General features: G+C 61.7%; 42 protein-coding genes. 21 read left to right on the top strand and 21 right to left on the bottom strand.

The features are described 5' to 3' along the window. The coding region (gene mutL / locus IV091_RS07555) for a DNA mismatch repair endonuclease MutL (RefSeq protein ID WP_293467161.1) at positions 1 to 1,804 on the bottom strand (1,804 nt) is incomplete at its 3' end. Positions 1,805 to 1,896: 92 nt separating this feature from the next. Here mutL and IV091_RS07550 point away from each other — a divergent pair. Continuing rightward, a complete protein-coding gene (locus IV091_RS07550) occupies positions 1,897 to 2,559 on the top strand; it encodes a DedA family protein (protein ID WP_293467159.1) in 663 nt (220 codons plus the stop codon). A gap of 124 nt (positions 2,560 to 2,683) precedes the next feature. Here IV091_RS07550 and IV091_RS07545 read toward each other — a convergent pair whose 3' ends face one another. The 3 genes from IV091_RS07545 to tsaE form a co-directional block, all read right to left on the bottom strand. Then, complete coding sequence (locus IV091_RS07545; protein WP_293467157.1) at positions 2,684 to 2,896, bottom strand: glycine zipper 2TM domain-containing protein; 213 nt, start codon at positions 2,894 to 2,896, stop codon at positions 2,684 to 2,686. A gap of 176 nt (positions 2,897 to 3,072) precedes the next feature. Then, entirely contained in the window at positions 3,073 to 4,446 is a 1,374-nt protein-coding gene (locus IV091_RS07540) for an N-acetylmuramoyl-L-alanine amidase (protein WP_293467154.1), read from the bottom strand. Continuing rightward, positions 4,443 to 4,937, bottom strand: coding sequence for a tRNA (adenosine(37)-N6)-threonylcarbamoyltransferase complex ATPase subunit type 1 TsaE (gene tsaE / locus IV091_RS07535; protein WP_293467151.1), 495 nt, complete (start codon positions 4,935 to 4,937; stop codon positions 4,443 to 4,445). Before tsaE ends, IV091_RS07540 begins: the two co-directional genes overlap by 4 nt. A 27-nt stretch (positions 4,938 to 4,964) precedes the next feature. Here tsaE and queG point away from each other — a divergent pair, with 27 nt between their 5' ends. Next, a complete protein-coding gene (queG, locus tag IV091_RS07530; RefSeq protein ID WP_293467165.1) occupies positions 4,965 to 6,020 on the top strand; it encodes a tRNA epoxyqueuosine(34) reductase QueG in 1,056 nt (351 codons plus the stop codon). 68 nt (positions 6,021 to 6,088) lie between these two features. Here queG and IV091_RS07525 read toward each other — a convergent pair whose 3' ends face one another. Continuing rightward, positions 6,089 to 6,994, bottom strand: a complete 906-nt coding sequence (locus IV091_RS07525; protein ID WP_293467163.1) for an AEC family transporter — start codon at positions 6,992 to 6,994, stop codon at positions 6,089 to 6,091. 115 nt (positions 6,995 to 7,109) lie between these two features. On the opposite strand from IV091_RS07525, the gene IV091_RS07520 reads away from it, so the two are divergent. Together IV091_RS07520 and xerD are read left to right on the top strand one after the other, a co-directional pair. Then, positions 7,110 to 8,090, top strand: a complete 981-nt coding sequence (locus IV091_RS07520; protein WP_293467149.1) for a tripartite tricarboxylate transporter substrate binding protein BugE — start codon at positions 7,110 to 7,112, stop codon at positions 8,088 to 8,090. Between the two features lie 28 nt (positions 8,091 to 8,118). Further along, positions 8,119 to 9,021 (top strand): site-specific tyrosine recombinase XerD, encoded by a 903-nt coding sequence (xerD, locus tag IV091_RS07515; protein ID WP_293467147.1) that lies wholly within the window; start codon positions 8,119 to 8,121, stop codon positions 9,019 to 9,021. Between the two features lie 33 nt (positions 9,022 to 9,054). On the opposite strand, the gene IV091_RS07510 is transcribed toward xerD, so the two are convergent. Continuing rightward, positions 9,055 to 10,329, bottom strand: a complete 1,275-nt coding sequence (locus IV091_RS07510) for a class I SAM-dependent methyltransferase (RefSeq protein ID WP_293467144.1) — start codon at positions 10,327 to 10,329, stop codon at positions 9,055 to 9,057. Between the two features lie 85 nt (positions 10,330 to 10,414). Beyond that, positions 10,415 to 11,236 carry a ferritin-like domain-containing protein gene (locus IV091_RS07505; protein ID WP_293467141.1) on the bottom strand — a complete coding sequence of 274 codons (822 nt, stop codon included), beginning with the start codon at positions 11,234 to 11,236 and terminating at the stop codon, positions 10,415 to 10,417. 90 nt (positions 11,237 to 11,326) lie between these two features. Here IV091_RS07505 and IV091_RS07500 point away from each other — a divergent pair, with 90 nt between their 5' ends. Both IV091_RS07500 and IV091_RS07495 read left to right on the top strand, forming a co-directional pair. Further along, positions 11,327 to 11,851: a gamma carbonic anhydrase family protein gene (locus IV091_RS07500; RefSeq protein ID WP_293467138.1), complete on the top strand. Its 525-nt coding sequence runs from the start codon at positions 11,327 to 11,329 to the stop codon at positions 11,849 to 11,851. Positions 11,852 to 11,904: 53 nt separating this feature from the next. Further along, the gene (locus tag IV091_RS07495; RefSeq protein WP_293467135.1) at positions 11,905 to 12,867 is read left to right on the top strand and encodes an Hsp33 family molecular chaperone HslO; all 963 of its coding nucleotides are present in this window, start codon (positions 11,905 to 11,907) and stop codon (positions 12,865 to 12,867) included. A gap of 17 nt (positions 12,868 to 12,884) precedes the next feature. On the opposite strand, the gene IV091_RS07490 is transcribed toward IV091_RS07495, so the two are convergent. The 6 genes from IV091_RS07490 to IV091_RS07465 form a co-directional block, all read right to left on the bottom strand. Beyond that, positions 12,885 to 13,364 (bottom strand): hypothetical protein, encoded by a 480-nt coding sequence (locus IV091_RS07490; protein WP_293467132.1) that lies wholly within the window; start codon positions 13,362 to 13,364, stop codon positions 12,885 to 12,887. A 76-nt stretch (positions 13,365 to 13,440) separates the two neighbouring features. Next, entirely contained in the window at positions 13,441 to 13,716 is a 276-nt protein-coding gene (locus tag IV091_RS07485; RefSeq protein WP_293467129.1) for a septum formation initiator family protein, read from the bottom strand. A 35-nt stretch (positions 13,717 to 13,751) separates the two neighbouring features. Next, positions 13,752 to 15,035 carry a phosphopyruvate hydratase gene (gene eno / locus IV091_RS07480; RefSeq protein ID WP_293467126.1) on the bottom strand — a complete coding sequence of 428 codons (1,284 nt, stop codon included), beginning with the start codon at positions 15,033 to 15,035 and terminating at the stop codon, positions 13,752 to 13,754. Positions 15,036 to 15,063: 28 nt separating this feature from the next. After that, positions 15,064 to 15,369, bottom strand: coding sequence for a DUF1330 domain-containing protein (locus IV091_RS07475; protein ID WP_293467123.1), 306 nt, complete (start codon positions 15,367 to 15,369; stop codon positions 15,064 to 15,066). A 17-nt stretch (positions 15,370 to 15,386) separates the two neighbouring features. Next, entirely contained in the window at positions 15,387 to 16,241 is an 855-nt protein-coding gene (kdsA, locus tag IV091_RS07470) for a 3-deoxy-8-phosphooctulonate synthase (RefSeq protein WP_293467120.1), read from the bottom strand. A gap of 2 nt (positions 16,242 to 16,243) precedes the next feature. Next, the gene (locus IV091_RS07465; RefSeq protein ID WP_293467117.1) at positions 16,244 to 17,944 is read right to left on the bottom strand and encodes a CTP synthase; all 1,701 of its coding nucleotides are present in this window, start codon (positions 17,942 to 17,944) and stop codon (positions 16,244 to 16,246) included. Between the two features lie 156 nt (positions 17,945 to 18,100). Between IV091_RS07465 and coaBC the strand changes: the two genes are divergently transcribed. The 3 genes from coaBC to IV091_RS07450 all read left to right on the top strand — a co-directional run bounded on the left by coaBC (position 18,101) and on the right by IV091_RS07450 (position 20,601). Continuing rightward, the gene (gene coaBC, locus IV091_RS07460; RefSeq protein ID WP_293467114.1) at positions 18,101 to 19,354 is read left to right on the top strand and encodes a bifunctional phosphopantothenoylcysteine decarboxylase/phosphopantothenate--cysteine ligase CoaBC; all 1,254 of its coding nucleotides are present in this window, start codon (positions 18,101 to 18,103) and stop codon (positions 19,352 to 19,354) included. 46 nt (positions 19,355 to 19,400) lie between these two features. Beyond that, positions 19,401 to 19,847, top strand: coding sequence for a dUTP diphosphatase (dut, locus tag IV091_RS07455; RefSeq protein WP_293467111.1), 447 nt, complete (start codon positions 19,401 to 19,403; stop codon positions 19,845 to 19,847). Between the two features lie 202 nt (positions 19,848 to 20,049). After that, positions 20,050 to 20,601 (top strand): hypothetical protein, encoded by a 552-nt coding sequence (locus IV091_RS07450; RefSeq protein WP_293467108.1) that lies wholly within the window; start codon positions 20,050 to 20,052, stop codon positions 20,599 to 20,601. 76 nt (positions 20,602 to 20,677) lie between these two features. Here the strand turns inward: IV091_RS07450 and IV091_RS07445 are convergent, their stop codons facing one another. Then, positions 20,678 to 21,202 carry a peptidylprolyl isomerase gene (locus tag IV091_RS07445; protein ID WP_293467105.1) on the bottom strand — a complete coding sequence of 175 codons (525 nt, stop codon included), beginning with the start codon at positions 21,200 to 21,202 and terminating at the stop codon, positions 20,678 to 20,680. 14 nt (positions 21,203 to 21,216) lie between these two features. Between IV091_RS07445 and IV091_RS07440 the strand changes: the two genes are divergently transcribed. The 3 genes from IV091_RS07440 (at position 21,217) to IV091_RS07430 (ending at position 23,553) form a co-directional block, all read left to right on the top strand. After that, positions 21,217 to 22,452: a cupin domain-containing protein gene (locus IV091_RS07440; protein WP_293467102.1), complete on the top strand. Its 1,236-nt coding sequence runs from the start codon at positions 21,217 to 21,219 to the stop codon at positions 22,450 to 22,452. 55 nt (positions 22,453 to 22,507) lie between these two features. Further along, positions 22,508 to 23,020: a hypothetical protein gene (locus IV091_RS07435; RefSeq protein WP_293467099.1), complete on the top strand. Its 513-nt coding sequence runs from the start codon at positions 22,508 to 22,510 to the stop codon at positions 23,018 to 23,020. Positions 23,021 to 23,307: 287 nt separating this feature from the next. Next, positions 23,308 to 23,553 carry a hypothetical protein gene (locus tag IV091_RS07430; protein ID WP_293467096.1) on the top strand — a complete coding sequence of 82 codons (246 nt, stop codon included), beginning with the start codon at positions 23,308 to 23,310 and terminating at the stop codon, positions 23,551 to 23,553. Between the two features lie 106 nt (positions 23,554 to 23,659). Here IV091_RS07430 and IV091_RS07425 read toward each other — a convergent pair whose 3' ends face one another. The 4 genes from IV091_RS07425 to IV091_RS07410 form a co-directional block, all read right to left on the bottom strand. After that, the gene (locus IV091_RS07425; protein ID WP_293467094.1) at positions 23,660 to 24,430 is read right to left on the bottom strand and encodes an MBL fold metallo-hydrolase; all 771 of its coding nucleotides are present in this window, start codon (positions 24,428 to 24,430) and stop codon (positions 23,660 to 23,662) included. A 40-nt stretch (positions 24,431 to 24,470) separates the two neighbouring features. Continuing rightward, entirely contained in the window at positions 24,471 to 25,637 is a 1,167-nt protein-coding gene (gene bamC / locus IV091_RS07420; protein ID WP_293467091.1) for an outer membrane protein assembly factor BamC, read from the bottom strand. A gap of 17 nt (positions 25,638 to 25,654) precedes the next feature. Then, complete coding sequence (gene dapA, locus IV091_RS07415; protein ID WP_293467089.1) at positions 25,655 to 26,539, bottom strand: 4-hydroxy-tetrahydrodipicolinate synthase; 885 nt, start codon at positions 26,537 to 26,539, stop codon at positions 25,655 to 25,657. 79 nt (positions 26,540 to 26,618) lie between these two features. After that, complete coding sequence (locus IV091_RS07410; RefSeq protein ID WP_293467087.1) at positions 26,619 to 27,296, bottom strand: FCD domain-containing protein; 678 nt, start codon at positions 27,294 to 27,296, stop codon at positions 26,619 to 26,621. A gap of 185 nt (positions 27,297 to 27,481) precedes the next feature. Here IV091_RS07410 and IV091_RS07405 point away from each other — a divergent pair, with 185 nt between their 5' ends. The 4 genes from IV091_RS07405 to IV091_RS07390 are packed head-to-tail and all read left to right on the top strand — an operon-like array spanning position 27,482 to position 31,526. Further along, positions 27,482 to 28,672, top strand: a complete 1,191-nt coding sequence (locus IV091_RS07405) for a CaiB/BaiF CoA-transferase family protein (protein WP_293467085.1) — start codon at positions 27,482 to 27,484, stop codon at positions 28,670 to 28,672. After that, positions 28,672 to 29,481: an enoyl-CoA hydratase gene (locus tag IV091_RS07400; RefSeq protein ID WP_293467083.1), complete on the top strand. Its 810-nt coding sequence runs from the start codon at positions 28,672 to 28,674 to the stop codon at positions 29,479 to 29,481. Before IV091_RS07405 ends, IV091_RS07400 begins: the two co-directional genes overlap by 1 nt. 48 nt (positions 29,482 to 29,529) lie before the next feature. Next, on the top strand, positions 29,530 to 30,516 hold the full coding sequence (locus tag IV091_RS07395) for a zinc-binding dehydrogenase (protein ID WP_293467081.1): 987 nt from the start codon (positions 29,530 to 29,532) through the stop codon (positions 30,514 to 30,516). Positions 30,517 to 30,554: 38 nt separating this feature from the next. Beyond that, entirely contained in the window at positions 30,555 to 31,526 is a 972-nt protein-coding gene (locus tag IV091_RS07390) for a tripartite tricarboxylate transporter substrate binding protein (RefSeq protein WP_293467079.1), read from the top strand. Positions 31,527 to 31,547: 21 nt separating this feature from the next. On the opposite strand, the gene IV091_RS07385 is transcribed toward IV091_RS07390, so the two are convergent. Both IV091_RS07385 and IV091_RS07380 read right to left on the bottom strand, forming a co-directional pair. Further along, on the bottom strand, positions 31,548 to 32,117 hold the full coding sequence (locus IV091_RS07385; protein WP_293467077.1) for a class I SAM-dependent methyltransferase: 570 nt from the start codon (positions 32,115 to 32,117) through the stop codon (positions 31,548 to 31,550). A gap of 243 nt (positions 32,118 to 32,360) precedes the next feature. Then, the gene (locus IV091_RS07380; RefSeq protein WP_293467075.1) at positions 32,361 to 33,602 is read right to left on the bottom strand and encodes an MFS transporter; all 1,242 of its coding nucleotides are present in this window, start codon (positions 33,600 to 33,602) and stop codon (positions 32,361 to 32,363) included. A 163-nt stretch (positions 33,603 to 33,765) separates the two neighbouring features. Between IV091_RS07380 and IV091_RS07375 the strand changes: the two genes are divergently transcribed. The 4 genes from IV091_RS07375 to parC all read left to right on the top strand — a co-directional run bounded on the left by IV091_RS07375 (position 33,766) and on the right by parC (position 40,275). Then, positions 33,766 to 35,736 carry a DNA topoisomerase IV subunit B gene (locus IV091_RS07375; protein WP_293467073.1) on the top strand — a complete coding sequence of 657 codons (1,971 nt, stop codon included), beginning with the start codon at positions 33,766 to 33,768 and terminating at the stop codon, positions 35,734 to 35,736. An 83-nt stretch (positions 35,737 to 35,819) separates the two neighbouring features. Beyond that, entirely contained in the window at positions 35,820 to 36,629 is an 810-nt protein-coding gene (locus tag IV091_RS07370) for a lytic transglycosylase domain-containing protein (RefSeq protein ID WP_293467071.1), read from the top strand. Beyond that, on the top strand, positions 36,629 to 37,831 hold the full coding sequence (locus IV091_RS07365) for a diguanylate cyclase (RefSeq protein ID WP_293467068.1): 1,203 nt from the start codon (positions 36,629 to 36,631) through the stop codon (positions 37,829 to 37,831). Before IV091_RS07370 ends, IV091_RS07365 begins: the two co-directional genes overlap by 1 nt. Positions 37,832 to 37,911: 80 nt before the next feature. After that, positions 37,912 to 40,275, top strand: coding sequence for a DNA topoisomerase IV subunit A (gene parC, locus IV091_RS07360; protein ID WP_293467065.1), 2,364 nt, complete (start codon positions 37,912 to 37,914; stop codon positions 40,273 to 40,275). A 138-nt stretch (positions 40,276 to 40,413) separates the two neighbouring features. Here the strand turns inward: parC and IV091_RS07355 are convergent, their stop codons facing one another. Next, positions 40,414 to 40,896, bottom strand: coding sequence for a MarR family transcriptional regulator (locus tag IV091_RS07355; protein WP_293467062.1), 483 nt, complete (start codon positions 40,894 to 40,896; stop codon positions 40,414 to 40,416). 143 nt (positions 40,897 to 41,039) lie between these two features. On the opposite strand from IV091_RS07355, the gene IV091_RS07350 reads away from it, so the two are divergent. Next, positions 41,040 to 41,714 (top strand): FAD-dependent monooxygenase (locus IV091_RS07350; RefSeq protein ID WP_293467060.1); only part of this gene is annotated, 675 nt, incomplete at its 3' end.

Below are 41,714 nucleotides of genomic sequence, written 5' to 3'. Positions count from 1 at the left end.
ATCGCTCGGTCGCTTCCATCTGGCGCAGCAGGGCGTTCATTTCATCCAGGTTCAAGCGCCGGTTGGCGCGCACGGCACCGTGGCAGGCCATGGTCGACAGCAACTCGTTATGCGCCCGCTGAACCACGCTGCTGGAATCCATTTGAGCCAGTTCGGCCAGCACGCTTCTCGCCAGTTCCACCGCGTCGCCCAGTGCCAGGCTGGTGGGAACGGCGCGCACCGCCAGCGTCCGGGGGGAAAAGGCGGTGATCTCCAGGCCCAGCGTGCCAAGCGTTTCGGCGCTGGCTTCGGCCGTTGCGACCTCCTGCGGGCTGGCGGCAAAGGTGGCCGGAATCAGCAGCGGCTGGCTCGCAATGCGGGCGGTGGCGGTGTCGAGCTGGCTTTTCAGCCGTTCGTAGACGATGCGCTCGTGGGCGGCGTGCATGTCGACAATCACCAGCCCCTGGGCGTTTTCGGCCAGCACGTAAATGCCCTGCAGCTGCGCGATGGCGCGGCCCAGCGGCCAGGCCGGCAGGCTGTCGGCCGCTGCGCTGGGGGCTGTGTCCAGATTTGCAGCGGGAGCTGGACTGCTTGAGGTCGAACGCGCCGGCCAGGTTGCTTCGAAGTCGGCGACGCGTCCGTCCTGGGCTGCTCTTAAATTAATAGCTGGTTGCGCCCATCCTTGTTGGGAAAACGGCAGTTTTTCCTTGATTATTTCGGCGGCGGGCTGTGGCGGCGTGTCGGGCCTGTCGGCCTGTGCCGCCAGGGCGGCGCGGGGCGGGGCCAGCGCGTCTTCGGTGGCGTAGCGCACCGCCTGGTGCACCTCGCGGCTGTCGCGAAAGCGCACTTCGATCTTGGTCGGGTGCACGTTCACGTCGACACGGGCCGGGTCCATCTCGATGTACAGCGCATACACCGGCTGGCGGTGGCCGTGCAGCACATCTTCGTAGGCGCTGCGCGCTGCGTGCGTCAGCACCTTGTCGCGCACGAAGCGGCCATTGACATAGGCAAACTGCTGGTCGGCGCGCGCGCGGGCGGCGTCCGGTATGCCGGCGCGGCCCCAGACCCGCACCGCGGGCTGGCCGTCGGCCCGGCGCGCCGGGCTTTCGTACTGCACGGCCACCGACTGCGCCACGAAGTCGCTGCCCAGCACGTCGGCCAGGCGCTGGTCATGCGCAGAAGCACCGCTGCAGGCCCGCCACTGCTCGACCAGCTTGCCTTCGTGCCAGATGGCAAAGCCCACGTCGGGCCGCACCAGCGCGTGGCGGCGCACGGCCTCAATGCAGTGGGCCAGCTCGGTGGCATCGGTTTTCAGGAATTTGCGGCGGGCGGGGGTGGCGTAAAACAGCTCGCGCACCTCCACGCTGGTGCCGCGGTTACGCGCCGCCGGGGTCAGCTCGCCGGTCCGGCCGTCCAGTTGCCAGGCGTGCTCGGTGTCCAGCGTTCTGGACAGCAGGCTCATGTCGGCAATGGAGTTGATGGCGGCCAGGGCCTCGCCCCGAAAACCCATGGTGCCCACCGCCTCCAGGTCTTGCAGCGAGGCAATCTTGCTGGTGGCATGGCGGCGCAGCGCCACAGGCAACTCTTCGCGCGGAATGCCCAGGCCATCGTCTTCAACCAGAATCAGCCGCACGCCGCCGGCCATCAGCCGCACCGTGACCTGGCGGGCTCCGGCGTCCAGCGCGTTGTCGACCAACTCGCGCACCACCGAGGCGGGGCGTTCAACCACTTCGCCGGCGGCAATCTGGCTGATCAACTCGTCGGGAAGGTCGCGTATGGGGCGGCGCGTGCCGGGCAAGGGGGAAGGTAAAGAGGCGTTGGTCACAGTCCTGATTTTAGGGGAGAGGGCGCCGGCATCGGCAGGGGTGGCGCCCTGGCCCACGTTCTTGGTAAAACCCGCGTGTCAAAATCCCCGCCATGGAACTAATTACTTTTCTGATCGACTTCATCCTGCACGTGGACAGGCACCTGGAGGCCTTTACCCAAAGCTACGGCATGTGGGTATACGCGCTGCTGTTCATGATTATTTTTGTCGAGACCGGCGTGGTGGTGATGCCGTTTTTGCCCGGCGACTCCTTGCTGTTCATTGTGGGTGCGCTGTGCGGCGTCGGCCTGCTGAGCCTGCCGCTGGCCATGGGCTTGCTGGTGGTGGCGGCGGTTCTGGGTGACCAGTGCAATTACTCGATAGGCCGCTACTTTGGCCCGCAGGTGTTCAAGTGGGAGCAGTCGCGGTTTTTCAACAAGCGGGCATTCAACCAGGCGCACGAATTTTATGAACGCTACGGCGGCATCACCATCGTCATTGCGCGCTTCATGCCCTTTATTCGCACGTTTGCGCCTTTTGTGGCCGGTGTCGCGGAAATGAACCGCGGAAAATTCACGGCCTTCAACGTGATTGGCGCCCTGATCTGGGTCGTGGGCTTGTGCAGCGCCGGCTACTTTTTTGGCAACTTCCCCTGGGTCAAGGAAAATCTGAGCAAAATCATCTGGGCCATGATCCTGATTCCCGGGCTCATCGTGCTGTACGGGGCCTGGAAGGCCAGCCGCAACAAGGCGCCAGCGCCAGCCATCAACCCTTGACACCCATCCGCCCCGTTGACGGGGCATAAAAAAACGACGCACTGAAATTCAGGCGTCGTTTTTTTGCGGGCCAAGAGGCTGAAACCTCAACCCGCCGGCGCGGCCTCGCGGCCGCGCGCGGTTCTTAGCGCTTCTTGCCGATTTCGTTGCCGATCAGCGCACCAGCTGCGGCGCCGCCCACCGTACCCAGGGTGCTGCCGAAAACGGCGTTGCCCAACAGGCCACCACCAACGGCGCCGACGCCGGTGCCGATTTGCGCATTGGTGGGGTTGCTGGCGCAGCCGGTCAGGGTAATCAGGGCGGCAGCGGCGACGGAGATCAAAATTTTCGTGTTCATAATATTCATCTTTTCTAAAAGTTTCAGGCTTTTCCTAGGGACATTTTCAGCTGTTTGGGGACTTGTGTCCTGGCGCTACCTGTGATTTGACTATAGGCCCTCGGGCGCGGCCCATCTGTAGGAGAAGGCCGCCGTTCCCCGTCGTCCCGGTTTTTGTGCGGCTGGCCTGCGCAGGCTCACAACGCGCGGTTTCGCGCCAGCGGCGGATTCCTGGAGAAGTAGCGCGCAATGCCGCGCATCAGGGCATCGGCGAGCTGTATCTGGTAGCCGTCACTGCGCAGTTTGGCTTCTTCTTCAGGGTTGCTGATGAAGGCGGTTTCCACCAGTACGCTCGGAATGTCGGGCGCTTTGAGGACGGCAAACCCGGCCTGCTCGACCCGGGGTTTGTGCAGCCTGCCCACGGCGCCGATCTCGCCCAGCATGGCGCCGCCGAGCTTCATGCTGTCGCTGATTTGTGCGGTCGTGCTCATGTCCAGCAGGGCTTTTTGAACCTGGGCATCCTTGGCCTTGACATTGATGCCGCCCACCAGGTCGGCGGAGTTCTCCTTGTCGGCGATCCAGCGCGCGGCACTGCTGGAGGCACCCCGTTCGCTCAGCGCAAATACGCTGGCGCCCTGCGGCCTGTCGGTAAAAAAGGCATCGGCGTGAATGCTGATGAACAGGTCGGCCTGCACGCGGCGCGCCTTTTGAACGCGGATGTGCAGCGGCACAAAAAAGTCTGCATCCCGCGTGAGGTAGGCGCGCATGTTGGGCTGCTGGTTGATGCGGTCGCGCAGGCGCAGGGCAATTTGCAGCACCACATCTTTTTCACGCGTGCCGCCAGGGCCGATGGCGCCGGGGTCCTCGCCGCCGTGGCCCGGGTCCAGTGCCACGATGATAAGCCGGTCGGTTCTGGCCTCGACGGTTCTTGGGACAGGGACGGCGCTGTCGGCCGGAGGTCTGGGTGCCGCGGCAATGGCCGGCGCAGGGGGCTGCGCGCTGGGGGCGGCTTTGCCGGACTGCTGCGCCATCAGGTTGCCTAGCGGGTCATGGTCTGGCGTCGGTTCTGCCGCGGGCGCCACGGCCTCCGGTTTGCTGGCCAGTCGCTCCGCAATCAGGGCCTCCAGCGGGTCCGCAACCTGCGCGGGGTAGAGGTCAAACACCAGGCGGTGCTGGTAGGCGGCGACGGGCTTGAGCGTGAACACCTGCGGCAGCATGGCTTGTTTCATGTCCATCACCAGCCGCACCACCCCCGGCGCATTCTGGCCGACGCGAATGCCGGAAATATTGGGGTCGTCTGATTTCACCTTGGCCACCAGTTCGCGCAAGGCCGGAATCAGGTCAACGCCCTGAATGTCCACCGCCAGGCGCGGGGGATTGGTCAAAAAGAACTGCTGTGCCTTGATTTCCGCATCCGACTCGATGGTCAGCCGGGTGTAGTCTTTGGAAGGCCAGACCCGCACCGCCAGAATCGTGGCGCCATGCGCGAGGTGCCGCACGCCCAGCAAGAGCACCACGCTGCCCAGTTGCAGGGCGCTGCGACGGCTGAGCGGTATTGCGGTTTGTTTCATGTGAGCAGTTCCGAGCCTGTGGCGGTAAGTGCGGTCAGCGTGACAGCGCGCGATTCGTCGGCCTGCAGGTCGATCTGGATGCGCAGATCGGGTTGCGGCAAATGGCTACCCGCTTTTTCGGGCCATTCGACCAGTTTGAGCCCGGGGCTGGCAAAAATATCGCGAAACCCGGCTTCTTCCCACTCGTTCGGGTCATTGAATCGGTAAAAGTCGCAGTGCCAGATATGGAGGCCCGGATGCAGGCTGGAGGGGCCCAGCGTGTAGGGCTCGACCACCGCATAGGTGGGGCTCTTGATGCGGCCTTCCACGCCCAGGCTTTGCAGCAGGTGCCGGGCAAAGGTCGTTTTACCGGCACCCAGGTCACCCTGCAGTTCAATCAGGGCGCGGCCAATCGCAGGCCGACTGGCCAGGGCCTGCGCAAAGTCCTGCGTCCCGGCTTCGTTTTGCCAGGCAATGTTTTTTACAATCAGCGGGTGCTCCTTAACAGTCATCAATTCAATCATCAACTGGTCAGTCAAATTCAAACGTGGGCGCGCGAGCTTGGATTTTCGCAAATTGGCATTGCGGGCGTTGATTTATCGTCCGCAGAACCCGGATTATCAGCCTGGCTGGCCGCAGGTTTCCAGGGTGACATGCATTACATGGCGGCGCACGGGCTTAAACGGGCCCGTCCAGCCGAATTGATTCCGGGCACCGTGAGCGTCATCACGGCGCGCATGGATTATTTGCCGGCGGCCACGCCGACCCGGCCCGGCGAATGGCAGGCGCTGGAACTGAGCCGGCTGACGCGGCCTGCCGAGGGCATTGTGTCGGTCTATGCCAGGGGCCGCGACTACCACAAGGTCATGCGTGCGCGGCTGCAAAAGCTCGCTGAACGGATTGCCGCGCAGGTGCAAACGCTGGGGCACCGCGCCTTTACCGACTCGGCTCCGGTGCTTGAAGCCGAGCTGGCCGCCCGCAGCGGCCAGGGCTGGCGCGGCAAGCACACGCTGCTGCTGAACCGGGAGGCCGGGTCGATGTTCTTTTTGGGTGAAATCTATGTCGACCTGGCGCTGCCGCCCAGTGCACCCGTGACGCCGCACTGCGGCAGTTGCAGCGCCTGCATCGATGTGTGCCCGACACAGGCCATCGTGGCGCCTTACAGGCTGGACGCACGCCGTTGCATTTCTTACCTGACGATTGAACATGCCGGATCGATTCCGCTGGAACTGCGGCCGCTGATGGGCAACCGCATTTACGGCTGCGACGATTGCCAGCTGGTGTGTCCCTGGAACAAGTTTGCGCAACGCAGCGCCTTGCCTGACTTTGACGAGCGCCAGGGCCTGACGGGGCAGCAACTGGTGACGCTGATGGCCTGGACCGAGGAAGCGTTCCTGCGCTTCACCGAAGGCAGCCCGATTCGCCGGATTGGCCACGAACGCTGGCTGCGCAACCTGGCGGTGGCGATGGGAAACGCGCTGCATGCGGGCGCTGGCGAAGCGGTCGGGGACGCCGAAATAAGAGCCAGCTTGCTGGCGCGCAGGAGTCACCCCAGTGCGCTGGTCAGGGAGCATGTGCTGTGGGCCCTTTCCTGATCAGCCTCACTCACCGCTCAAGCCTTGGCCGAATCCGGAAATTGTCAATTTGAATTCGGCATCTGGCCCTAGCGCAGCACGCCTAGCGCAAACGCCAGGCTCGCCACGCCGAGCACGGTCGACAGTGTCACCAATCCCGCGACGTAGCCGCCGTTGTAGCCCATGCGCGCTGCCAGCACATAGGCGCTGGAGGCGGTAGGCAAGGCTGAAAATGCCAGCAGGATGGTGGTTTGCGTGGGGGACAGGCCGAATACCGTGGACAGGCCCAGCGCCACCAGCGGCAGTAGCAGATGCCGTATCGAGAGCACCGCCACCGCCAGGGTTTTGGCCTGGGACAAATGACCAAACTGCATGCCTGCGCCAGCGGCCATCAAACCCAGTGCCAGCGAGGCTGCCCCGATGCGCGTGACCGTGGGTTCCAGCCAGGGCGGCATCGAAAACCCCAGCAGATTGGCCACCAGGCCGCTGGCGGTGGCCAGAATCAGCGGGTTGCGCGCCAGCTCGCGCAGAAAGCCGCGCTGCGCATGCCTGGCCATGGGCCAGACCGCCGCTACATTAAAAAGCGGCACGCAAACACCTATCAGCACCGCAATCAGCAGCAGGCCTTCATTGCCCGCCAGCCGCTCGGCCAGCGCCAGGCCAATGAAGGAGTTGAACCGAAAGGCCACCTGGGCGCTGGCCGCATGTTCCCGCCTGTCAATGTACCGGCCCAGCCAGGGCAGGTGCGGCAGGCTGTAGGCCATGGCAATGCCGGCCAGTCCCATCAGCAGCCCGGCGCTGATCAGGCTGGAAGCCGCGACCAGGTCGAGCGGGCTTTTGACAATCGACTGAAACAGCAGCACCGGAAACAGGAAGTAGTACACCAGGCTTTCCACCTGTGCCCACACCGTGCGGTTGAGCGCGGTGTAGCGGCAGACCAGGTAGCCACAAATAATCAGGGAAAAGTCGGGAAAAAGGAGCTGGGCGTAATTCACCGGCCCGAGAATAACCGCAAAATGTCCGGGTTTGCCCTTATGCGTAATCCACAATAAGCAAGCCTTCCACTTGCGCTTACCATTCAGGCTGTCTTTTTATCGTAAGGATGTGACTATGCAACGCCGTTTTCTTTTTTCCTTGTCCACACTCTCTGCTCTGGCGCTCCTCGCCGGGACCGGTTCCGTTTGGGCACAGGCCTATCCCAGCAAGGTCATCAAACTGCAGGTGCCGTTTGCGCCGGGCGGAACGACTGACATCGTGGCGCGTGTGATTTCCGAGCCATTGGGCAAGGCGCTGGGCCAAACCGTCATTGTTGAAAACAAGGCCGGTGGCGGTGGTGTGGTCGGTGCCTCTGAAACGGCCCGCGCGGCGCCGGACGGCTATTCGCTGGGCATGGCGACGGTGTCCACCACGGCGGCCAATCCGGCCATCAACCCCAAAATTCCGTACAACCCGCTGACCGACTTCACGCCCGTCATCAATATTGCCGCAACCCCCAATGTGATCGCGGTGCACCCCAGTTTTCCGGCCAGGACCTACAAGGAGTTCGTGGCGGAGCTTAAAAAGAACCCTGGCAAGTACTCCTTCGCCTCCTCGGGCACGGGCGGCATTGGCCACCTGCAAATGGAGCTGTATAAAAACCTCAGCGGCACATTCATCACCCACATTCCCTACCGCGGCGCTGGCCCGGCCCTGAACGACACCGTGGCGGGCCAGGTCCCCGTCATTTTTGACAACCTGCCTTCCGCGCTGCCTTTCATCCAGCAAAAGCGACTGATCGCCATCGTGGTGGCCGCGCCCCAGCGGCTGGCAGTGTTGCCCGATGTGCCGACCTTCAAGGAAGTGGGGCTGGAGCCTGTGAACCGCATGGCGTACTACGGCATGTTGGGCCCCAAGGGCCTGCCAAAAGACATCGTTGACAAGCTCAATGCGGGTGTCAAGAAGTCGCTTGAAGATCCGGCTGTGCGTAAACGCATTGAGGACACGGGCTCGCTGGTCGTTGCCAACACGCCAGAGCAGTTTGCGGCGCAGATCAAGGCTGAGTACGAGGTCTACAAGAAGGTGGTCGAGACTTCCAAGCTCAAGCTTGAGTAAGTGAGTCAGTAAATTGCGGTCGTCGGGTTTGTTGCCCGCCAGCCAGCACAGCATTGACGGGTTTGTCGATGCTGTGTGGCTGGAAGACGGCTTGAGCAAAAACACGCTGGAGGCGTACCGGCGCGATTTGACGCTTTACGCGCGCTGGCTGGGCGCGCCCGAGCAGCGTTGCCGGCTGCTCGACGAGACGCTGGAGAGCGATCTGGCAGCGTACTTTTCCGCGATGCACGAGGCCACCAAGGCAACGTCCGCGAACCGGCGCCTGACGGTGTTCAAGCGCTACTTTCGCTGGGCGCTGCGTGAGCGTCTCATTGCGGCAGATCCCACGCTGAAGCTCCAGGCGGCCAGGCAGGCGCTGCGGGTGCCCAAAACCATGAGCGAAGCCCAGGTCGATGCCTTGCTGGCAGCGCCCGCCGACGATGAAGCGCTGGGGCAGCGCGACCGCGCCATGCTGGAGCTGATGTATGCCAGTGGCCTGCGCGTGAGCGAGCTGGTCGGTCTCAAGACCTTTCACCTCGGGCTCAATGAAGGCGTGCTGCGCGTCATGGGCAAGGGCGGCAAGGAGCGGCTGGTGCCTTTCGGGCAGGTGGCGCGGGAATGGGTGGTGCTGTATCTGGCCGAGGCACGGCCGGCGATTTTGGGCGGCCAGCAAACCGAGGACTTGTTTGTGACAGGCCACGGCCATGGCATGAGCCGGGTCATGTTCTGGAAGCTTGTCAAAAAGTATGCGGGCCTGGCGGGAATCACGTCACCGCTGTCGCCGCATACTTTGCGCCATGCGTTTGCTACCCATTTGTTGAACCACGGCGCTGACCTGCGCGCCGTGCAGTTGCTGCTGGGGCATGCCGATATTTCGACCACCACGATTTACACCCATGTGGCCAGGGAGCGCCTCAAGGCGCTGCATGCGGAGCATCATCCGCGCGGCTGAATTCCAAACCAGCCAGACGCACGGCCAGGACGCTCAGTGGTACATATAGTCCCGGCTGAAAGGGTATACCGACCGGGCGCCTTTTATTGGCAATTGCCGCACGTCGCCCGAGGGCCGGGTCGCCAGGATCTGGTGCAGCGACAGCCAGCCTTGTTCAAAACTCGTGGCGCTGCCGGCCAGATACAGGCGGTAGGCGCGCAGGGTTTTCTCGGCGCGCTCCGGTCCGCCGTCTGCGGCCAGCACCTGCCGGGCTTCATCGAGCCTGGCCTCCAGGGCGTCCGACCAGTCCCACAGCGTGCGGGCGTAGTGCGGCCTCAGGTTTTCGGTGTCGACCATCTCCAGCCCGGCGCGCGACAGGTGCTCCAGCACGGCGCTGACGTGCAGCAACTCACCGCCCGGAAAGATGTATTTTTCAATAAAGTCACCCATGCCGGCGCCCAGCTGCCGGTTTTCAAGCCCGCCGGCCGTGATGCCGTGGTTCAGCACCATGCCGCCGGGGGTGAGCAGGCGCAGGACCTTTTCAAAGTAGGCGGTCATGTTCTCGCGCCCCACATGCTCAAACATGCCAACGGAAGATATTTTGTTGAAGGGCTGGTCTTCGGCCAGGTCGCGGTAGTCGCGCAGTTCCACCCGCACGTGGTGGCCCAGGCCTTTTGCCGCAATCAGTTGCTGCACATGGGCATGCTGGTTTCTTGACAGCGTGATGCCGGTGGCATCGACGCCGTAATGCTCGGCCGCCCACAGCAGCAGCGCGCCCCAGCCCGAGCCAACATCCAGAAAACGCTCGCCGGGTTGCAGCATGAGCTTGCGGCAGATGTGGTCCAGTTTGGCTTCCTGGGCGCGCGCCAACGCGGTGGGCGTGTCGGTCAACGCACTGAAGTCCCGGTAATAGGCGCATGAGTAGACCTGGCGCGGGTCCAGCCACAGCGCATAAAACGCGTCTGAAACGTCGTAATGAAACTGCACCTGGGCGGCATCTTTTGCGGGCGTGTGGGCGCCCAGCGATCTGGCGTGTTGCAGCAGCCCGGACCACCAGCCGCTGTTGCTTTCCACCGGGTTTCCGGGCAGCAGCGTGGTGACGGCGCGCATGACATCGCGCATGGCGCCGTCAATCTGCAGTTTGCCCTCCACATAGTCTTCGGCCAGCGCACCGATCTGGCCGGCCTTGAGGCGGGCGATGCCCGACCATTTTGAAAACGACAGCTTGACCGGCGCATCGGGCTGGCCCAGATGCTGGCCTTGCGGCAACTGCAGCGCGATGTCTGCAGGCAGACGCGATGGAATGCTTGGAGCGAAGTACCGGATCATGAGCTACCTCCCTGTGGTGCCTACTTTTTTTGATCGGTTTCAGTCTAGCGCCCTTCAATTTTTTTCGTTGTTACAAAGCGTAGCCTCAGGTGCTTGCGCTCAACAGGGCCAGTTCGGCTTCGTCAAACCCGGCATCGCGGCGGGCGGCGAGGTTCAGCGGGCCCTTCAGGCGGGGTGCGCCGTACTGCCGGGCCAGCCTGGCGTAGGTGGCCAGCGGTTCCAGGCCGCGCTGGGCGCACAGCACGCGGTACCAGTGATTGCCGATGGCTACGTGGCCGATTTCGTCGCGCAGAATGATGTCCAGAATGGCGACCGCGCGCAGGGCGTCGGGGGTGCCGACCTTGCGCAGCTTGGCCTGCATGGGGGGCGTGGCGTCCAGCCCCCGGGCTTCCAGCGTGCGTGGCACCAGGGCCATGCGCGCCAGCACGTCGCCTTCGGTTTTTTCAGTCATGTCCCACAGGCCAGTATGCCCGGGAAAGTCGCCGTAGCTGTAACCCATGCTTTGCAGCAGGGCTTGCAGCAGGCTGAAGTGTTGCGCCTCTTCAGCCGCCACTTTCACCCAGTCCAGGTAGTACGCGGGCGGCATGCCTGAAAAACGCCAGGCGGCATCGAGTGCCAGGTTGATGGCGTTGAACTCAATGTGCGTCACGGCGTGCAGCAGGGCGGCCAGACCTTCCTGGGTGAAGGCCGAACGCCTGGGCATGTCCAGGTGGACTCGCAACTCCGGCCGCGCCGGGCACCCGGGCAGGCCGGTCGGTGGCTGTAAAACAGTATCATGTGCTATAAAAAAAGCAGCAGAGTTTTCTTGCAAGGCATGGGCTAGAAGCACTTTTTGTTGTGGATCAGCTTCCATCAGGGCTTGCAGGGCAAGCTGTCGCAATTCGGCGGGGAGGCGAGTGTTGGGCATGGCTGGATTGTCGACGACGGGCGCGAAGGCGGCTCCGTACAATCCAGGCTTACCCCAACACACCGCAGACCACCTATTAAAGGACACGCCATGGCGATTTATCAACTCGACGATTTGATTCCCACCCTGCATCCATCCGCTTGGGTCGCTGACAGCGCGCAGGTCATGGGCAACGTGACATTGGCCGAGGACAGCAGCGTCTGGTTTGGCGTGGTGATCCGGGGCGACATGGACGCCATTACGGTGGGCAAGGGCTCCAATATCCAGGACAGCAGCGTGCTTCACACCGACCAGGGCGTGCCCTTGACCATTGGCGAAAACGTGACCGTGGGCCATCAGGTCATGCTGCATGGCTGCACCATTGGCGACGGCTCGCTGATCGGCATTCAGGCCGTGATCCTCAATGGCGCCAAAATTGGCAAAAATTGCCTGGTGGGCGCGGGCTCGCTGGTGACCGAGGGGAAAGAGTTTCCCGACGGATCCATGATCTTCGGCAGTCCGGCCAAAGCGGTGCGCCAGCTCTCTGAAGAGCAGATAGAGGGTTTAAAAATGAGCGCCCAGCGCTATATAAACAATGCCCGTCGCTATAAAGCCGGGCTCAAGAAGCTGGCCTGAGCGGCCAGCTTTCGTTTTCTTCCACTCAGCCTGCACTCTTTTACGCCTAAGCCATGTCCGAACTCCATAAATTTATCTTTGACGGCCTGCCCGTGCGCGGCATGCTCGTGCGCCTGACCGATTCCTGGCAAGAAATCCTCAAGCGCCGCGAGGCGGCCGGCGGTTACCCGGTCGAGGTGATGCACCTGCTCGGTGAAATGACGGCGGCGGGCGCCCTGATGCAGGGCAACATCAAGTTCAATGGCGCGCTGGTGCTGCAGATTTTTGGCGATGGACCAGTCAAGCTGGCCGTGGCCGAGGTACAGCCCGACTTGGGTCTGCGCGCGACCGCGACCGTGACGGGTTCTGTGGATCAGGGTAGCTCGCTAAGCCAGCTGGTCAACGTGAATAACGAAGGGCGCTGCGCCATCACGCTGGACCCAAAAGACAAGTTTCCGGGTCAGCAGCCTTACCAGGGCGTGGTGCCGCTGTTTGGCGACCAGCGCGAAAAACTTGAAAACCTGAGCGAAGTGCTGGAGCACTACATGCTACAAAGCGAGCAGCTCGACACCAAACTGATTCTGGCCGCGGACGGGAACATAGCGGCGGGCCTGCTGATCCAGCGCCTGCCTGTCAAGGGGGAGGGCAACCTTGAAGGGCAGACCGACCGCGATGCCAATGAAGACCAGATCGGCGTGAATGAAGACTACCGGCGCATTGCCTTGCTGGCCGGCACGCTTAAGCGGGAAGAGCTGCTGACGCTGGATGTGGATACGATTTTGCATCGTCTGTTCTGGCAAGAGCCCATCACGCGCTTTGAGCCCTTGACGCCGCATTTTGCATGCAGCTGCTCGCGGGAGCGCGTGCGCAACATGCTGCGCAGTCTGGGCACGGATGAGATTGAAGGCATCATTGCCGAACGCGGCAACGTCGAGGTGGGGTGCGAGTTCTGCGGGGCGCAGTACGTGTTCGATCCCGTGGATGCGGCGCAGGTTTTTACCCATCAGGGCCATCAGCCGCCTTCAACGGTCCAATAACGGTCCAATAAAGCGGCTCAAGCCTTGCTGCGGTGGGCCAGCAGCGCACTCAGCAGCCGATGTTCGCACTGCGGGTCGCTGCATTTATCGCACATCCAGACCCAAGGGCTGGTCTTGGGCTTGCCGGCTTGGCCGCCTGGCAACAGCATCCAAGAGCGGGGCAACAGCAGGCGTTGAGCCGCCTGGAGCGCCTGGGCAAGGCGTTCCTCGCCCTCGCCGTAAATCACCTGGTAAGGCACGCCAGCGTTTGCCAATGCAGTCCGAATCAGTCCGTCCTCGGCTTCCAGTGTTCCTGCGGAGCATGCCGATGCTTGCCGGATTTTCAGCCCCATGAGCAGGGTCAGGTTGTTTGGCGCAAGGCCTGTCAGGCGTTCTGGCGTGTCGGCCACCACCACCTCGAATGCATGTTCCCCGCAGGCTTGCAGCGCCCGGGTCAAGGCCGCCGCCAGTTCCAGCTTCCCCGTGTTGGCTGCGCCAGCCAAGGCAATTTTCAGCATCGTCAGGCCAGAAGATCAAGTAAAACGCAGGGATAAAAGAGCCCGCGCTGCAAGGCGCGGGGAGGGCCGCTTGCGTTTAAGGAGTGATTTGCACAAAAATTTCGTTGGGCTTGACCATGCCCAACTCGCTGCGCGCCTTTTCTTCAACCATTTCCAGGCCCTCCTGGAGATCCTTGACTTCGGCGGCCAACTGGTCGTTGCTGGCCTGGGCCTGCACATTTTCTGCAAGTTGCTTGTCCAGCCGCTGCTGCATCTCGCGTACGCTGGGAAGACTGCCCCGGCCATTCCAGAGTTGCGCATGAAACAACACCAGCAGCGCAATCAGGATGGCAGGGACAATGCGGTTTACCACGGGATGCTCAGCTGGGTACAGTCAGTGCCTGGCGTTCAGCGCAGGTTGTAGAACGCAGCGCGGCCGGGATAAGACGCGACCTCGCCCAAGTCCTCTTCTATGCGCAGCAGCTGGTTGTACTTGGCCATGCGGTCCGAGCGCGACAGCGAGCCGGTCTTGATCTGGCCGGCGTTGGTGCCTACGGCGATATCGGCAATCGTCGAGTCTTCGGTTTCGCCCGAGCGGTGCGAGATCACGGCGGTGTAGCCCGCGCGCTTGGCCATTTCAATGGCGGCAAAGGTCTCGGTCAGGGTGCCGATCTGGTTGATCTTGATCAGGATCGAATTGGCAATACCCTTGTCGATGCCTTCCTTGAGAATCTTGGTGTTGGTGACAAACAAGTCGTCACCGACGATCTGCACGTTCTTGCCGAGGCGATCCGTCAGGATTTTCCAGCCATCCCAGTCGCCTTCGGCCATGCCGTCTTCGATGCTGATGATGGGGTATTTGTCAACCCAGGTCGCCAGCATGTCGGTCCATTCCTGGGCTGACAGGCTCAGGCCTTCGCTGGAGAGTTCGTACCGGCCTTCCTTGTAGAACTCGGACGCGGCGCAATCGAGGCCCAGTGCAATCTGCTCGCCTGCCACAAAGCCGGCCTTGTCAATCGCTTCCAGGATCATCTGGATTGCCGCCTCGTGGTTGGCCACGCTGGGTGCAAAGCCGCCTTCGTCCCCGACTGCGGTGCTCATGCCCTTGTCGTGCAAAATGGTTTTCAGCGCATGAAAGACTTCAGCGCCGTAACGCATGGCTTCACGAAAAGTTGGCGCACCGACCGGAATGATCATCAATTCCTGGAGGTCCAGGTTGTTGTTGGCGTGTGCGCCGCCGTTGACCACGTTCATCATCGGCACAGGCATCTGCATGGCCGCACTGCCGCCAAAGTAGCGGTACAGCGGCAGGCCGGCTTCTTCAGCCGCGGCGCGGGCCACGGCCATGCTGACGGCCAGCATGGCGTTGGCGCCCAGGCGCGATTTGTTGTCAGTGCCGTCCAGGTCGATCAGGGTGCGGTCCAGAAAAGCCTGCTCGCTGGCGTCCAGGCCCAGCACGGCTTCGGAGATCTCGGTGTTGATATGGTCGACGGCCTTGAGCACGCCTTTGCCGAGGTAACGGGACTTGTCGCCGTCACGCAGTTCAATGGCTTCACGTGAACCGGTGGAGGCGCCTGACGGCACCGAGGCGCGGCCCATGACGCCGGATTCCAGCAGCACATCGCATTCAACGGTAGGGTTGCCACGGCTGTCGAGAATTTCGCGGCCGACGATATCAACAATTGCGCTCATTATTTTCCTTGGGAAGTAGAAAAGTGTTTCAGATGGGGGCCGCAACGCCCTCGACCAAAACCATGTTAAAAAATTCAGTGGCGCCCAAGCGTTTTGAACGTGCGGTCTGGTACATCTCACCGTCGTAAAAGGCTTTGGCGGTCTCGTAACTCGGGAATCGCAGCATGGCGATGCGGCTGGGTTGCCACTGGCCTTCCAGGGCCTCAAAGCGGCCCCCGCGCACCAGGTACTCGCCGCCGGCAGCCGCGACAGCGGCGGGCGCAACGGCCATGTATTGCTTGTACTGCTCCGGGTCGGTGATCAGCATGTCAACAATGATGTAGGCCGCAGGCATGGTCTTTTCCGGTGGGTTCAGTTGAAGTTGTTCTCTAGAAAACCATTCTTCTTGGTCACGCGGTCCAGTTCAAGCAACGTCTCCAGCAGCGCTTTCATGTGCTTGAGCGGAACAGCATTGGGCCCGTCGCTCATCGCCTTGGCCGGGTCCGGATGGGTTTCCATGAAGAGGCCGGCAATGCCAACCGCGACTGCCGCCCGTGCCAGTACGGGCACCATCTCACGCTGGCCGCCGCTGCTGGTGCCCATGCCGCCGGGTAGCTGTACCGAATGGGTGGCGTCAAACACCACGGGTGCGTTGGTTTCGCGCATGATCGCCAGGCTGCGCATGTCGGAGACCAGATTGTTGTAGCCAAAACTGGCGCCACGCTCGCAGGCCATGAAGTTGTCTTCATCAAGCCCCATTTCGCGGGCTGCAGCGCGCGCTTTGTCGATCACGTTTTTCATGTCGCCGGGCGCTAAAAACTGGCCTTTCTTGATATTGACCGGTTTGCCCGATTGCGCAACAGCACGGATGAAGTCGGTTTGGCGGCACAAAAAGGCGGGGGTCTGCAGCACGTCCACCACGCTGGCAACCTGGGCAATCTGCGATGCGTCGTGGATGTCCGTCAGCACCGGCAGTTGAAGTTCGCGCTTGACCTTGGCCAGAATCGCAAGGCCCTGGTCGATGCCGGGGCCGCGAAAAGTGCTGCCCGACGAACGGTTGGCCTTGTCAAAGCTGCTCTTGAAAATGAACGGAATGCCCAGCGCGGAAGTGATTTCCTTCAGCGTGCCCGCCGTGTCCATCTGCAATTGCTCCGATTCAATGACGCAGGGCCCTGCAATCAGGAAAAAGGGCTGGTCCAGGCCGATGTCAAATCCGCACAGTTTCATGGTCAGGCCACCGCTTTCAAGGGTTTGGTCCCCGATTGTGGGTCATGCGCTGCCTGGCTCCTGCTGACACGCTGCTTCAGCGTCGCAGCGATGTAGGCATTGAACAGCGGATGTCCGTTCCACGGCGTGGATTTGAACTCAGGGTGGAACTGAACGCCCATGTACCAGGGGTGAACATCCTGCGGCAACTCGACAATTTCCGTCAGGTGTTCGCGCTGCGTCAGCGCCGAAATCACCAAGCCAGCCTTGCGCAAGGTATCGAGGAAGTTGACGTTGGCTTCATAGCGGTGGCGGTGGCGTTCCGTCACCACATCGCCATAAATTTTGTGGGCCAGGGTTTCTTTGGCCACGTCAGAGCTTTGGGCGCCCAGCCGCATGGTGCCGCCCAGATCGGACTTGGCATGGCGCGTCTTGATGGTGCCGTCAGCGTCTTTCCACTCTGTGATGAGTGCAATGACAGGGTTCGGGCTGCTCGGGTCAAATTCGGTGCTGTTGGCGTCCTTGAGTCCGGCGACGTGGCGGGCAAACTCAATGGTGGCCACCTGCATGCCCAGGCAGATGCCCAGGTAGGGGATTTTGTTTTCACGGGCAAAGCGGGCGGCGCAAATTTTGCCTTCGACGCCGCGAATGCCAAAGCCGCCGGGCACCAAAATGCCGTCAAAGTGTGTCAGTTGCGACACGTTGTCGGGGGTGATGGTTTCGGAGTCGATGTACGCGATGACCACCTTGGCGTGGTTCTTCATGCCGGCATGCCGCAAGGCTTCGTTGAGGGACTTGTAGCTGTCGCTCAGGTCCACGTACTTGCCGACCATGGCAATGCTGACTTCAGCCTTGGGGTGCTCGGTTTCATACACCAGGTCGTCCCAGCGCTTGAGGTTGGCCGGAGGCGTATTCAGGCGCAGCTTGTCGCAGATCAGGCCGTCCAGCCCCTGCTCGTGCAGCATGCGGGGCACCTTGTAGATCGTGTCCACGTCCCACATGGAAATCACACCCCATTCGGGGACGTTGGAGAACAGCGAGATCTTGTCGCGCTCTTCCGCCGGAATAGGGCGGTCGGCCCGGCACAGCAGTACGTCGGCCTGGATGCCGATTTCACGCAGTTGCTTGGCCGTGTGCTGTGTTGGCTTGGTTTTGAGTTCACCCGCAGCCGCAATCCAGGGCACATAGCTCAGGTGCACAAAGGCGGTGTTGTTGGGCCCCATGCGCAGGCTCATCTGGCGCACGGCTTCCAGAAAGGGCAGGGACTCAATGTCGCCGACCGTGCCGCCGATTTCAACAATCGCCACGTCCACCGCGTCAGGTGTGTCATAGCGCGCACCGCGCTTGATGAAGTCCTGGATTTCATTGGTGATGTGCGGAATCACCTGAACCGTCTTGCCCAGATAGTCGCCGCGGCGTTCTTTGTCAAGCACACTTTGGTAAATCTGGCCGGTGGTGAAGTTGTTGGCCTTGCGCATGCGCGTTTCAATGAAACGCTCGTAATGGCCCAGATCGAGGTCGGTTTCTGCCCCGTCTTCGGTCACAAAAACCTCGCCATGCTGGAGCGGCGACATCGTGCCCGGATCCACGTTGATATAGGGATCGAGCTTGATGAGAGTGACTTTGAGGCCTCGCGATTCAAGGATCGCAGCTAAGGAGGCTGATGCGATTCCCTTGCCCAGGGAAGACACCACACCGCCGGTGACGAAGACAAATTTGGTCATGTCAGTTACGAACCGGGAGTTCGCTAAGGTGGTAAACGGAGATTATAGGGGGTGGGCGCGCGAGCGCCGCCAGCCCCCTGACCAAACTGAAACATTCGCAGCCGGACCCCTTTGCCTGCGCTTGAGCGGCCGTGTTTAGCTGCTACATTGCCGGGCATGACAAATGAAACAAACGGCCCGAGCAGTGGCGACTGTACGCAGGATCTGGCCGGCAAACATCTCTTGCTGGGCTTGTCGGGCGGGATTGCCTGCTATAAGGCGGCCGAGTTGTGCCGTGCACTGATCAAGGCCGGCGCCACCGTGCAGGTGGTCATGACCGAGGCGGCCGAGCAGTTCATCACCCCGGTCACGATGCAGGCGCTCAGTGGTCGGCCGGTCTACACCAGCCAATGGGACAGCCGTGAGGCCAACAACATGGCGCATATCAACCTGTCTCGGGAAGCCGACGCAATCTTGATTGCGCCTTGCAGCGCCGACTTTATGGCCAAACTGCTGCATGGCCGGGCCGATGACCTGCTGAGCCTGATGTGTCTGGCCAGGCCGCTCGACCAGGTGCCGCTGCTGCTGGCGCCGGCGATGAACCGCGAGATGTACGCGCATCCGGCGACCCAGCGCAACTTGCTTCAGTTGGCGGCGGATGGCGCGACGGTGCTGGGCGTGGGGACAGGCTTTCAGGCTTGCGGCGAGACCGGCGACGGCCGCATGCTGGAGCCCGACCAGTTGCTGGAGGACGTCATTGCGTTTTTTACGCCCAAGGTACTGGCCGGCCAGCAGGTGCTGGTGACGGCTGGCCCGACCTACGAGGCGATCGACCCGGTGCGCGGCATCACCAATCTGTCGAGCGGAAAAATGGGCTTTGCGATTGCACGCGCGGCGCGTGAGGCCGGCGCCCAAGTGACGCTGGTTGCGGGGCCGGTGAGCCTGCCCACGCCGCGCGGGGTTACGCGGGTGGATGTGAAGTCGGCATCAGATATGCTTGATGCCGTTGTATCGCATGCCAAGTTTGCTACTATTTTTATAGCTACTGCCGCTGTGGCCGATTGGCGGCCCGCAGCGCCCGCCATGCAAAAAATCAAGAAGGATGGTTCTGGCCACGCGCCGCAACTGGAATTTGCTGAAAATACCGACATTCTGGCCACCGTCGCCCGGTCTGCCGCGGCCCAGGCGGGCGCGTTGTATTGCGTGGGTTTTGCCGCAGAAAGCCACGATCTGCTGGAGAACGCCCAAGCCAAGCGCCTGCGCAAAAAAGTGCCGCTGCTGGTGGGCAACATCGGACCCGATACCTTTGGCCAGGACCACAATGCGCTGCTGCTGGTGGACGCGCAGGGCAACACTGCGCTGCCCAGAGCTTCCAAGCTCTCGCTCGCGCGCCGGCTGGTTCAGGAGATCGCAAGCAGAATCGGCGCGTAAGACCGCACGCTTGGAATAGTTTTAAAGAAATCAATGCTGCCAATTTATGAAAATCGACCTCAAGATCATTGACCCGCGCCTTCAGGGCAATCTCCCCAATTACGCCACGCCCGGAAGTGCCGGCCTGGACTTGCGCGCTTGCCTGGATGCTCCGCTGACACTGGGTGCCAATGCGTGGCAACTGGTGCCCACTGGAATCGCCATTTATCTGCACAACCCCGGTTTTGCGGCGCTGATTCTGCCGCGCTCCGGGCTGGGCCACAAACACGGCATTGTGCTGGGCAACCTGGTGGGCCTGATCGACAGCGACTACCAGGGCCAGCTGATGGTCAGTGCCTGGAATCGCAGCGATGTGCCGTTTACCATTGAGCCCATGGAGCGGATTGCCCAGCTGGTGATCGTGCCCGTTGCGCAGGTTCAGTTCAATGTGGTGGCAGAATTTCCAGCCAGCGAACGCGGCGAGGGCGGCTACGGCTCCACCGGCAAGGGCTGAGAGCGCTTGCCGCACCAAGGCGTGTTCGCCTACACGGGTGCCTCAGCTTATCTGACGGCGTCGTTGGTGCAATTCCCACCGCCTCCGGGCTGGCTGGGGCATTTAATACACTCATCAGCAGTGAAGCCAACTAAGGCGGCTCGCCTGGCGGGCAGCCTTCAGGCTTGGCGCACTGTTTTGATGTTAATCACAGGAGATTTTCATGCGCAGTTCATTACGCATTACGGCCGTAGTTTCATCCATCGTCGTGCTGGCAGGCCTTGCCGCTTGCGCGCAGCCCATGGGCAGCATGGCACCGATGGGTTCATACCCTACGTCGACCTATCCGGCGGCGACTTACCCGGCAGCGACTTATCCCGCTGCAACCTATCCGTCATCGTCCTATCCCGCCGGGAACGTGAATCCTGCCTATGTTGAATACGGCCGCGTCACCAATATCGAAGTCATCCGAACCCAAGGCGAAGGCCAGGGCACCGGCGCAGGAGCCATCATTGGCGGTCTTGCTGGCGGTGTCATTGGTAACCAGGTTGGCGGTGGCTCGGGACGCGACGTTGCCCGAATCGCCGGCATTGTAGGCGGCGCGCTGGCCGGCAATGCCATTGAGAAAAATACGAGAACGCAGGTCATTGAAACCTATCGTATCTCTGTACAAACCGACAACGGTGCCCGCCGCTCCTTCGACCTCGGGTCTACCGGCGACTTGCGTCCGGGTGACCGCGTCCGTATTGAAAACGGGCAACTGTTCCGTTATTGATCATCGGCTTTCATAAAAAAGCGGCGCTGCAGTTCAACTGCAGCGCCGCTTTTTTTTGTGCCACCGGGCAGCGTTATCAGTGCAGGGTGTCGTTGCCAGGAATGAGCGGCTCCAGCTTGAAAAAACCGGTGCCCATGGTGCCCTGTCCGATTTCGTCCTCGGTGGCATCACGCACCGACTCGACCTTGATGGCCAGGCGAATGGCGATTCCAGCAAGGGGATGGTTTCCGTCAAGCACCACATGTTCAGGGTAAATTTCCGTCACCGTGTAGATGAAGTCTTGTGGCATTTCCCCGCTGGCGCCTTCTGGCAGGGCAGCGCCATCGAAGGTCATGCCCTCTTCAAGTTCGGCCGGAAAAATGGCGCGTGGCTCCAGGAAAACCAGGTTTTCATCGTAGTCGCCAAACCCGTGTTCGGGCTCCAGGTGCAGCTCAAGTGCGTCTCCAGCTTCGTGGCCTTGCAAGGCTTCTTCAATTTTGACCAGCAAATCGTCGCCGCCAAGCAGGAATTCGACGGACTCGTCCAGTTCGTCCAGTACATCGCCCAGAGTATCTTTCAGCGTCCATGTAAGGGCTACGACGCATTGTGGGGTGATTTTCATCCGACAATTGTCCCATGGATATAAATCAACCTCTTGACCTCCTCGCTGGCCTGAGCCCAGCGCAATTCATGCATCGGCACTGGCAAAAAAAGCCGCTTCTTGTGCGCCAGGCTATTCCCGGATTCAAGCCTGTATTGAGCCGGGCGGCGCTGTTCAAACTGGCGACGCGCGAGCAGGTTGAATCCCGCTTGATTGTTCAGCAATCCAACGGCTGGCGCATGAAGCAGGGGCCTATGGGCCCCAGAGCTCTGCCCCCTTTGGCCAAGCCGGGATGGACTTTGCTCGTGCAAGGCGTGGACATGCATGACGCTGGTGCGCATGCCTTGCTGCAGCAGTTCCGTTTCGTCCCCGATGCCCGGCTGGACGACCTGATGATCTCGTATGCAACGCCTGGCGGTGGCGTAGGTCCGCACTTTGACAGCTACGATGTGTTTTTGTTGCAAGCCAGCGGACAACGGCGCTGGCGGATAGGGCGGCAAAAAGACCTGACGCTGCAGCCGGGCGTGCCGCTCAAGATACTGCAGAACTTTGAGCCAGAAGAAGAGTTTGTGCTTGAGGCGGGCGACATGCTTTACCTGCCGCCCGGCTATGCGCATGATGGCATCGCTGAAGCGGCGCTTGGCAGCGACGGCAAGCCCGCTGACTGCATGACTTATTCTGTGGGTTTTCGGGTCCCGAGCCGAAGTGAGCTGGCCGCCGAATTGCTGCGCCGCCTGGCAGAGTTTTCAGAGGACGAGGAAGAAGCCCAGGCCAGTGGCGAAGGCCGGCGCCGGGCCGGACGCCCGCCGCGCCTGTACCAGGACCCTGGTCAGGCCGCAACCGCGACCCCGGCCGAGTTGCCGGCCTCGTTGGCCGCCTTTGCCGGGCAGGCCGTGCTTGATGCGCTGAAGGACCCGCTGGCCCTTCACTGCGCGCTGGGCGAGTACATGACGGCACCCAAACCCACGGTCTGGTTTGACGAGCCTGTGCAGGGATGGTCTGAGGAGGCCGCAAAATCGGGCCAAAGCAGTGTTCATCTGGATGCGCGTACCCGGATGATGTATGACGGTGATCACGTGTTTATCAACGGCGAAAGCTACCGCGCCAAAGGCGCCGATGCCCGTTTCATGCGCCTTCTGGCGGATCAGCGCAGCCTGCTGCCCCAGGCGTTGCGCAAGGCCAGTGCATCGGCTTTGGCGCTGCTGGAGGACTGGCATGGCGCAGGCTGGTTGCTGCAGGATTTGCCTGAATCGCCGGGTGCTGATTGCTGATGCCTGAGCGGCGCTAATTTAACGAAAAATCAGACCAAGCCAACGGGAAAATCGCATGGATGCTCAATCACCTCCCGCTTTGCCTGCTGCCTTGCTTGAAGGTCGATTTAGCGGCCGCAGCGAGTTTACAGAACTGATTCGCCACTCATTGGGTGTCGCTGCTCTGAAGGGATGGCGTGAAATCATTTGGTGTGACCCCGACTTTGCAGACTGGCCTCTGGGTGAGCGCGCTGTTGCCCAGTCCCTGCAAGACTGGTCCAAAGCCGGGCGCAAGCTCACGATACTCGCCAAAAACTACGATGAGGTGCAGCGAAGGCACATGCGCTTTGTAACCTGGCGGCGAACCTGGTCGCATCTTGTGGAATGCCGTGCAATGGGCACGACCCCTGCCGCTGATCTGCCCAGCGCGTTCTGGGGACCCGCTTGGGCCTTTGAGCGAACAGACCTCCAGCGGTGTGCCGGCATCGCAAGCGCTGACGCGCTTGGTCGCGTTGCCTTGAAGGAGCGGTTGAATGCGTTGCTGCTGAAAAGTGTGCCTGCGTTTCCTGCGACTATCCTTGGGCTGTAGTTGGGCGTGTGTCAGGAACCGACGGGCGCGAACAAGCCTGCTTCAGCCTCTGAAGTGATTTTTTTGATGTGTGCTGGCGGGCTGTGGTTTTTTTGGAACTACTTGCGAGCGTGGCGTCACGATGAGCCCTCTAAGGGTTTTCATGCTTGTATATTCCGACATATAATTTGTGGCTGGGTAGAAAGAGTTCGAATTCTTTCCCTGGTCAAAACATAACTTGAATTTTGGTTTGGGTTTCTTTTGACAAACTCCGGAAACAGTTTTCTTAATTCATCAAGGATCTAAAAATGAACAAATCACTCGTTATGGCAGCAATTGTTGCCGCTGTTGCACTGGCTGCCTGCGGTAAAAAAGAAGAAGCCCCCATCGTTGTAACGCCAGCACCGGTTGTGGTTGTTCCTGCTGCTGAACCTGCAGCCGCAGCAGCCGCTGCTTCCGCTTCCGAAGCAGCTGGTTCCGCCGCTGCCGCCGGCGCCGCTGCTGCTGCTGCCACTGACGCAGCTGCATCTGCTGCCAGCGAAGCAAAGAAGTAATCACTTCGTGATTCATGAAAAAGCCGCCTCCGGGCGGCTTTTTTGTGCCTGCTGCTGTTTGCGCGGGGTCACGGGACTTGAAACCAGCCCATGGTCTTCACCAGGCCTAAACTGAAAGCCAGCGTGTGCCACTGCCTGCATCTGCAATAGTGACTTCGGTCATGCTCCCGAGTGCGTCCGCCATGGCTTGATAGGCGAGTTCCGGGCGGTTATTTTGCTCACTCAGGTGGGCTGTTACCAGGTGCTTGAGTCCTTCGTGTGCCAGGGATTGGGCAATTGCGCCGGCCGCATGATTCGACAAGTGGCCGTATTTTCCGCCGACGCGACGCTTCAGGAAAGGCGGATAGCGCGACTGTGCCAGCAGGTCGCTGTCGTGATTGCACTCGAGCAGCAAGGCATTGCAGTGCTCCAGATGTGCCAGCAGGTGCGCCGTGGCGTGGCCGAGGTCGGTCAGAATTCCCAGTTTCGCCGCGCCATCCGTGCAGCTTAGCTGCAACGGCTCCCGGGCATCATGGGGCACCGTAAACGGCATGATCTGCAGGTCACCGAGGTCAATGGCTTCGCCGTCGCGCGCGGTGTGGAGCAGGCCGCCGAAGTCAGGCGAGCCTATGCCTTCGTAGGTGCCGCTGCTCATCCAGACCGGCACACCATGACGGCGCGAAAATTGACGGGCACATCCAATATGGTCGCTGTGCTCGTGCGTGATAAAAATGGCATCGATATCTTCATCGGCCAAGCCCGCGCCAGCCAGGCGGACAGAAAGCTGCTTGAGTCCAAGACCGCAATCCACCAGCAGCCGAAGGGGCCTGCGGCTGGTGACTTCTACCAGCGTGGCGTTGCCGGTGCTGCCACTGCCCAGGCTTTTAAACCTCAGCACGGTGGCATGCGCGGATATATCGATTCAAATAGACCTGCGCTTACTTCAGGTCGTCGGCAATCACCTGAACAATGCGTTGCGCATTGGAGGACGATTCGGGCGCACCTTGCTCGTTCAGAACGGACACCGTGGTGTTTTCGCCCTGGCTCTTGAGGGTGATGCGGTACTTCAGCGGCTTCACTGCGGGTGCTGAGCCACTGAACAGTTTGCTGAAGAAGCCCGCTTCGCGCTTGTCGGTCAAAGGCGCCACGTAGCGCACGAAGTAGGTGCCCTGGCTGCGGTCACGATCTTCCACTGTAAAACCAGTGCGGTCCAGCGCCAGGCCGACCCGCCGCCAGGCGCGCTCGAATCCTTCATCGATCTGCACGACGGGCAGGTTGTTCACCGCGGCGACGCGGGACGTTGGCTTGCTGGCAACACCTGCGGCTACGAGCGCTTTCGATTGTTCCTGCGTCACGCCCAGCTTGACCATGAGGCGGCGCAGAAATTCGGCCTCCAGCTCTGGGTCGGCCGGACGTGGTTGCCAGATCGTGCCGTCACCCGTGCCACCGCTTTTTCCACCGGTCACCACTTCGACCATGCCGCGATGGCTGATGTAGACCTCGGTGCCGCCGTCGGGCCTGCGTTCAAGGCGGGTGCGAAACTTGTCACGCTCCCCGGTGGAGTAAACGCTGTCCAGCAATTTGCCCAGGGTGTTGCGAATGAAGTCCTGCGGCAGCTTGGCTCTGTTTTCGGCCCAGTCTGTTTCCATGATGCCGAGGTTTTCCTGGTCTTGCGCCAGCAAAAATCCGCTCTCAAGCCAGAAAGTACGTACGGGGTCCCAGAGCTTGTCTGCAGGGCGGTTGATCACCAGCCAGCGCTGTGAGCCCGCGCGCTCGACCCGCACGTCGCCCACGGTAGCCGCTGCCGTGGCCACGGTCTGGGTCGGCTGGCCCACCTGGTAGCTGCTTGCTGAGACCGCTGCGCCGGGAACGACGTAGCGGGTTTCACGGGTCAACTGGGTCAGGTCGGGCGGAATATCGAGGGAAGGGGCTTTAGCGCCGCTCGATTTGTAGTCGACCCGTTCGCCTTCCATGACGTCTTTGAGGGTGGAGCAGCCTGCCAGCAAACTGACAGCAAGAAGCGCAGACAGCGCTGCGGCGCTTTGGACTTTCGTCAAGGCTGAGCGCTCGGAGAAAGTAGGTGTCGTCGTCGGCAATGTCTTCACGTGGTATTCCTTAAAAATCAGATCAGGCCGCAGGCACGCAGTGCGTTTTCTACGGCCGCTTCATTCGACGTTTCCAGCGGTGTCATGGGCAGGCGCAAGGTGCCGCCGCAAAGCCCCATCCGGGCCATGGCCCATTTGACGGGAATCGGGTTGGCTTCGACAAACAGGTTTTTGTGTAGCGGCAGCAGCTTGAACTGCAACTCCATGGCGTGCCTGACTTCGCCTGCCAGCGCGGCCATGCACAGCTCATGCATCAGCCGGGGCGCGACGTTGGCGGTCACGCTGATATTGCCCTGTCCGCCGCAGAGCATCAGGGCTACGGCGGTCGGGTCATCGCCCGAATACACGGCAAAGCCTTTGGGGACTTCCTTGATCAGCCATTGCGCGCGCTCGATGTTGCCGGTGGCTTCCTTGATCCCCACAATGCCGGGCACCTGGGCCAGGCGCAGCACGGTCGCGTGCTGCATATCGGCGACGGAGCGGCCGGGGACGTTATACAACACCGTGGGCAAATCCCCCACGGCCTCGGCAATTGCCTTGAAGTGCAGGTACTGTCCTTCTTGAGTGGGTTTGTTGTAGTAAGGCACGACCTGCAACTGGCAGTCGGCGCCCACCTGCTTGGCAAACCGGGCCAGCTCAATCGCTTCCGCGGTCGAGTTGGCGCCGCAGCCAGCCATGATGGGCACGCGCTTGCCAGCCTGCTCGACCGAGACGCGGATGATTTCGCAGTGCTCGTCGACATTGACAGTGGGCGACTCACCGGTGGTGCCGACCACGCCGATGCAGTCAGTGCCTTCGGCGATGTGCCAGTCCACCAGTTTGCGCAGGGCGGGGTAGTCCACACTGCCGTCTTCATGCATGGGGGTTGCCAATGCAACGATGCTGCCTGTAATGGTTTTCATGTCTTTGGGTCTGGTTGAGGGGCCGGATACTGGCGGTTAGATCAGCGTGTCGGGCCAATCCTGCATTCTACTCAGTGCGCTAGCCGGACAGGGGGCTGTCGTCGTCGATGCTGGCCAGCAAGCGTTGGCGCCCCGACAGTACATGGCGTTCGGCGGCTGATTTTGCCTTGGCCCTGGCGCCTTTGATGATGGCCTCATAGATAGACCGGTGTTCGATGTTGGAGCGCCGCATGTTGCCGGGCGAATTGAAGTACCGGCGCCTGAACAGGTGCAACTCCTTGACATAGTCGTCATAAGTTTCATGGGCCCGCTGGTTGTTGGACAGGCGCAGGATCAGCGCGTGAAACTGCAGGTTCAGGTCGTAATAGCGGTCCGAATCTTCTGCGTCGCAGGCGGCATCCATCTGGGTGAGCAACTGTTCAAATTGCTGCTTGTGCTCTTCATGGGCATGTTCGGTCGCGCGTTCGGCGGCAAATCCGAAGACCAGTGCGCGCAAGTCGTAGATCTCCAGCATCTCGCGGACCGAGATCTGCCGCACAAAGACGCCGCGGTTGACCACGGCCTTCACAAGCCCCAAGCCCGTGAGCATGCGAATGGCCTCGCGGATGGGGCCGCGGCTGGTCCCCATGCGCAGCGCCAGCGCCGCCTCATTCAGGCGTTCGCCAGGTTTGAGCGCGCCCGTGTAAATCAGGTGTTTGAGCGCATCCGCAATGAAGAGCGGCAGTCCCTGTTCGGGCTTTTCTTTGGGTGAAGTCATGGCTGGAGGTGCCGGTTGCGTAGGGTATGGACGCGTGGAGCACGTGGCCGGATGGTAACTGAAAGAAGGGGTGGATGGCCTTTGACGCGTCGAAGTGTTGTCTATTTTGAAAAAAGTGTTGACACTTAAGTCGTGGTGAGATGACACTTGCATTTTGTTTTTTTGTCTCTTTCTGGATTTCAAACATGCCTCACATGCCTGCATCTTCTGCACTCCAGCGCTTTCGCGTGGTGGATCTCACCCAGGTCCGGGCCGGGCCGACGGCCTGCCGCCAACTGGCCGACTGGGGGGCGGATGTGATCCAGGTCCAGATGCCCGAGCACATGCGCGGCGATGACACGCTGGGCGGGCAGGAGGGCTCGGACTACCAGTACACGCACCGCAACAAGCGCTCGATCACCCTGAACCTCAAGGAGGCCGAGGGCATCAGCGTCCTCAAGCGCCTGATTGCCGGCGCGGACGTGGTGGTGGAGAACTTTCGTCCCGACGTCAAGTTTCGCCTTGGCATCGACTATGAAAGCCTGCGCGTGGACAACCCGCGCCTGGTGTACGCCAGCATTTCTGGGTTTGGACAGTCGGGTCCGCTGGCCGGGCGCCCTGGCTTTGACCAGATCGCCCAAGGCATGGGCGGGCTGATGTCTGTGACCGGTCTGGCCGAGCAGGGACCTATGCGCGTGGGCATTCCGATTGCCGACCTGTGCGCTGGAATATTTGCGGCCCAAGGCATTCTGGTGGCCCTGCTGGAGCGCGAAAGCTCCGGCAAGGGCCAGTGGTTGCATACGTCGCTGCTGGAGTCCATGGTCTACATGATGGATTTTCAGACCTCGCGCTGGCTGATTGATGGTGAAATTGCCACCCAGGCGGGAAATTTTCACCCCACCAGCATCCCGACCGGGGTGTACAAGGCGCGTGACGGGTATATGAATATCGCCGTGTTCGGTTCCAAAATATGGGAACGGTTTTGCGACATCATGGGCGCACCGGAGTGGGTCAGCGATGAACGCTACAAAGACAAAAAGGGGCGATCGGTCAACCGCGATTCGCTCAATGCCGAAATCAACCGGCGACTGGCCGAGCAGGACCGCGCTTACTGGATCGAGCGTATGAATGCGGGTGGTGTCGCCTGTGGCCACATCAGCAATATGAAGGAAGTGTTTGAGGAGCCGCAAATTCAGCACCTCGATATGGTCAAGGACGTGGTGTCCACCCATCTGGGCGCGCAGCGGCTCGTGGGCCAGCCCATGCAACTGCAGCGCACGCCCAGCACGATTGCCCGTGCCGCCCCGCGCCGGGGCGAGCATACCGAGGAAGTCCTGGGTGAACTGGGCTTGAGCGCTGCAGACCTGGCGCGCATGAAATCAACTGGAGTGTACTGATGACAACGACAAGCTATGAGTCCCCCACCGAGCGCGTGCAGACCTGGCTCAATGCCTCCACGCTGCATATCCGCTTCAATAACCCGGCACGCCACAACGCCTTGTCGGTGGACATGTGGGAGGCCGTCCCCGCGCTCCTGCACCAGGCGCAATCCGACGACCGGGTGCGGCTTGTGGTGTTCTCGGGCGCCGGTGAAAAATCATTTGTGTCCGGCGCCGATATCTCGCAATTTGAAGACATGCGCGCCGCCCAGGAGGCGGTGACGCGCTACGAGCACATGGCGGAAAACGCGCTGATGAGCATTCTTGACTTCAGCAAGCCTACGCTGTCGTGCATTCGCGGCTATTGCATCGGGGGCGGGGTGAATGTGGCGATCAGCTGCGACATCCGCATTGCTTCTACCGACTCGGTATTTTCGATTCCCGCTGCCCGACTGGGCCTGGGCTACCGTTACTCGGCCATGAAAAACCTGGTGGACCTGATCGGTCCCGGCGCCGCCAAGGATTTGTTTTTCACGGCGCGCAAGATCGACGCCAGCGAGGCCAGATCGATGGGGCTGATTTCCCGGGTGTGCGCGCCCGAGCAACTGCCTGCCCTGCTGGCCGAGTACACCTCTGCAATGGAGGTCAATGCGCCGCTGACCATACGCGCGGCCAAGGCCATTACGGCTGAAATTCTCAAGCCTTCGCCTGACCTGGACAGGGCGCTGTGCCAGCAACTGATCCGCGGCTGCTTTGACAGTGCCGACTACGCCGAGGGCCGCAAGGCCTTCATGGAAAAGCGCAAGCCCGTCTTTACCGGGAAATAAGCGCGCTTCATTTCAGCCTCAATAAAACAGATAGAAAGAACCACACCCATGCAGTCTTACTGGATGAAGATGACCGGGGACCAGGCCGAACTGGAATTGCGCGAGGTACCGCAGCCCGAGCCCGGCCCACAGCAGGTGCTGGTGCGCCTGCACGCAGCCAGCCTGAATCGGGGCGAGTTCATTGCCGGCCATGGGCTGCACGGCACATCGGGCACCGCCAAGGCCGTGGGCGCCGAGGGGGCAGGCGAGGTGGTCAAGCTGGGAGCGGGCGTCAGCAGCCTGAAGCTGGGCGATCGGGTGATGGGCCGCTGTCCGGGAGCCTTTTCAGAATATGCCGTCATGGATTTGCGCGAAGCCATGTTGATGCCCGCAAACCTGTCGTGGGAGCAGGCGGCCAGTGTTCCGCTGACCTTTCTGGTGGTCTATGACATGCTGGTACTGCAGGGCCGCCTGGCCGCCGATGAGTGGCTGCTGATCAATGGTGTGTCTTCCGGGGTGGGTGTGGCCGCCTTGCAGACCGCCAAGGCCCTGGGGGCGAAGGTGATAGGCACGTCCGGCTCGGCCGAAAAACTCGCTCGCCTCACGCCGCTGGGCCTGGATGTGGGCCTGTGCACGCGCGCCGCTGATTTCCACGACGCCGTGATGCAGGCCACCGGTGGCAAAGGCGTGAACCTGGTCGTCAATACCGTGGGCGGGTCGGTGTTTGCCGAAAGTGTACGCTGCATGGCGTTTCAGGGGCGGCATGCAACGGTCGGCTATGTCGATGGCGTGCTCAAGGCCGAGATCGACGTCGAGGCCTTGCATGCCAGGCGCCTGACGTTTTTCGGTGTCTCCAACAAGCAGCGCACGCCTGAGCAGCGCGCCCAGGCCGTGCCAGGCTTCATCAACGACATCGTGCCGGCGATTGCGGCGGGCCGCATCAGGCCGCTGGTGGACAAGGTTTTTCCCTTTGCGCAACTGGCCGAGGCCAAGGCGCATATGGAAGCCAGCGGACATCTCGGCAAGATTGTGCTGGCCATCCCGGGCGAACGCTAGACCGCATTTCGAATCATCAAAAAAAGGAGACACACATCATGAAAAAATCAAACATTCTGTTGGCGCTGGTTCTTGGCAGCCTGAGCCTGGGTGCCTTCGCCCAGGCGCCCGCGTATCCTGCCAAGCCGATCCGGCTGCTGGTCGGATTTGCGCCAGGTGGTGCAGCGGACTATGTGGCGCGCGCCATGAGCGACGCGATGGGCAAGGCCATGGGCCAGCCCATCGTGATTGAAAACCGTGCAGGTGCTGGATCAAGCATTGCGGCGGAACTGGCTTCCAAGTCCGCGCCGGACGGCTACACCGTGCTGATTGCCAGCCCGAGCAGCATTTCGGTCAACCCTGCGCTCAATAGCAAGCTGGGCTATACGGCACGTGATCTGATGCCCATTACCAAGGTGAGCAGTTCACCCCTGGTGATTGCCGCCAACCCCGCATCAGGCATCAATTCGGTGCAGGACCTGATCGCCCAGGCCAAAAAATCACCCGGCACGCTCAACTACGCCACATCGGGCAACGGCTCGGCGCCGCATCTGGGCGCCGCACTGTTCCTGCAACTGACCGGTGTGGAAATGACGCATATCCCGTTCCGCGGTGGTGGCCCGGCCGTGCAGTCAGTGGTTGCGGGTGACACGCAACTCACGTTTGGCACGCCGCCCTCGGTCTTGCCCATGATGCAGGCTGGCCGTTTGCGCGGCCTGGCCGTCAGCACCCGGGAGCGGTCAAGCCTGGTTCCCGGCGTGCCGGGCATGGCCGAGGCCGGTTTGCCGGCTTACAGCATCGAGTTCTGGTACGGGCTGTTTGTGCCAGTAGGCACGCCCCCCGCCGTTGTCAAGAAGATATTTGATGCTGCGACCACTGCCATGCAACAACCCTCGGTCAAGGCCGCACTGGCGCGCGAAGGCACGGAGGTTGCGCTGTCGGCTTCGCCCGAGCGGTTTTCAACGTTTCTGAATGAGGATGCCAAGTTCTGGGTCAAGCTGGTGAAGGACGCCGGCGTCAAGCTCGATTGATGGCTGCCCGCTACAAGGCCATTAGCTGAGGGGGTAGCGGGCCACGGTTCCCGTTGAAGACCTTTCCCGGACTGCGGCAATCCGCTGCACGAAGCGGGGCGGGGCGTCCAGGTAGCCTTCTTCAAAGGCGACGACCCGCAGTTCCTTGCAGAGGTCCAGCAACTCACCGGTCCGAAGTAAAAAGTCGGGCCGGGAAGGTTTTCCGACCGTTTCGTTGCCTTGGGTAAAGGTTTCGTAAATCAGCACGCCGCCGGGCGCCAGGCTGTCCAGCAGCGTGCGCATCAAGGGGCGCCACAGATAGTTGGTGACCACTACCGCGTCAAACTGCCGGCCCGCAAACGGCCAGGGGCCATTTTCAATGTCAGCGACGACGGCTTCGCAGGCAGATGCCGGAAGGGCAATGGATTCAATCGCTTCCCGCGACCGGTCCACCAGCACCACCGGATGATGCTGCTCATGAAACCAGCGGGCGTGGCGGCCTTGTCCGCAGGCGACGTCCAGCACCACGCCGTGTTGGGCAACAAGGTGCGACCAGCGCTGGACCCAGGCTGATGGGGGCACTGTGTCGTGCAAATCTATGGGTTCTTTCACCGGAAATTCTCTTTGTGGTGGAGGGATCAGCAGGGAAAAGTTAACCGATACGTTTTTGGTAGCTAGGTATCCCCGCCCTTATTGGGCTAAGGGCTAAAAAGCTTAAATATGACGCAAGCGGCCTAAAAGCAGCTCCAGACCTGGTCTGCCACGGTCAACAGGAAGTCAGGCCGTGTGTAGAGGGCAAACACCGCCAGCAACGCCATGCCGGCAAGCGTCCACAGAATCAGCTTTTGCGCCATGTCATGCCCCCTGCGGCAGCTTGCCATGGTGGGGCCTGGCAATCGGCGTTTCGCGCACCGGCAGGTTCACCAGCGCTGCCAACACACCCAGCGCAATCGCTATGTACCAGACGATGTCGTAGCTGCCGGTCCGGTCATACAGGTAGCCGCCCAGCCACACGCCCATGAACGAGCCGATCTGGTGGCTAAAGAAAATGAAGCCGCTCAGCATCGACATATGCTGGATGCCGAAAATCTGCGCCACCATGGCGTTGGTCGGCGGCACCGTCGACAGCCACAGCAGGCCCATCAGGCTGGAAAAAATATAGACGCTGGCCGGGCTCAGTGGCGCGGCGAGAAATACGGCGATGACGACGGCGCGCGACAGGTAGATGGTGGCCAATATCTTGCGTTTGGCGATGCGCTGACCCAGCGAGCCCGCAATGTAGGTGCCAAACACGTTAAACAGGCCAATCAGCGCGAGCGCATAGCCGGCCACCTGCGGCGACAGGCCTTTGTCCTTGAGGTAGCTGGGCATGTGAACGCCAATGAACACCACCTGAAAGCCACAAACAAAGTAGCCGGCCATCAGGAGCTGAAAGCTCGGGTACTTGAGTGCCTCGCGCAGCGCCTGGCCAATGCTCTGCGCCCGCCTGGCGGGCGCTCCGCCTGCAAAGCCGGGCTCACGCAGGCCCATCGCGATCGGCACGATCAGCAGCACCGCGCCGCTCAGCACCAGCAAGGCCGTTTGCCAGCCCAGGCTGCTGATCAGGAAGCCTTCGGTCGGCACCATCAAAAACTGGCCAAACGACCCCGCTGCAGCGGCAACCCCCATGGCCCACGAGCGCTTGTCGGCTGAGATATTGCGGCCAATCACGCCGTAAATCACGGCATAGGTGGTGCCCGCCTGGGCTGCGCCAATGAGCACGCCGGTGGTCAGCGTGAACAGCAGGCCCGTCGGGGATAGCGCCATGCCCACCAGACCCAGCGCATACAGCACGGCGCCGCCCGCAATCACTCGAAAGGCGCCAAACCGGTCGGCCACCATGCCCGCGAAAATGCCGAAAATTCCCCAGGCAAGGTTTTGTATGGCAATGGCAAAGGCAAAGGTTTCGCGGGTCCAGCCCTGCGCTTGGGTGATGGGCTGCAGCCACAGTCCAAAACCGTGGCGAATGCCCATGGACAGCGTCACAATAGCCGCACCGCAGGCCAGCACCTGGAACATTGAAATGGATTTTGGTGAAGAGTGGGTACTTGAAGCCATCTCTTGACTGTAACGAAAATCTGGCGAGGCTGCCGCGTCGCTGCGCACCTGTTGCGTCGCCAGGGTGTCAGACCTGTCTTGGGCTCGTGCAGTGGCTGGGCTGTGTATTTGTACAGCTAGTTCCGGGCAGCGGTCTACAATTGCTGCAATCATTTGAACTGCCATGGCCGACAAACTACTTACCGACTATTCTGAAAGCTCGATACGCGTGCTCAAGGGCCTGGAGCCCGTCAAGCAGCGTCCGGGCATGTACACGCGTACCGACAACCCCTTGCACATCATCCAGGAGGTGCTGGACAACTCGGCCGACGAAGCGCTGGCCGGGCACGGCAAAAAGCTCCGGGTCACGCTGCACGCCGATGGCTCTGTCAGTATTGAAGACGACGGCCGCGGCATTCCGTTTGGCCTGCATCCGGAAGAAAATGCGCCGGTGGTGGAATTGGTGTTCACCCGCCTGCATGCGGGCGGCAAGTTCGACAAGGGCAAGGGCGGCGCCTACAGTTTTTCAGGGGGCCTGCACGGTGTCGGCGTCAGCGTGACCAATGCGCTGTCGACCCGGCTGGAAGTCACCTCCTACCGCGAAGGCCAGGTGGCCCAACTGGCGTTTTCCGGTGGTGACGTGATTGAGCCGCTGGTGCTGCGCAAGAACGGCGACGGCGACCGCAAGTGCGGCACCACGGTGCGTGCCTGGCCCGACGTCAAATATTTTGAGTCGCCCGCGCTGCCGATGGCCGAGTTGACGCATTTGCTGCGCAGCAAGGCAGTGCTGATGCCCGGCGTCAGCGTGACGCTGACCACCGAGAAAACCAGGGAAACACAAACCTGGCTTTACAAGGGCGGCCTGCGCGACTACCTGATGCAGACGCTGACCGGCGACCCGGTGATTCCGCTGTTTGAAGGGGAAGGCTTCGCCGACGCCTCGCACGACAGTTTTGCCGAGGGCGAGGGCGCCAGCTGGTGCGTGGCCTTTACCGAATTCGGCCAGCCGGTGCGCGAAAGCTATGTCAACCTGATTCCGACCAGCGCCGGCGGCACGCACGAAAGCGGTCTGCGCGACGGCCTGTTCACGGCCGTCAAGAGCTTCATAGAGCTGCATTCGCTGCTGCCCAAGGGCGTCAAGCTCTTGCCCGAAGATGTGTTTGCCCGCGCCAGCTACGTGCTCTCGGCCAAGGTGCTGGACCCGCAGTTTCAGGGCCAGATCAAGGAACGCCTGAATTCGCGCGATGCGGTGCGGCTGGTCTCCAGCTATGTGCGCCCGGCGCTGGAGCTGTGGCTGAACCAGCATGTGGAGTACGGCAAAAAGCTCGCTGAACTCGCCATCAAGGCGGCGCAAACGCGGCAAAAGGCAGGTCAAAAAGTTGAAAAACGCAAGGGCTCGGGCGTGGCCGTGCTGCCCGGCAAGCTGACCGACTGCGAAAGCAAGGACCTGGCGAACAATGAGCTGTTTCTGGTCGAAGGAGACTCGGCCGGCGGCAGTGCCAAAATGGGCCGGGACAAGGAAAGCCAGGCGGTCTTGCCGCTGCGCGGCAAGGTGCTCAACACCTGGGAAGTCGACCGTGACCGGCTGTTTGGCAACACCGAGATTCACGACATTTCAGTGGCTATCGGCGTCGATCCGCATGGCCCGAACGACACGCCGGATTTGAGCGGCCTGCGCTACGGCAAGGTCTGCATCCTGTCTGACGCCGACGTGGACGGCTCGCACATCCAGGTGCTGCTGCTGACGCTGTTTTTTCGCCACTTTCCCAAATTGATTGAAACCGGCCATGTCTTTGTCGCCAAGCCACCGTTGTTTCGCGTGGATGCGCCGGCACGCGGCAAAAAACCGGCCTCCAAGGTGTATGCCCTTGATGAAGGGGAATTGAACGCCATATTGGATAAATTGCGCAAGGATGGCGTGCGTGAAAATGCCTGGAGCATCAGCCGCTTCAAGGGCCTGGGTGAAATGAGCGCCGAGCAATTGTGGGACACCACGCTCAACCCCGACACGCGCCGGCTGTTGCCCGTGCAACTGGGTAACCAGGATTTCCTGCAAACCGAGGGCTTGATTACCAAGCTGATGGGCAAAGGCGAAGCAGCGGCGCGCCGCGAACTGATGGAGTTGCACGGCGATGCCGTAGAAATTGATATTTGATGAACCCTTGCGCCAAGTTAGTTTCGTTGTTGCCACGGCCAGCTTGGGGCGGGGCCACCCGTTGGCGCGCGCTGGGTTTTTCCTTGCTGCTCATCTTGGTCGCGGCTTTGCAGGCCGTCCCTGCCCGGGCAGATGTATGGGGTTATGTCAATGCGCAGGGCACGGCGCACTTTTCAGCGACCAGGCTGGATGAGCGCTACGAGCTGTTTTTTCGCGGCGGCGGCGGCGGCGGCGGCGAGAGTTTCAACGCGGGCGATAACGGCGAAGCGTCGGGCCGTAGCGCCTACCCGGCGGCGGGCGCGGCAGGGGTACCGCCCAAACTACAGGCCTTTTTTGACGTATCGCCCAACTACAAGGCGGTCAGGCATTTGCTGCGCGAAGCTTCACTGGCGCACGGAATTGACTATGAACTGCTGCAGGCCCTGATCGCTACCGAGTCCGGGTTTGACACCCACGCCGTTTCACCCAAGGGCGCCGTTGGCCTGATGCAGCTGATTCCGCCGACAGCCGAGCGCTATGGCGTCAGAGCCGACAAGACGTCTGCGATCCAGAAAAAGCTGACAGACCCCCGCACCAACATCGGGGCAGGATCCAGGTATTTGAGTTACCTGATCAAGCTGTTCCCCGGCCAGCTTGAACTGGCCCTTGCGGCCTATAACGCAGGCGAGGGCGCCGTGCAGCGGGCGGGCAACAAGATACCGAATTACCCGGAAACCAAAAATTACGTCAAAACCGTGATGCAGCTTTACAACCACCTCAAGCCGCCCGGAGCGATGGCCGCTTCGGGTCGAGTGCGCATGGAAATGATGGGGGGCACCCGTGGTCGCGGCAACATGGTCCCCCTCCAAGTGGCGTCCGGCCCCTCCCCAGAAGTGAAGGCCGTGCGGGACTGATGGACCTGCATCTTGTGTTCAACCCGGGTATTTTTGCGCTGGGTATTGCGGTTGGTGTGCTGGGGCTGGTGCTGCTGCTCAGCCTGATTGTTGGCTACGCCTACGGGGAGCGCACGCTGCTGGGGCTGGCGGCCTATCTGTGCCTCATGGTGGTGGTGACGCTCGCGGGGCAGCGACTGCAGGCCCATGGCGAATTGCTCCAGCGCCTGCCGCTGGTGGCGGGTCCTGCGATGCTGGCCGGGCTCCAGATGTGGCTGCTGAAAAATCGGCAATCCATGGGGCAGATCAAGACCGCCCTGACCCTGCTGGCACTGACCACGCTGGCCCTGGCAGGTTTTTATGCGGTCCCTGGTGCCAATGACTATTTGGCAGTGGCTGCTTTCGCCTGGGTCTTGGTGCTGCTGGCTATTTCCGCCTACGCCGTGGTGCAGTCCCGGGACACCGCAGGTCCCTGGAAATGGTGGCTGCTGGCAGGGCATGTTGCCGGGCTGGCGACAGCCCTGTGGTTTTTGGCCGGGTTTGCCGTGGCCCGGCAAGCCCACGCGCCGGTGGTGCTGATGCTCCTGGTGCAGGTGCCGCCGATTTACCTGGCGCTGGTCTGGCGTAGCCGCCTGCTCAATGAAAGCCGGGTGCGCAGCATTTCTGCCAATGTTACCGACCCACTGACGGGGCTGGCGACCTCCCAGGTGCTGGTGGAACGGCTGATGCGCGTGATGTCGCGTGCCCGTCAAGGCACGGTCAGCAGCGCGGTTTTTCTGATTGAAGTGCAGAACTGGCAGGGGCTGCTGAATCAGCTGGGGCCTGATTCCAGTGAAAAAATGTCGCTGGAAGCGGCGCTGCGCCTGCGGCGCTCCATTGGCGACAATGATCTGGCTGCCCGCATCAGCGGCGGCCGGTTTGCCGTGCTGGCGCAAGGCTTGTCCGGGGTGGCCGAGATCAATGCGATGGCGACCCGGCTGGTGGTGAGCGGCCTGCGCATCGACAGCCCCCAGTTGTCCGGCGTGGAGCTCCAGTTTCGCGTCATCGTCAGCCACCTGACATCGATGCGCCCGATGGCGCTCGCTGCGACGCATGCCTGGCTGACGTCGCTGACCGGGCAATTCAGGCGCTGGCCCCGCAGCCACCGTTCGCGCAGCATATGGCTCGTTGCCGAGGGCGACACCCTCAAGCCTGACGGACCCAAAATCGACTCCGACTACTAGCGCCTTGACTGCTGCCCTTCGGGCGCAGCGGCATGGCATGACCCGCATACCCGCATAACCTGAAAAAACCGAGCCATTTCATGACGGATCTTTTTACGCCGGACGCCCCGGTCCCCGCTCCAACGCCTGAGCCTGCCGATCAGGATTCGCTCGCCGCCTACGCGCAGCGTGCCTACCTTGAATACGCGCTCAGCGTGGTCAAGGGCCGGGCGCTGCCTGATGTGTGTGACGGCCAAAAGCCGGTGCAGCGGCGCATTTTGTACAGCATGGCGCGCATGGGCCTGGGCTTTGGTGGCGCCAATAACGCAACCGGTGCCCGGCCCGTCAAGAGCGCCCGCGTGGTCGGTGATGTGCTGGGCCGCTTTCATCCGCACGGCGACCAGGCCGCTTACGATGCGCTGGTGCGCATGGCGCAGGACTTTTCGCAGCGCTACCCGCTAATCGACGGCCAGGGCAACTTCGGTAGCCGCGACGGCGACGGCGCGGCGGCCATGCGCTACACCGAGGCGCGACTGGCCCGCATCACGAGTCTGCTGATGGAAGAGATTGACGAGGGCACAGTCGATTTCATCCCGAACTACGACGGCTCGACCGAGGAGCCCCGGCAGTTGCCAGCACGCCTGCCGTTCACGCTGCTCAATGGTGCCAGTGGCATTGCCGTGGGCCTGGCCACTGAAATCCCGAGCCACAACCTGCGCGAGGTGGCGGACGCCTGTGTCGCCCTGATCAAAACGCCGCAGCTCAGCGACGAGGAGTTGTACACGCTGATTGCCGGCCCCGACTACCCCGGCGGCGGGCAAATCATTTCGAACGCCCAGGAAATTGCGTCGGCCTACAACACCGGCCGGGGCTCCCTGAAGGTGCGCGCGCGATGGAAGATTGAAGAGCTGGCGCGCGGCCAGTGGCGTCTGGTGGTGCAGGAGTTGCCGCCCGGCGTCAGTACGCAGCGGGTGCTGGAAGAGATCGAGGAGCTGACCAACCCGAAAATCAAGACCGGCAAGAAGGCGCTGAGCCAGGACCAGGTGCAACTCAAGCAGACCGTGCTGTCGGTGCTGGATCTGGTGCGCGACGAGTCCAGCAAGGACGCCGCCGTGCGCCTGGTGTTTGAGCCCAAGACCAGCAAGATCGGGCAGTCCGAACTCATCAACATCCTGCTGGCCCACACCAGCCTGGAGAGTTCGTCTTCCATCAACCTGACCATGGTGGGGCTGGACGGCAAGCCGACGCAGAAGTCCTTGCGGCAAATACTGGTCGAGTGGATCGCGTTTCGCCAGACCACGGTGCAGCGGCGCTCGCAGCACCGGCTCGACAAGGTGCTGGACCGCATCCACATTTTGGAGGGGCGGCATCTGGTGCTGCTCAACATCGACGAAGTGATTGCCATCATTCGCCAGGCTGACGAGCCCAAGGCCGCACTGATCGCGCGCTTTGCGCTGAGCGACCGCCAGGCAGAAGATATCCTGGAAATCCGCCTGCGCCAGCTGGCGCGGCTGGAAGCCATCAAGATCGAGCAGGAGCTGAAAGCCCTGCGCGAGGAGCAGGGCAGGCTGGAGGAAATCCTGGGCAGCCCGACGGCGCTGCGCCGGCTGCTGATCAAGGAAATTGAGGCTGACGCCAAGGTGTTTGCCGACCCGCGCCGCACCTTGATCCAGGCCGAGAAAAAGGTGGTGCTCGACATCAAGGTGCTGGACGAACCGGTCACGGTCGTGGTCAGCAGCAAGGGCTGGGTCCGGGCCCGGGGCGGCCATGGCCACGACGCCGCCAGCTTTGCCTTCAAGGCCGGCGACGGGCTGTACGGCACGTTTGAATGCCGCACGGTGGACATGCTGCTGGCGTTTGGCAGCAATGGCCGGGTGTATTCGGTGCCGGTGGCCGCGCTGCCCGGCGCGCGCGGCGACGGCCAGCCCGTCACCACGCTGATCGAACTGGAGTCGGGCACCCAGTTGGTGCATTACTTTTCCGGACCGCCTTCGGCCCTGCTGCTGCTGTCCGGCTCGGGCGGCTGCGGCTTTCTGGCCACGGTCGAAAGCATGGTGTCGCGCAACAAGAGCGGCAAGGCCTTCATCGGTTTGGGCGAAGGCGAAACCCTGTGCCGTCCCTCGCATGCGCAGGGCAGCAGCGGCAGCCAGCCTTTGTTGCCGGCCACGCATGTCGCCTGCGCGTCTACCGGCGGCCGCATCCTGACGTTTGAGATCAGCGAGCTCAAGCAGATGGACAAGGGCGGGCGCGGCCTGGTGCTGATCGACCTGGATGCCAAGGACACTCTGGCCGGTGCCGCCGCTTACACCCGCAGCGTGAAGATTGAAGGCATTGGACGCGGCGGCAAGGTGCGCGAGGAAACGCTGGAAATCCGCAGCCTGAACAACGCCAGGGCGGCGCGCGCGCGCAAGGGCAAGGCGGCGGACCTGGGCTTCAAACCGGCCGCGATAACCCGGGTGGAGTGATGAAACCCATTGCCGGGCGGGCTGGTGGCCAGCCATGAGGCCATGGCTAAAAATAACTTCCCGCGTCCCCCGGGAATGACGGGAAATTGTTGTTTCCCCTGACAGGCCGAGGGCTGTCAGGGCTTTGTTGAACCATCCTCAGGCCAGCTTGCCGGTTTCGCTGTGCGCGCGGCTGAGTTCCTGGTTTACGGTCACCAACTGGTTCAGCAGGTGCATGAACTCCTTGCGCTGACTGGGCGTCAGCGGCGCCAGGATCAACTCCTGGACCCTTGCCATGCACGGAATCGCATCGGCAAGCAATTCTTCGCCCGCCAGGGTCAGGGTCAGCAAGCGTACCCGGCGGTCATCGGGTGATGCGTTTCGCGTGAGCAGACCGCGCGCCTCCAGCCGGTCCACGACGCCCGCCGTTGTGGATGTGTCCAGGGACACCAGGTTGGCGAGCGTGCGCTGGTCGGTGTTCGGATGGTTGTGCACGGACTGCAGGATGGCGTACTGCACCGGCGTGATACCCAGCGCTTGCGCTTCCTGGTGCGCGATTCCCACCGAGATCTGGTGCAGCCGACGAATGGCGTGACCAGGCATCTGGTCAATGTGAACGGTCTTGCGCGGCTTTGTTTCCATATATTTTCAAGTCTAAGGGTTTTCCCGGATTTATGATTATTTGCATCATCACTACACTAATCATCAGTGTACTTTGTATGTATTCCCGATATTGCCCATAGCCTAGCAACTTTCAACCTCTCAACCATTTCAGGAGTAAAAAAATGAGCGACAAATCAGCCGACCTGCCCGTTCTCGTTGCCGGCGGCGGCATTGGGGGGCTGGCCGCAGCGCTGGCCCTGGTGCGGCGCGGCTTTGCCGTCAAGGTGCTGGAGCAGGCGCCCGAGATCGGCGAGATCGGCGCGGGCATCCAGCTCGGCCCCAATGCCTTTCATGCCTTTGATGCGCTGGGAATCGGAGAAAAGGCCCGCAGCCGTGCGGTCTACACCGACGAGATGGTGATGCATGACGCGGTCGACGGCTCCCTGGTGGGCCGGATCCCGACGGGCGAGGCATTTCGCAAGCGTTTCGGCAACCCCTACGCCGTGATCCACCGCGTCGATGTGCACAAGTCGCTGCTGGAAGGCGCGCAGGAAACCGGCAAGGTCGAATTCCTGACCTCCACCCGCGCCGAGCGCATCGAGCAGGACGAGCGCAGCGTGACGGTCCATGACCAGCGCGGCACCGCCCACAAGGGCATTGCGCTGATCGGCGCCGACGGTGTGAAGTCGGTGGTGCGCGAGCAGTTCGTGGGCGACCTGGCCCGCGTGACCGGCCATGTGGTCTACCGCGCCGTGATCGACAAGAAGGACTTCCCGGCTGACCTGCAGTGGAACGCGGCCGCCATCTGGGTCGGCCCGAACTGCCACCTGGTGCACTACCCGCTGCGCGGCGGCGAG

The sequence above is a fragment of the Polaromonas sp. genome (assembly GCF_018780625.1).
Taxonomy (GTDB): domain Bacteria; phylum Pseudomonadota; class Gammaproteobacteria; order Burkholderiales; family Burkholderiaceae_C; genus Polaromonas.
The sequence above is the reverse complement of the archived record's forward strand: the minus strand, read 5'-3'. Positions and strand labels throughout refer to the sequence as shown.

Coding starts and splice junctions, on each gene's coding strand:
- IV091_RS07550 (WP_293467159.1), top strand. CDS start 1,897: ATGGAACTAATTACTTTTCTGATCGACTTCATCCTGCACGTGGACAGG.
- IV091_RS07545 (WP_293467157.1), bottom strand. CDS start 2,896: ATGAACACGAAAATTTTGATCTCCGTCGCCGCTGCCGCCCTGATTACC.
- IV091_RS07540 (WP_293467154.1), bottom strand. CDS start 4,446: ATGAAACAAACCGCAATACCGCTCAGCCGTCGCAGCGCCCTGCAACTG.
- tsaE (WP_293467151.1), bottom strand. CDS start 4,937: ATGACTGTTAAGGAGCACCCGCTGATTGTAAAAAACATTGCCTGGCAA.
- IV091_RS07520 (WP_293467149.1), top strand. CDS start 7,110: ATGCAACGCCGTTTTCTTTTTTCCTTGTCCACACTCTCTGCTCTGGCG.
- IV091_RS07510 (WP_293467144.1), bottom strand. CDS start 10,329: ATGATCCGGTACTTCGCTCCAAGCATTCCATCGCGTCTGCCTGCAGAC.
- IV091_RS07505 (WP_293467141.1), bottom strand. CDS start 11,236: ATGCCCAACACTCGCCTCCCCGCCGAATTGCGACAGCTTGCCCTGCAA.
- IV091_RS07500 (WP_293467138.1), top strand. CDS start 11,327: ATGGCGATTTATCAACTCGACGATTTGATTCCCACCCTGCATCCATCC.
- IV091_RS07495 (WP_293467135.1), top strand. CDS start 11,905: ATGTCCGAACTCCATAAATTTATCTTTGACGGCCTGCCCGTGCGCGGC.
- IV091_RS07490 (WP_293467132.1), bottom strand. CDS start 13,364: ATGCTGAAAATTGCCTTGGCTGGCGCAGCCAACACGGGGAAGCTGGAA.
- eno (WP_293467126.1), bottom strand. CDS start 15,035: ATGAGCGCAATTGTTGATATCGTCGGCCGCGAAATTCTCGACAGCCGT.
- IV091_RS07475 (WP_293467123.1), bottom strand. CDS start 15,369: ATGCCTGCGGCCTACATCATTGTTGACATGCTGATCACCGACCCGGAG.
- kdsA (WP_293467120.1), bottom strand. CDS start 16,241: ATGAAACTGTGCGGATTTGACATCGGCCTGGACCAGCCCTTTTTCCTG.
- IV091_RS07465 (WP_293467117.1), bottom strand. CDS start 17,944: ATGACCAAATTTGTCTTCGTCACCGGCGGTGTGGTGTCTTCCCTGGGC.
- coaBC (WP_293467114.1), top strand. CDS start 18,101: ATGACAAATGAAACAAACGGCCCGAGCAGTGGCGACTGTACGCAGGAT.
- dut (WP_293467111.1), top strand. CDS start 19,401: ATGAAAATCGACCTCAAGATCATTGACCCGCGCCTTCAGGGCAATCTC.
- IV091_RS07450 (WP_293467108.1), top strand. CDS start 20,050: ATGCGCAGTTCATTACGCATTACGGCCGTAGTTTCATCCATCGTCGTG.
- IV091_RS07445 (WP_293467105.1), bottom strand. CDS start 21,202: ATGAAAATCACCCCACAATGCGTCGTAGCCCTTACATGGACGCTGAAA.
- IV091_RS07440 (WP_293467102.1), top strand. CDS start 21,217: ATGGATATAAATCAACCTCTTGACCTCCTCGCTGGCCTGAGCCCAGCG.
- IV091_RS07435 (WP_293467099.1), top strand. CDS start 22,508: ATGGATGCTCAATCACCTCCCGCTTTGCCTGCTGCCTTGCTTGAAGGT.
- IV091_RS07430 (WP_293467096.1), top strand. CDS start 23,308: ATGAACAAATCACTCGTTATGGCAGCAATTGTTGCCGCTGTTGCACTG.
- dapA (WP_293467089.1), bottom strand. CDS start 26,539: ATGAAAACCATTACAGGCAGCATCGTTGCATTGGCAACCCCCATGCAT.
- IV091_RS07410 (WP_293467087.1), bottom strand. CDS start 27,296: ATGACTTCACCCAAAGAAAAGCCCGAACAGGGACTGCCGCTCTTCATT.
- IV091_RS07405 (WP_293467085.1), top strand. CDS start 27,482: ATGCCTCACATGCCTGCATCTTCTGCACTCCAGCGCTTTCGCGTGGTG.
- IV091_RS07400 (WP_293467083.1), top strand. CDS start 28,672: ATGACAACGACAAGCTATGAGTCCCCCACCGAGCGCGTGCAGACCTGG.
- IV091_RS07395 (WP_293467081.1), top strand. CDS start 29,530: ATGCAGTCTTACTGGATGAAGATGACCGGGGACCAGGCCGAACTGGAA.
- IV091_RS07390 (WP_293467079.1), top strand. CDS start 30,555: ATGAAAAAATCAAACATTCTGTTGGCGCTGGTTCTTGGCAGCCTGAGC.
- IV091_RS07380 (WP_293467075.1), bottom strand. CDS start 33,602: ATGGCTTCAAGTACCCACTCTTCACCAAAATCCATTTCAATGTTCCAG.
- IV091_RS07375 (WP_293467073.1), top strand. CDS start 33,766: ATGGCCGACAAACTACTTACCGACTATTCTGAAAGCTCGATACGCGTG.
- IV091_RS07365 (WP_293467068.1), top strand. CDS start 36,629: ATGGACCTGCATCTTGTGTTCAACCCGGGTATTTTTGCGCTGGGTATT.
- parC (WP_293467065.1), top strand. CDS start 37,912: ATGACGGATCTTTTTACGCCGGACGCCCCGGTCCCCGCTCCAACGCCT.
- IV091_RS07355 (WP_293467062.1), bottom strand. CDS start 40,896: ATGGAAACAAAGCCGCGCAAGACCGTTCACATTGACCAGATGCCTGGT.